The following is a 56,187-nucleotide window of genomic DNA, read 5'->3' as shown; positions in this document are numbered from 1 at the left end:
GCGATGTCCTCCACCGCCTGGTCGTAGTAGGTGCGGTAGTTGTGCCGGGTCACATACCCGAGGTGCGGCGTGGCGAGCAGGTTCGGCAGCGAGCGGAACTCGTGGTCGACCGGGAGCGGCTCCTCTTCGAACACGTCCACACCGGCGCCGGCGATCCACCCGCCGCGCAGTGCCTCGGCGAGGGCCGCCTGGTCCACGACGGCGGCGCGCGAGGTGTTGACGAGGTAGGCCGAGGGCCGCATCCGCTTCAGCTCGTCCGCGCCGACCAGCCCCCGGGTCCGGTCACCGAGCACCAGGTGGACCGAGACGAAGTCGCTGCTTTCGAGCAGTTCCTCCTTGGAGTACGCGAGCCGGACGCCCACGGCCTCGGCACGTTCGGCGGTCAGGTTCTGGCTCCAGGCCGTCACCTCCATACCGAAGGCCTGGCCGATCCGGGCGACCTTGGTGCCGATCTTGCCGAGGCCCAGCAGGCCCAGGCGGCTGCCGTACAGATCGGTGCCGACGGTGCTCTGCCAGGGGCCGCCCTCGCGCAGGGCCGTACTCTCCCGGACCACCTGCCGGGCCAGTCCGAGGATCAGCGCCCAGGTGAGCTCGACCGCCGGCTCGGAGTTGCTCGCCGTTCCGCACACCGTGACACCGTGCCGCGCGGCGGCGTCGATGTCGATGGACGCGTTGCGCATCCCCGAGGTGATCAGAAGCCTGAGGCGGGGCAGGCGGGCGAACAACCGGTCGGTGAACGGTGTGCGCTCCCTCATCGCGATGACGATCTCGCAGTCGCCGATCGCTCCGGCCAACTCGTCCTCGGTGCTGAAGTGCCCCTGGAACGACGTCACTTCCACCGCGTCGGCCAGGCGCGAGAAGTCGGCGGTGGACAGCGCGACGTCCTGGTAGTCGTCGAGCACGGCACAGCGGAGCTTCATCGTCATCCCCCGGTTGGCGTCGGTTTCCCTCTCCGGCCACGCAGTTTAGGAGATCCGCGAGTGCCTAGTGGTGGGGTGGGTGCCGGGGCGACGCCGATGTCCTGCCGCTGGGCGGCGACTTTCCGGAGGACTGCGACCGGTGGGTCGAGCGCTGCCGAGCCGCGGGCTTCCAGTAGGCAGGTCCTGCACTGCCCGGCCGACCTCGGGCGCGACGGGCCGGTGGTGATCGGCCGTTGATCCCCCGTAGAACCGGTGCGTGGACTATCGCTCCTGAAGAGGGGGGAACGGGAGACCGCGAGCCGCAGGGGTTGAGCCTGTCAGTCCCGGCCGAGCCGGTGCTTTCGGGTTGTCGGCGGAAGTGGTGGGGGAGAGGCATGGAAGGCGGTCAGTCGGTGTCGAGCTTCGGTGAGGTGCTCAAGGTCAGGCGGGAGCAGGTCGGGCTGACCCAGCAGGGCCTGGCCGACCACGCGACGTTGAGCGTGCGGGCGATCCGCGATATGGAGACCGGGCGTGTACAGCGTCCGAGGCAGGCTCTCGGGCGGTGCGTTCATGCTGTCGGCGCCGCCGGTGACGTACTTCGAGCGCGGGGACGTCCGTGATGCGCTCAGCGGCGCGCTCGTGATGCTGACCCCGCGTCAACGGGCGCTGCTGGGGCTGCTGGCGGACGGGGAGCGGCCCTGGTCGGTGGAGGAGGCGGTCACGCTCAGCGGCCGGTCGCCGCAGGAGTGCCTGCGAGTGGTGCACGAGCTGCTCTCGCGCGGCCTGATCCGCGCCGTGCCCGGCAGGGACGGCGTCCGGTTCTCCGTGCTGAACCTGTTCCGGGTGCTGTGCCGCGAGGACCGCGACCGCTGGCTGCTGGTGCCCGGGACCCGCTCGGAGCCGCTCCCTGCCCTGGAGGCGCTGGCGGGCTGACCGGCGCCGGCGCGAAGACTGCCGACTTACTGCCGGACGAGCTGCCGGTCCACCGAGCGCTCGGAAAACATCCTTTCGATAGGGCTGGTGGACAAATCTCGCATTCTATCGACGAGGAATTGCCGTGGAGCGAAGAAAGGCCGATCAGGCCGGTCTGAATGTCATCCTGACGACTGTGGCATCGGATTCGTACACCTGGAATCTGATATTTCTGGAGCTGCTGCTCGAAGAGCTCGGCCACCGGGTGACGAACCTCGGGGCCTGTGTCCCGGACGATTTCCTGGTCGCTGAGTGCAGGCGCCAGGAGCCGGACCTGATCGTGCTCAGCAGTGTCAACGGCCATGGCTTCAACGACGGTCTCAGGGTCGTCGCCGGCCTCCGGTCCTGTCCGGAGCTGCTGGGGACGCCGATCGTGATCGGGGGGAAGCTCGGCATCGCGGGGCCGGGGGACAGCGCCAGGACCGAGGCGCTGCTCGCGGCCGGCTACGACCGGGTCTTCGAGGACGGCACCTCGGTGGACGCCTTCCGCTCGTACGTTGACGCGCTGTCGGTGGGAGCGCTGGGATGACGGCGTTCGGACGCTTCGTCGGGTGCGCCCAGGCGGCGGGTGCGCTGGTGGTGCAGCCCAGGATGGGGATGAGCCGGCCCGCCCGGATGCGCGAGGGTCTGCTCGCCACCAGGAACGCCGCCGCCACCACGGTCGGCACGATCACCCTGGACAGCTACACCAGGACCGGCGAGCTGGCCGCCGCCCGGCGGGCGATCGCCGAGGGCGTCGACCTCAACGGCTATCCGATCGCCTGCTACGAACCGGAGGTCACCCGCTCGGTGCTGCACCCGGTCGCCGACGGCGACTTCCCCGTCCAGGTCAGGCACGGCGCGGCCCGCCCGGAGAGGATCTTCCAGGCCCTGCTCGCCGCCGGTCTCGACGCGACCGAGGGCGGACCGGTCTCGTACTGCCTCCCCTACAGCCGAACCCCCTGCGCGAGGCGGTGACCAGCTGACAGCGGTGCTGCGAGCGGTCATGTGCAGCGGCGAGGCGCTGCCGGCCGAGCTGCGCGACCGCTTCCTCGCCCTGCTCGACGTACCGTTGCACAACCTCTACGGCCCCACCGAGGCATCGGTGGACGTCACCGCCTGGGCATGCCGCCAGGCCGGTGAGGGGGCGGGCGTCCCGATCGGCCGCCCGGTGTGGAACACCAGGGTCTATGTGCTCGACAGCGCGCTGGAGCCCGTCCCCGCGGGGGTGCCGGGCGACCTCTACCTCGCCGGTGTCCAACTGGCGCGCGGCTATCTGAACCGCCCGGGGCTGACCGCCGAGCGCTTCGTCGCCGACCCGTACGGCCGGCGGGATCCAGGATGTACCGCACCGGTGACGTGGCCCGCTGGAACGGTGACGGCGCGCTGCTCTTCCTCGGCCGCGCCGACGACCAGGTCAAGATCCGCGGCCTGCGGATCGAGCCGAGCGGGCCCTACCACCTGCTCGGCTGGTCCTTCGGTGCCACGGTCGCGCACGCGATGGCGGTCCGTCTCCAGGACGAGGGCGAGGAGGTCGCCCTGCTCGCCCTGCTGGACGGCTACCCCCGACCCACGAAGTCGGACGACGACAGCGAGGAGGCGCCGGACGGCTTCGCCGCACTGCTCCGCTCGCTCGGGTACGACCCCGACGACCCCCGGGGCGTCGGCGAGCTGAAGGCCATGCTGGGCGAGGCGACCGATGCCATGGCCGAAGTCTTCGCCCACAACCGCACCTTGATGAACGCACACCTGCCGGGGAGCTACCGGGGCGACGCGGTCTTCTTCGGCGCCACCCTGGACAAGCCCGAGAACTGGCCGTACGAGGACGCCTGGCGGCCCTTCGTCACGGGCGAGGTCGAACACCACCGGCTCGCCTTCGCCCACGGCGCGCTGACGCAGCCGGAGCCGATCGCCCTGATCGCCGCCGTCCTCGCCGAGAAGCTGGGAGGGCAGTGAGATGGTCCAGGTTTCCGTGGAGCCGGCCGTAACGGAGAAGAGGCGCGGCCGATGGGGACTGTGGGCGGAGGCCGACTTCCGCAGACTCTGGATCGGAGAGACGACCAGTGGCCTGGGGACGGCGGTCGGCGGCGTCTCGCTCTCCCTGGTGGCCGTGGTCGTACTGAAGGCGAGCCCGGTGATGATGGGTGTGCTGACAGCCGTGACCTGGCTGCCGTGGCTGTTCATCGGCCCGCCCGCCGGAGCCTGGGTGGACCGCTGGCCGCGCCGGACGGTGATGCTCGTCAGTGATCTCGCGTTGATGCTGCTCTGCGAACTGGTCGTCGCGCCGTTCATCCTCCTGCTGCCGCTCGCCGGCCAGCGCCTGCCGCTCGCCGTGAGCGTGGTGGGCTGGGCCGTCGCGGTCTGCGGCGTGGTGGCGGGCAACGTCATCTCCGGCAGCTTCTACCAGAGTTACTGTCCGCCGGAGCTGATCGGCCGGATCCGGGCGAGCGCCTCCACCGTCAACTACAGCGCGATACCGATCGGCGCCCTGCTGGGCGGCTACCTGGGGCAGACACTGGGCAGCCGGGACACGATCTGGATCATGTCCGGCGTCCTGCTCTGCGCCGGTCTGCTGCTGTTGGCCAGCCCGATCCGTGCGCTGCGCAACTTCCCGCAGCGCGCCTGAACCACCTTTCCGACAGGCAACCACACGACGTGCCGGGGTCGTCCCCGGCCGTCCTCGACCCCGGGAGTTCCGATGAGCCGGCCCACGCAGGTCCGCATCCCCCGTACCCGCCGCTATCTGATGTGCCGTCCGACCTACTTCGAGGTGACGTACTCGATCAACCCCTGGATGGATCCCGCGAAACCGGTGGACGTCGAGCTGGCCATCGCCCAGTGGGAGCAACTTCGCGCCCTGCATCAGGAGTTGGGTCACCAGGTCGAGCTCATCGACCCGCTGCCCGGCCTGCCCGACATGGTGTACGCCGCCAACGGCGCCACCGTGGTGGACGGCAAGGTGCTCGGCGCCAGATTCCGCAACGCGGAGCGGGCCGCCGAAGGCCCCGCCTACCTGGAGTGGTTCCGCGCCCGGGGCTTCACGGACCACGAGCCGGTGCATGTGAACGAGGGCGAGGGGGACTTCCTGCTCACCGAGACCTGCGTCCTGGCCGGCCGGGGCTTCCGCAGCGTCGGTGAAGGGCACGCCGAGGCCCAGGAGTTCTTCGGCCGCCCGGTGGTCGGTCTGGAACTGGTGGACCCGCGCTTCTACCACCTCGACACCGCGCTGACCGTGCTGGACGGCGACGAGATCATGTACTACCCGGACGCCTTCTCGCCCGGCAGCCGGGCGGTCCTGCGGCGGCTCTTCCCCGACGCTGTCCTGGTGAGCGAGGCGGACGCCGAGGTGTTCGGGCTGAACGCGGTCAGCGACGGACTCCACGTAGTCCTGCCCGAAGCCGCCACCGGTGTGATGGCCAGGTTGCGCGAGCGAGGCTTCCAACCGATCGGTCTGGACCTGTCCGAGCTGCTCAAGGGCGGCGGCAGTGTGAAGTGCTGCACCCTGGAGATCCGGGATCGTGCCTGATCACGGCGGTGGTGGGGGCGGATCGACGGTTGGTTCAACAGGATGTTCCGGTCGTGGTGCTTCCGAGTTGATTTAGTGTTGACAGCTTCTCGCCAGACTGGTGCCACCGAAGAGCGAAGGAACGCTCTCGTAACTGCACCAGGGAGTACCTCTCATGACGAACCGTGCGAACTACCAGGCCACCCGTCTCCGGACCGCCGCCGCGGGCATCGCTCTGACGGTGGCGCTGGGCGGGGTGGCCGGCGCGGTGGCGGCAGGTTCGGTGGTGGCCGGGGACCACGGCAAGTCGGTCGTCTCGGCCCGGGGTCCCCTCGGCGCGGGCGACCAGATCAACCTGGACTGGAACAGCACCGGTTCGTGACGCCCCGCCCTGGCGGGCACCCGCCCGGTCAGGGCTGGACGAGGCCGACGGCCGCCCCGTCCACCAGTGCGGCCACCTCCTGGGCCTCCGGAAGTCCCAGGCGGGTGAGGAGCGCGTGGGCCTGGAGGAGCCGGGCGTGGGCCTCGGCGGCCCGGCCGGCATCGGCGAGGGAGCGGCCCAGTACCACCAGGGCCTGGCCCTGGTCGCGTTCGGCACCGATCTCCTCGCACAGCAGCAGCGCCTGCTCGGCATGCTCCAGAGCACTGTCGGTCTGGCCGAGGGCGCGCAGACTGTCGGCCAGACGGTAGCGCGTCTGCGCGGCGCGCCCGCGCAGCCCGGCAGCGGTCGACACCGTCAGGCACTCGCCGAACCAGGTCACCGCCTCCTCGTGCCGGTCGAGGAAATGCAGGGCAAGACCGAGCACGTACAGCGTGTAGGCGCGTCCGGGGTCGTCCTGACGGGCTCTCAGCTCCACCAGAACGCCGTGGCAGATCGAGACCGCCTCGGCGGCTCGGCCGCTGCGGACCCGGGCCAGGGCGGAGTTGACCGTCGTCACCAGCGCGCCCGAGCGGTGACCCAGCTCGCGGGCGAGCGAGAGGGCCTCGTCGTAGTGGTCCACCGCTTCGTCGTAGCGGCTGAGGAACTGGCAGATCAGCCCCAGGTCGTTGAGCGCCTGACGGAGGATGACGGTGTCCCTGGTCTCGCGGCAGGCGGCGACGGCGAGCCTGGCCTCGGCCTCGGCCTCGTCCAGTACGGTGGCGGCCAGCGCGATGTTGCCGCGCAGGAAGTGGGCCCGGCCCTCGGCTCTGCGATCGCGGTGCCGGATCGAAGCCTCCACCAGTGAACGTGCCGCCGAGGCGAACTGGCGGTTCAGCGGGGCAAGTCCGAACGGTGTGAGCGCGATGAGCAGGTCGATCGCGTAGCGCAGGGCCTGCCGGTCGGGGCACAGCGCGGCGGCGTCGTCCCGCGGCTCTGCGGCCTCGCCCGGCCGCGCCGGCTGAGGGCAGGCCTTCGCCCACTCGGCGACCTGGGCGGCCAGCGCGACCGCGCCGGAGGTCTCGGCCGTGGCCCATGCGTTGGCGGCGTCGGGGCTTACCAGGTTCAGGCCCGGGGAGCGGGCCGGGCCGAGCGCACCGGCTGCCGGGTCGCCGGGCACCAGGTGCTGGAAGGCCGTACACGCCGTGGCGAGCAGGTGGTCCAGCAGCCGGTCCCGGGCGGCGACGGCCTCGCCGGCCGGGCGGTCGGCCCCGGGCCCCCGTGGCGGGGAACCTGCCTGACAGCGCCGGGCGAAGGCGCGGAGCAGATCGTGGTAGCGGTAGCGCCCGGGGAACGGCGATTCCACCATGGCGACATCGACCAGGGACTCCAGCAGGTCCTCGGCGTCGTACTCGTCCATGGCCAGTAACGCGGCCGCCGCGGGCAACCCGATGTCGGGGCCGTCCACCGTGGCGACCAGCCGAAAAGCGCGGGCCTGTTCCTGGGTCAGCTGGCGGTAGCTCAGTTCGAAGGCGGGCTCCACCGCGAGGTCGCCGATCCGCAGCTCGTCGATCCGCCGCCGCTCGACCGCGAGCCGCTTGCTCAGCGTCCGGACCGTCCAGGCCGGGCGGGCGGCCAGCCGGGCGGCGACGATCCGGACGGCCAGCGGCAGATAGCCGCAGGCCACCATTAGTTCGAGGGCGGCTTCCCGCTCCTCCGCCAGTCGCTGCGGGCCGATGGTGCGGCCCAGCAGCCCCAGTGCCTCGGCGGGCTGGAAGACACCCAGGTCGGCCTGGACGGTGGCGGGCAGACCGGAGAGCCTGGTGCGGCTGGTGGTCAGGACGGCGCAGCCCACCGCACCGGGGAGCAGCGGCCTGATCTGCGCGGTGTCCTTGGCGTTGTCGAGGACGAGCAGCAGCCGCCGGCCGTCGACCATGGACCGGAACAGGGCCGACCTGGTGTCGAGGCCGTCGGGGACGCCCTCCGCCGGGACGCCGAGAGCGGCGAGGAATCCCGCCAGGACCACCTCGGGGTCGGCCGGGGCCGCGTCGCTGCCGCGCAGGTCCGCATAGAGCTGGCCGTCGGGGAAGGACTCCCGTACCCGGTGCGCGACGTGCAGCGCGAGCGCGGTCTTGCCGACACCGCCCATTCCGACCACCGTCGCGATCACCAGGGCTTGGTGCGAGGTCGCACCCAGGGCGGTGCGAAGGGTGTCCACCAGCGGTTCGCGGCCGGTGAAGTCGGAGGCGTCGGGCGGGAGTTGGGCGGGGCGTGGCGGGGTGGGGGCCGCCGGGCGCGGCTTGGCCGCCGTCGGTGGCGGGGCGAGCTCGGGCGATTCGGAACGGTCCTGCTCCGCCCTTTCGGACTCGGGTGCCCCGCCGTCCTCCTGCTCGCTCCGCTCGTTCCGCTCGGTCTCTGTGGCGTCGTGGGTCCGCCCGGGCGGCTGGACGCTCTGCGCGGGCCGGACGGGTTCCACCCGGCGGGCGGTCTCGGCGGGGCGGGCGGCCTCGACGGACCTGAGCGGCACGGCCGTGGGCGCGAGGGCCGGGTCGCCCTCCAGGATGCGGCGGTGCAGGGTCTCCAGCTCCAGGCTCGGCCCGACGCCCAGCTCGTCCAGGAACAGCTGCCGCGCACCACGGAACACCGCGAGCGCATCCGCCTGCCGGCCCGCCTGGTACAGCGCCCGCATCAGCAGGCCGTACGACTTCTCGTGTAGCGGGTACTCGGTGGTGAGCGCGGTCAACTCCGGTATGCAGCGGGCGAACCGGCCCAGCGTCAGGTCCAGCGAGATCCGTTCCTCCAGCAGCGCCAGGCGGAGCTCGTCGAGCCGCTGGCGCTGACGTTCGGCGAACGGCCCCGGGATGCCTGCCAGCGGTTCGCCCTGCCAGAGGTCCAGGGCCTCGTTTAGCAGGTCGCGGGCCTGCTCGGGCCGGCCGGAGGCCGCCGTCCGCTCGGCCTGCGCGGCCAACTCCTCGGCCTGGGCGGTGTCCACCGCGTCCTTGGGCAGGATCAGCCGGTAGCCGTCGCCGACCGAGACCAGTACATGAGGTCCCTTGCGGTCGTCCTCCAGGATCTTCCGCCAGCGCCAGGCGTACGTCCGCACGGTGGTCATCGCCGCGCTGGGCGGCTCCTCGCCCCACAGGGCGTCGATCAGATCGGTCGCGCGGGCGGACCGGCCGGGGCGCAGCAGGAGCACCGCCAGCATCGCCTGCTGTTGTGGACTGCCTACTCTGAGCGAGGTGGACCCCCGATGGGCCCGCATCAGACCCAGTATCGAAAACCGGAGGTCATCCGCCATCCCACCCCACCCGCCCCAGTGCGCCCGCTGTGTCTGTGCGCTCACACATTAACCACGCCGGACCGGAACCTGTCGAGATGGCGTTGAGCGAGTTGTGATCGGATGTTGAAGGGGCATGGCTATCTTCGATCGGGTCGGCACGGTGCTCACCCGCACCCGGCCGCAATCCGGCAGGACCAGAATCGGAGTCAATGGTGACGGGCAGTAAACATCCGCCGACCCCGCGCGGACGCACCGTTGGCATGCGCAGGCCCGACCCGGGGCTCCGGCGCTGATCCACCGGCCGCCGTCGGCAGCGGCAGCGAGGCACGCCCGGCGGCAGGGATCCTCTGGGAGCATGTGGAGAGCGGTAACAGCCGTCGGCACGCACCGGATCCGGGCGCGGCCGCACGGTCGGGGGCAGCGTGGCCCCCGCACGGCCGAGAGCCTCGGCCGGGTGCGACAGCCCGACGATGTCCCGGACCCGGGGCGGGGTACACGACCCTGCGGATCCGGTCTGCCGTCGGCTGGGCCCGAGCACACCTTCAGGACCGGCCGCACCGCGCGAACCGGCCGCACCCCATGGCCCGGCCGCCCGACGGCCCGGTCACCTTCCGCACGACTGGAGCTGGACGCCGTGAACACGGACCTGCTGTACGACCTGCTCGACGTGGATCCCCGGGCGGGCGCGGCCGAACTGCTCGTCAGAGCCCGCCGCAGCCCGCAACTGCCCTATCTGGTGCTCTCCTCGCTGGCCAGGGAGGACGCCAGGATGGGCGAGCCCGCGCGCGCCGAGCTGCGCCGGGCCCAGGCCCGCGCCGACCGGTACGCCGAAGTCGCCCGGAGGCTCGGTGAGTCGACGGGTGTCCGGCCCATCAGAGGTCTCCCGCTTGCCCGTTACTACCCACCGGACCTGCTGCGCCCGCAGGGCGACCTGGACCTGATCGCGCCGAGCCAGTCCGCACTCTGGCGGGCCGCGGCCCGGCTGGTCACCGACTATCCGATCGAGACCATCGACGTCACGGTCCTCGGAGACCGGCCCCGGCACCTCAAGGTCGCCCTGTTCTGGCCGGCCGCCGACCCGTTGGTGGATCCGTGGTACCGGGTGGAACTCTGTACGGCGGCACTCGCGGGTGATCTGGCGACCGTGCCGGTGCGACCGGTGCTCGCCGCCGACGATCACGTCGAGTGTCTGATCGCGCTGGCCGAGAAGGGGCTCCAACGTCCCTTCCAGGTCCGGGACGTCGTCGATGTGCTGGTCCTCTCGGGCCTGGCCTTCGACCCGTCCGAGACGGCGGCCGTGGTGTCCGCCTACCGGCTCGCGCCGGAGGCCGCCCGACTGCTGGACGTCGCCGCGGCGCACGTCTGCCTCGGCTCCCTGGCCGCCGTACGTGCCGAACTGGCGCCAGAGATCGGCCCCGAACTCCGCCGCCGCGAGAGGACCGGACCCGAGCAGGCCATCGTCCCCCGCCGTGGCGTGCTGCTGCGCCGGACGGTCACCCGCGACGACTGGGACGAGGTGCGCTACGTCCCCTTCGGTCAGGGCGAGTTGCTGCTGACGCCGGTCGCCGACTACCTGCTCGCCGGCCAGGACCCGGTGCCGCGGGAGCGGCGCGAGGCCGCACTGGCCGCGCTGCACGCGTGGGACGCGGCCGTGGTGTGACGGCACGCGTGGCGGCGCCCCAACCGCCCTCGCCGAACCGCCTGTTCACGGACCGGCGTCGCCGGGCGGCCGGGCCCCGGGTGGGTCTACGGTTCTGTTGTCGGATCTGTACGCGGGCGGATGGCCAGGGAGGTCGGGTGTCGGGCGGAGTTGCGGGTCATCGCACCGGGCGGGCGCGGGGGCTGCGCAAGGTTCCGTTGAGCGACCCGGCGCGACGCCGGGAGGTGTTCGACGTCGTGCTGGCCCTGCTCGCCGAGGTGGGCTACGAGCGCTTCACCATGGACCTGGTCGCGCAGCGGGCCAGGGCCAGCAAGGCCACGCTCTACCAGCGGTGGCCGTCGAAGGCGGAGCTGGTGGTGGACGCGCTCCAGGAGCACCAGCAGGTCGCCGCCGGACCGGAGGCGGGCTCCTACCCCGACGATCTGCGCCGCCTGCTGGCGGCGTGGCTGGCGGGCTGGACGGAGCGGGACCGGGGGCTGATGCTCGCCCTGCTGGAGGGCAGCAGACGAGACCCGGAAGTCGCCCGCCTGCGCCGGGAGCGGCTCAGCCGGCCCCTGCGCCAGGCCGCGGAGGCCGCGCTGGCCAGGGCGCGCGGGCGCGGCGAGATTCCCGGCCAGGTCGACGAGGAGCTGCTCGTCGAGCTGCCGTTCGCGCTGGTACTGACCCATGTGCTGGTCCTGGACGAACAGCCGAGCCCCGAGCTGGTCGACCGGATCGTGGACGGCGTGCTCGTCCCGCTCCTGCGCGGTGGCCCCGGGGCCGGACGGTCCCCGGCGGTTCCGGCCGAGGGCTCCGCCAGGCCCTCCGCATAGAACGACTTCGTACTACCCTGGCTTGGAAGGCCCTCGGTTCCGCCGCACGGTCGGATCGCCGGACAGGGCGGCCCGGGGGAGACGGCGGCGGGATCGAGTCGATGTACGCCGGATGGAGGGAGCCGCTCCCATGTGCGCAACCCAGTCCGCTACGGCGCCCCTGCCGACACGCCGCAGCTGCCCCTTCGATCCACCGCCGGAGTACGAGCGTCTGCGCGAGCAGGAGCCGGTCAGCCCACTGGCCTTCCCCGACGGGAAGGTCGGCTGGCTGCTCACCCGTCACGAGGACGTCCGCGCGCTGCTGGCGGACGAGCGGTTCAGCTCCGACCGGCTGCGGGCCTCCCTTCCGGTGCGCGCGTTCCGCGGCCGTCCCGAGGACTTCGGGCCGCGCTCGGGCATGCTCCTCACCATGGATCCCCCCGAGCACACCCGGTACCGGCGGATGCTGACCCGCTACTTCACGGTGCGGCGGATGCGCGCTCTGGCGCCGAGGATCGAGCAGGTCGTCGCCGACCACCTCGATGCGATGGAACGCGGCGGACCACCGGTGGACCTGGTGTCGGCCTTCGCCCGGCCGATTCCGTCGCTGGTCATCTGCGAGCTGCTGGGCGTGCCGTACACCGACCGCGACAGGTTCCAGGGCTGGACCTCGACCCTGCTCAGGATCGAACTGGAGGAGGACGAAGCGCTGGCCGCCCGCGACGCCCTGCACGGGTACATGCGCGACCTGGTGGCCGCCAAGCGGGCCCACCCCGACGACGCCCTGCTCAGCAACCTGATCGCCAGGGACGACGGGGAGGATCCCGAGGTCGACCTGACGGACGAGGAGCTGTCGGGGATCGGGCGCCTGCTGCTGGTCGCGGGCCACGAGACGACGGCGAACATGCTGGCGCTCGGCACCTACACCCTGCTGTCCCACCCCGGGCAGCTGCGAGCGCTGCGCGAGCACCCCGAGGGCATCGAGCGCGCCGTCGAGGAACTGCTGCGCTACCTGACCATCGTGCAGTTCGGCATCGTCAGGGTCGCCCGGGAGGACGTCGAGATCGGCGGCCGGAGCATCCGGGCGGGGGAGACCGTGCTCGCCTCGCTGGCCGCGGCCAACCGGGATCCCGAGCACTTCGCCGACCCCGAGGAACTCGATCTCGACCGCGAACCCTCCCAGCACGTCGCCTTCGGGCACGGCTTCCACCAGTGCCTCGGCCAGCAGCTGGCCCGGGTGGAGATGGAGATCGCCTTCCCCGCCCTGCTGCGGCGCTTCCCGACCCTGCGCCTGGCCGTGCCACCGGAGCAGGTCCCGATGCGCGACGACATGTTCATCTACGGGGTCCACGCACTTCCGCTCACCTGGGACAGGCCCTCGGACCAAGGGAGTTGAGCGCACCATGAACACCGGGAAGACCATGAGAATCCGGATCGACCACGACCGCTGCCGGGGCGCCGGGCAGTGCGCGCTCAACGCCCCCGAACTGTTCGACCAGTCCGAGGACGACGGCACGGTCGTCCTCCTCGACGACGAGCCCCCGCCCGAGCTGCACGACTCCGCCCGGCTCGCGGCGGCCCTGTGCCCCAATGCGGTCATCAGCATCGTCGAGGACTCCTGATCTGCCTGCTGCCTGCTTCCTGATCGGCCGAGGCGTCCGAGGTGGCAGACTGGCTGACGTGCAGCGTCTCTATCCCCAACCCGTGGTGGCGGTACCGGAGCCGGAACAGGCCCGGTGGCTCGCCGAGGCGTACCGCTACCCGGGTGAGGCCGTCGCCGGGCGGCCGTGGGTGCGGGCGTGCATGGTGTCGGGGCTGGACGGCGCGGCGGCCTGGCAGGGGCGCTCCGGCGGACTCTCGGGTGCGGCCGATGCGCAAGTCCTCGCCGTTCAGCGGGCGTTGGCCGATGTCGTGCTGGTCGGCGCGGGGACGGCGCGCAGCGAGGGGTACGGACCTGCCGATGTGCACCCGGAGTTGGGGGCGGCCAGGATCGCGGCAGGGCAGGAGCCGGCGCCGGCGATCGCCGTGGTGAGCGCGCGGCTGGAGCTCGACCCCGGCTCGGACCTCTTCGCCCGACCGGCTGCCTCGCCCGGAGCGCGGACGCTGGTGATCACCGCGCGGCAGGCTCCGACTGCGGCCCGGCGTGCCCTGGAGCGCGTGGCCGAGGTGGTCGTCGCAGGTGAGGAGCAGGTCGATCCGCCGGCGGCGGTACGGGCGCTGGCCGCACGCGGCTGGTACCGCATCCTCAGCGAGGGCGGCCCGCAACTCCTCGGCCGCATCTGGGCAGCCGGTCTGCTGGACGAACTCTGCCTGACCGTCTCACCGCTCATCACCGCAGGTGATGCCTCCCGGATCCTGCGCGGCCCCGGCCCGGGGGCGGCGGACCGCACCCCGATGGCCCTGGCCTCCGTCCTCACCGCGGACGGCTTCCTCTTCACCCGCTACACCCGCGCCACGTGCGCCTGAACGGCGGCGGCCCGGAAGACCGGTGGAGACCTTGGCGCGGTGCGGGTTCCGGCCCCACCGCTTCCACGGCGGGGCCGGAACCCGGGATCCCCGTCAGCCCTTCCGGGCGTACACGGTGTGCAGGAAGTCCCCGAGGGCCTGGTTGAAGGCGTCCGGCTGTTCCAAGTTGGGGTAGTGGGCGGCGCCCTCGATGGTCGTGACGCGGCCGTCGGCGACAGCACGGGCGACGTGTTCGGCCAGGCCTGCGAGCTCGGGCGCGTCGATGGCACCGTTGAGGGCCAGGACGGGAACGGCGATCTCCTTCACGCGGGCCGGGGTGCCGGGAACGGGGACGCGGTGGTCCGGTTCGGCGGCGGTGTGCTTGGCGAGAGTCCGCCAGGCCATCTGCCGCAGCCGCTGCACGATGTCGGGGCGGACGTCTTCCAGCGTGCGCTGCGGGCCCGCCGCCCAGAGCAGGAACGCCTCCATCCAGCCCTCGATGTCGCCGGCTGCCAGCGCGCGGCTCTGGGCGTCGTGGACATCCTTGGCCCAGGAGTCGCGGAACTCGAATTCGGGGGTGCCGCCACCGCTGACCACCAGCGCATGCACGAGGTCGGGGTGCTCCAGCGCGGTGTCGACCGCGATGATCGCCCCCATCGACAGCCCGACGAGGACCGCGGGGCCGACGTCGAGGTGGCGCAGCAGAGCGGCGAGGTCGTCCGCCTGGCGGAACGGCATGGTCGCGTTCGAGGATCCGCCGTGCCCGCGGGCGTCCGGTGCGATCACCCGGTAGTGCCGCGCGAGGGCCGGCAGCTGGTCGTCCCACACGGTGTGGTCCACGAAGCCGCTGTGCAGAAGTACCAGCGGCCGGCCGGTGCCGGTGTCGCGGTAGGCGAGGAAGCCGTCCTCGGTCTCGAAGGTGAACGTGTCGGAGGCGTCAGTCATGACAACCAAGGTGCCATATTTCGGAGAGATTGACAATCAAGGTGTCATCTTCTTTCTGGAGGATTGGCACCTGAGGTGTCATCATGGTCGGGTGACCGACAACGACCCGCCCTCCGCGCCCGACGACCTCACTCCCCGACTCATGGAGGTGTTCGCCCTGGTGGGGCCGCTGTACCGACGCGTGCAGCGCAAGGTCGAGCAGGACGCGCCGATCCAGGGGCTGTCCGTCGGCGTGCGCGCCGTTCTGGACCTCCTCCGCGAGTACGGGCCCATGACCGTCCCGCAGATGGGCCGCGCCCAGGCGCTGAGCCGCCAGTTTGTGCAGCGCATGGTCAACGACGCCGCAGCGCAGCACCTCGTCGAGACCTTCCCGAACCCCGCCCACCAGCGGTCCTCGCTCATCCGGCTGACCGACGACGGCCGGGCGGCGATCACCGCCGTGACTACCCGCGAACGCGCCCTGCTGCGCCACGTCGGCGGCGACCTCACCGACGCCGACATCACCGCCTGCCTACGGGTCCTCGGCCGGATGCTCGAACTCTTCGACGACGTCGACGTGAACTGACGGCGGCAGCCCGCGCCACACCACGATCTCCAACGGCCTACGAGGCCGAAGCCTCCTTCCGGTAGGCGTGGGTGTCACGCTCCACCTTCTCGAGCACCTCTCGCGCGGCCAGGATTCGTGCCTCCAGCCGGTCCAGGATCCAGACGCGGGCCGCCGTCACCAGTCCGATGTTGCTGCCGCCCTCCGAGATCTCGCCCGGCGGTGTCCAACGCCCGTTCCTGGTACGCCGCTTCACCAGGTCGTCCGCCTCGCGGAGCACGGAGTTCACGGCGCTGTGGATCTCCACCCGGCGGTCGTAGGCCCACTGCGGGTCCGGGGACTGCCCGAGCCGCTGCTCGAACTGGCTGAGCGTGGGCGGGCTCTGCCAGCGCCAGCCCGTCCGCAGCAGGGCTTCGACCCGCCCGAGGACGGCGGCCGACTGTCCCTCCTCGAGTGAAGGACGGCCTGGCGCGCGGCGAATCACGCCCGGCTCCTCGATCATCCAGCCCTGGGCGACGGCCTCGCAGGCCAGCAGCAGCCCCAGGTCGGCACCTGCGGTCGGCTCCGGCCGGCTGCCGAGCGCGCGCACCAGTTCCGTACGCGCCGTCAGGTTCGCACCCGGGGCGGGCAGCTCCATCCGGGCGTGCTGGTGCCCCTCCCTGAGCACGGCCGCCAGCACGCCCGGGTGGAGCGGCCCGGCCGGGAGATCGGCGGGGCCGGCGGACAGGGTCTCGTCGGCGCGCAGTTCCAGGCCGGGCGAGAGGCACCAGCCGAGCTCGGGGTGCTGGGTCATGATCTCGATGTCCCGGCCCAGTGCGCCCTGCGGGAGCAGCCCGTCGGCGTCCAGGGCCCGGACCAGGCTCCCCGTCGCCCGGACCAGGGCGTCATCGCCGGCCGCACCCGCACCCGCGCTCACCGAGACCCGGGCATCCTCGGGCAGCGCGTCGGACGGCGCCCCCTGGACGACCCACTGCCACTCCCACCCGGCGGGTAACCGCTGATCGCACAGCGAGCGGTACGCCTCCGGGAGATGCCGGTGTCCGCCGTCGGGGACGACGGTGATCACACTGATGGTAGGCATTGCTGTCGCCTCTCAGAAGATTCGGGCGGGCCCCGGGCTGCTGGTTCCGCATGCCGATGGTAGGGCTGCGGTGCGGATTTGGCGAAGAGTCAATTACGGTGCGTAATGACATCCTGGTGGTCCAGTCGCCTCAGCCGCAGCACGCCCGGCGTCTGCTCGCCCTCCAACCGGAAGCCCGCGTCCGCCAGTTCGCGGTCCAGCTCTTCGTCGGTCAGCGGCCACTGGTGGAAGGTCTCCTCGGCCCGGCGGATCACCCGGCCCTGACGGCGCACCAGATAGGTGTAGTCCAGCTGGACATGGTCACCCTTGGGGTGTTCGGTGAGCCGGGCGGTGTAGGTGTCGATCCCGATGCGCACCTCGCCGACCACGCGCTGGCGGGGTTCGGCCGGGAGGTGTCGGGGCGGACGGTCCACAAGCAGCAGACCACCGGGGAGCAGCCAGGTAGCGGCCGAGTGCCAGACCGAGCGGCGCTCGACGGGCGGGAGACCGGCGATCACCCTGAGGCAGACGGCGAGGTCCGCCTGCGCCGCAAGCCCGAGCTGCTGCGCCGGGCAGGGGTGGACCGTCACCCGCCCGAGGGTGTCCGGCCCGGCGGCGGCCAGCCGGGAGAGCAGGACCGCCCGCATCGCGGCCGCCGGCTCCACCACATGCACGGGCACGGACGAGGCGCTCACCAGGACCTCGGTGACCAGCCCGGTACCGGCGCCCAGTTCGACGATCCCGAGCCTGGCGGCCGCGGCCGGTGCGGCCAGTTCGAGCGCGCTCCGCCGGTACTCCGCGCCATGCAGGACGTCGTAGAACTCCGCCGAGACCGAGTACTCCGGGATCTGCTGCCGCACCGCCCCGCAGGCCGGGCAGCGGCGGGCGAGGCCGTCGTGCTCCGCCGTCGGCAATCCCTCGTCCGCGCCAGGCGATCGCTCGTTCACCGGCCCATCATCGTCGCAACGGGGCGCGGCTCCAAGACGGCGTGCTGACGTGGGCCGTGTCCTCGTCGCCTCGGGGTCGCGCCTCGTCGCGACGGCAGCGGACGTGTGCCGTGAATGCCGCGCCACCCTGCCGGCCCCGGTCTGCGGCCGAGCCGGATCGGCAAGAGGCTCCGCCAGTAGGCATTCACCGGAGCCAGTTGCATGTCCAGTGCCTCGCGCCCCTGGGATGCCCCGTCCTGATGGGTTGCGTACTGGCGGACGCTCTGAGTCGACCGGCTGAAGCACTGCTCGCAGCCCCACGGGCGGACCGGTCAGCGGCGGGTGGCCGCCAGGTCCGCCGAGCCGCCGCGCAGGGCGAGTGCGGCGGGCACCACGGTGGCGGCCAGGGCGACCGCGGTGCACAGGAGCCCGAGCTCGGCGATGGTGCCCCAAGGGACGGCCAGCGGCATCGGGCCGACGACCCGCCTCAGGGCCGCCCAGGCCCCGGTGGCGCTGACCAGCGAGGCGATCGTGCCCAGGGCCGCGCCGCCGGCCACGCACATCAGGGTCTCGGCCGAGAGCATCCGCAGCACCTGACCCCGGGTGGCACCCGCAAGCCGCAGCAGGGCCAGCTCGCGCCTGCGGCCCGCGACGGTCATCGCCAGGGTGTTGGCGAGCGAGACGGCCGCATAGAGCAGGGAGCAGCCGAGGATCATCTCCAGCCCGGTCCGGGAGCCCTGCTCGTTGGCGTCACGGGAGGCGTCGGCCACCTGGGCGGGGGTGCTGACCTGGGCGCCCAGTCCGTCCACCGCCGTCCGCAGGGCGCCGGCCGCCGCCTCGCGGTCCGCCCCGGCGGAGAGCCGGACGTACGCCACCGAGGCGAGCGCGGGGTGCTGCCCGTCGGCGGACAGGTAGCCCTGAACCTCGTCCTGCGCGGAGGCGAAGACGGCCGCGACCCGCAGCCGCGTCGCCGTCCCGTCGGCCCGCCAGACCGGGACGCTCTGCCCGGCCTTCGGCGAGCCGGGGAGGGCGGCATCCCGGTTGGGGTCGCCCTGGCGGCGGTCGGCGTCGGTGAGCACCTTTGCCTCGCCCTGCCCGGCCACGGCCTGCCGGACCTGCTCGGCCGGGCCGTAGGCGACCAGCGCGTCGACAGCAGGGGAGAGTCGTTCGGCCTGTGCGTCGGTGAAGAACACCGCGTGTTCGAACGGCACTTGCTCGGTGACACCGGCGACGGTGGCCTCCAGCGGACCGGTCGCGGTCATCAGCCGGACCCGGTGGCCGACCGATGCCCGGTCGCCGCCGCCGACCACGATCTGGCCGTCGGCGAGCGGCGGTCGGCCTGCGGAAAGCCGGTAGCCGCCGAACTCGGCGGCCGACCAGCCGTGTCCCACCTGGTCCCTGGGGCCGTCGGCGAGCTGTGCGTAGAAGCTGCGGTCCAAGGTGGTCCGCCCGGTCCGGGCGACCGCCCGCACCAGTGAGGACGGCAGGCCCGACTGCCCGGCGAGCGGCTGGACCTGCTGCTCGCCGCCGCCGTCGGTGAACCGCACCGAGACGTCCGGCAGGACGAGCACGGGCGCGGCGTCGAAGCGGTACTGCGACCGCTCGGGCAGACCGCCGGTGGCGGCGATGGTCAGCAGCGCGGTGGCCATCAGGCCGACCCCCAGGGCCAGCGCGACAAAGCTGCCGACGAAGGAGGCCCAGCGGTACCGGAGCGTGGAGAGAGCGATCTTGAGCACTTGATGATCTTCGCGAACCGGAAGGCCACCCGGTATCCGGGCCGCCCCTGATCGAGCCCTGACACCCCCCCGGACCCACCCCGGATCCATCCCTCCGACCGGACCCCGGCGGCAGCCCAGGGACTGACGGTGTGTGAACTCCGGGTTCCACCGGCCGATACGGCACAATGAGCGCACGGTTGATCAACTCAGTGGGGGATGCCGTGCGCAAGCACACCAAGGGCCTGCTGGCCCTGCTCTTCAGTTCCGCGCTCGCCGTGACGACGGGCACCTCGAACGCCACCGCCGCCACCGGCACCGCTGCCACCAGGGGTCTGGAGATCGGCGTCCCGGCGTACGCCTGGCCCGGCGACCCGATGCTCTCCGCTCTCCAGTCGGCCACCCCGGCCGCCTCGATCGTGATCCTCAACCCCGGGAACGGCGACACCGCGTTCACCCCGGCCTGGCAGGCCCAGGCCGACACCCTGCGGACCGGCACCACCGCAGCCGGAGGGCACACCCGGGTGATCGGCTACGTCCACACCGACAACGGCACCCGGCCGCTCGCCGACGTCAAGGCGTCCATCGACAACTACCTGAAGACCGCCGACGGCAAGCTCCACGTCGACGGCATCTTCTTCGACGTAGTCAGCCGGGACTGCGGCACCGCCAACAGCACCCGCGACTACTACTACACGCTGCGCCAGTACGTGCAGACCGCCATGGACGCGACCGACCCGACCGCGCAGGACCTGGTGGTGGACAACCCCGGCACCGCGATCGCCGACTGCTACCTGGAGCCCGGCCACCGCACCGCCGACACCTTCGTCACCTACGAGGGAAGCTACGCCGACTACGCCGGCGGCGGCTGGCTCGGCGGCAACGTCTTCAACCTGACGGCGGGTTACTACTCGGGCGCCTCCTTCGACCCGAGCGGCACCTCGTTCTGGCACCTGGTCTACGGCGTGCCGGACGCGCTGCGGATGCAGACCGCCCTGGACACCGCCTTCGCCCGGGGCGCCGGCTACGCCTACGCCACCAGCGACACCATGCCCAACCCCTGGGACAGCACCCCGAGTTGGGGCTTCACGGCGGAGACCTCGCACGCCGCGACCATCGGCTGACAGTCCGGTTCACGTCGCACCTGGCCCCGCCGCCGAGGTCACGCCAGGTGCGGCTCGGGCCGGCGAGCCAGACGAGTACGAGGGCGCGGTCCGGGCACCGTGGGCGCGGAGGGCCGGTGTCCGGGTCCGCCATGGCTACGGTCGTCGAGCTGGACGATGACGGACTTCTCGTTGCGTGAGGTGGAGAAGGTGCCTCTTCGCCCGTCGAAGCCGCAGGAGCTGGAGGGGCCGGCGGAGCGCCTGCATGACCGGAGCCTCGCCGACGGACAACGGCTCGTGACGCGTGGCCTGCCGTTCCGGATGTCGTGAGCCTCGGCCGGCTCCACCGCGTCCAGGATGCCGATCGTCGCGGTCTTCCACTGCGATCCGGGCCGAGCTCACCGAACCCCGCAGTTGTCACCGGGGTGAGCCGCCAGTTGGCGCTCCTGTCGCAACGGGAAGAACGGTCCGACGGTCGCTCAACCGAGCTCGACCAGCGTCCGCCTGACGATCGTCTGACGGCCGTCAGCCCGAACGATCGCCCCGTCGGCTGCGAACAGCGAACACGGCGGCCGCCACCAGCAGCGACACCACCGCGACCGTCACGGCCGGCCAGACGCTCCCGCCGTTCAGGACCGCACTCACGACCGCCCGAAAGCCCACACTCAAGATCCGCATGCGCGCACCGTATCCCCCGGCCGACTGACACCCGTCACCGGCCGCCACCCCGCGGCCCTGTCCCGAGGAAGCACCCGATGGACCGCGACCAGCTGACCGAGCTCATCCAGAACGCCATCGACGACTACCGCGAGAACTACGCCGATCTGAACGATCTCGATACGGCCGACCTTGCCGACAACATCGCAATCTCGATCGAGGAGGCCCCCAGAAGAGCCGACCGTCTGCCTCTCCGGGCGCCGTTTGCCTGCGACGGCCGGGCAATGGATGAAGTGGGAGGCCGCCCACGGGCTCGGTGGCCTCTTCCCCTCCATCCACGGAACCCGCCCCGGCCAACCCCGGGCGGTCAGCGGGACCGGCGGCCGGCCAGTAGCGGCGCGAGCGCGCCCACGGCGACCCAGAGGACCGCGACCGCGCACACTCCCGGCCAGCCCCAGTGGCCGAACGCCACTCCGGCCAGCGCGGAGGCGGTGGCCCCGGCTGCAAAGGCGGAGACGACATAGGCGGTGTTGGCCGTGGACGGGGTGTCGGTCGCCGCGAGCGCCCGGGTCTGGTTGGCGACCTGGCCGGCCACGAGTCCCGCGTGCACCAGGACCGCTCCCGCGCACAGCGCCGCGATCCGCTGCCCGCCCCACCAGAACAGCAGCAGGGAGACGGCCACGACCCCGTACGACAGCGCGACCACCCGGGTCGTCCCGAGCCGTCCGGTCCAGCGGCCGGCCGGCGGTGCCACCACCGAGGAGGCCAGCCCGAACAGGCCGAACATCCCTGCCGAGGCAGTGGAGAGCCCGTAGTGCGGTCCGGTCAGCAGCAGGGCCAGTGCTGTCCACACCGCGCTCCAGCCGCCGTAGAGCCCGGCCTGCCTCAGGCAGGCGGTGCGCAGCTCGGCCGAACCGGCGAGCAGCCGTGGCAGGGAGGCGATCGCCCGCAGCGGCGAGCTGCGGCGGCGGGTCCTGCTGTCCGGGGGCAGCAGTGCGGCGGTGGTCAGCCCGACAGCCAGGGTCAGCGCCGCCGCGCCGAAGTAGACCGCCCGCCAGCCGTACGCCTGTCCGGCGAGTCCGCCGAGCACCCGGGCGGCGACGATCCCGGCGAACAGGCCCGCGACCACGATCCCCACCTGTCGGGCCCGGTCCGCCGCCGGGGCCCGCTCGGCGATCAGCGGTACGAGGAGCTGCGGCACCACGGTCGCCGCGCACACCGCGAAGACCGCGGCGGCGAGGACCGGCAGGCTGGTCGCCGCTCCGGCGCCGACCAGGGCGACTGCGGCGGCGATCGACAGTCCGCCGACCAGCCTGCGCCTGGAGACCGTGTCACCGAGCGGAGCGAACAGCAACAGGCCGGTGGCGTAGCCGAGTTGGGCCACGGATGCGACCCATCCGGCGGCCGAGACGGGCACCCCGAGGCTTCGGGCGATCAGGCTCAGCAGCGGCTGGGCGAGGTAGACGTTGGCGACGGTGACCGTGGTGCAGAGCGAGACGACCGCCAGCAGGACGGCGGGCGGTGTCTCGCGGTGCACTCGCCTTCCGTCGGCGCCTTCGGGGCCGGCGGCAGCCTGCGGGACAGTGGCCTGCCCGATGGCGGTCATTCGGCCACCTCCGGCGCGAGCTGCGCGAGGACCGACGCGAGGTCGAAGTAGGCGCGGCAGTGCGCGATGAGGCCGTCAGCGCCGAGCGTGAAGACGTTGACGCCCTCCCAGGCGACCGGCCGGCCGTCGGGCGTCTCGCCCGATCCCCGCCAGGTGACGGCGACCTCGTCCCCGGTCCCGTGGACGCGGTCGGGCCGGATGCCGTCGAACCTGCTGAACAGCGGTAGTACGGCCGCGAACTGCTCCCGGATCGCGGCCCGGCCGGCGAGCACGGGGGACCCGACAGGGTCGTGGTACTCGGCATCCGGGGCGAAGGGCGCCGCCCAGACGTCCGGGTCACCGGAGCGGGAGCCGTCGAAGAACGCGGCGACGGAGGCGGGGACGGCGAGAGCGGGGGTGGGGGCGGGAGTGGGCGCGGACATGGGGACTCCAGATGCGGCGAAGGTTCTAACCAACCGGTTGGTTAGAACCTTCGCAGGGGCGGCGGGCAACTGTCAACCAACCAGTTGGTTGGCGGCTATCCTGTCCTCATGGCAGGAACCAGGGATCCCGAGGCCACCAAGGCGCGCATCTTCGCGGCGGCCACCGCCGAGTTCGCCGCCCACGGCATCGCGGGCGCCCGGATCGACCGCATCGCGCGCGAGGCCAAGGCCAACAAGCAGCTCATCTACGCCTACTTCGGCGACAAGGCGCAGCTCTTCGGCCAGGTCCTGGAGCAGGCGCTGCTCGACCTCGCCGCCGCCGTCCCCGTCGATGCCGAGGACCCGGATGCCTACGTCGACCGCCTGATCGAGTACCACGCCGCCCACCCCGAACTGCTCAGGCTGCTGCTCTGGGAGGGGCTGGAGTACGGCCAGGGCGAGATCCCCCATGAGCGGCAGCGCAAGGAGCACTACCAGGCGAAGGCGGCACGCTTCGAGACCGCGCAGCGCAGCGGCACCCTCAAGCCGATCCTGCCGCCGCAGGACCTGGTTTTCATCATCAGCGCACTCGCCGGCTGGTCCTCGGCGGTGCCCCAGCTGCGCCGCATGCTCGTCGGCGAGACCGAGGCCGACGGGACCCGCCTGCGCGAGTCCATCCGCACGGCGGCCCGCCGCCTCACCGGCCGTGACGAAGGCGCGGACCCGGGGCCCGAGGGGGCAGCCCCCGAGGGGCGCGAGGAACTGCGCGACCAGCACACGCCAACGGCTTCCTGAGAGCAGCGCAGGGCTGACGCAGGGCAGAGTCGCACCGAGACGTCTGGTGAGGCCATGACGGGCAGTCCCGAGAGTCCGAATCTGCGCCCGTGGCCACTCGACCGCCCCTTCGGCGTGGCCTGGCTGGGCGAGCTGACAGGCATTCACCGGCTTTTGCGTCTCGGCAGGGATCGCAGCCGCCTGCGCGAGGAGCGGGCCACCGAGTGTTTGAAAGTGCCTCTGCCAACGAAAGGCGGCGGGAGTGCTCAGAGTCCGACGGCAGCCCGGCCGATACGGATCGGCGCCGGCCAGGCTGGGGCCGAGCTTCTTGTGTGAGAAGTTGCTGCACGTCAGGTATGCCTGAATCGCCCACTTTTACCCAGCTCAAGGAACTGTCACTCCGGGAAGATCGGCGATGAAAAGGCGGAAGCACTTGAACTTGCACTGACCGTGGGCGAACACTGGTCCACGAGATCATCTGGATCTCGCCCACCTTCCCCGAGCAGTGAAAGGGGTGCCCCATGCCTGCACGCGCGCGGATCGCCCGACGGATTGTCATAGCCGTTACGGGCGCTGCCCTGCTGGTCGCAACGGCCCTGACCGTTGGCCACTCGTCACCCGGCCCCCAGCGACGCGTCGCGGACACCAGCTGGGGTGATTCCGCACCCGTGGACCGGAGCGCAGCCCCTGCGCCTGTCTTCACCCTGGCGGACACGTCCTGGGGAGGCTGACCCCGTCGCGGTCCTCGCAGCCGGCGCCGCCCTGCTTGGCCGACGCCACCACGTCCACGCCCCACCCTCCCGGGACTCGGCACCGCGCTGGCGGTGGCCGCGATCGTGACTCGCGCCATGGCGTCGGTGGTCATTGACCAGTCTACGGGCGGACGCTCAGTCCATGTCGGATCCGGTCTTCCACGCGAGGCGGAGCTGCTCTGCGGCATCGGTGGCTTGGCGAAGGCCCGCCTGGTAGGCCGGTTCCCAAGCCGTCCGGTCATTCAGGTCCGAGCCGAATGCGCGTATTGATGCCGGATCGGGCTCGATGGTCACCACTGTGTGCGCCGCGGCGACCGCCAGCTCCTGCTGGAGCAACTCCCGGGGAAACAGGTGCGCCTGCGGGTCGATCACGACGAGCGTGCGGGCTCCGGCCGCGAGTGCGGCGTTGGTTGCCGACCGCAGGGAGCCGTCCATGTATCGGCGGCCGTTGATGGTGATCGGTGGGTAGATGCCCGGGAAGGCCGTGCTTGCCGCCACGGCGGAGGGCAGCGGTGCGCCACTCGCGCGGTCGAAGACCTCCTGCTCGCCGGTCTCAGCGTCCATCGCGGTGATGAGCAGCTTCCGGTCCGGCCAATGGTCTGTGCCGGCCATGGCGCGCATCCGGGTGACATGTGCCTGCTCGGGGCCGGTTTCGGCAGCGAGCGCGATCTGGCCCACTCGGCGCCAGGCCTCGGCTGGGTTTGAGGCGGCATTGCCGAGCACGGCGAACGCCTCGCCCAGCCGGCGCCCGTCCACCTGGGGCGGGGTGCTGTTGGTGTCGGCGGGGCGTACTGGGGTGGCGAGTCGGTCGGGGTCCTGACCGGTGGCCAGTACTGCGCCGATGATCGCGCCAGTCGACGTGCCGACGATCAGATCGGCATTGCTGAGATCCACTCCGCCGCGGCGCAGTCCGCAGGCCAGTCCGGCCATCCAGGCCGCACCAACGGGGCCTCCGGCGCCCAGTGCGAGTGCCCGGTCGAGTGTGTGCATGACTGTCTCCTTCCCATTGTTGAAACAGTCGTACCATATACTGATGCAGGCTCAAGTCCGCAGTACCGAGAGGATGATCCACCGTGGGGCGACCCCCAGATCCCGCCCGACGGGAGGCCACGCTGGCGCGGGCGACCGACTACGTACTGGCACACGGCCTGGCCGGGTTGAGCCTGAGGCCGCTGGCCGCAGCTCTCGATACCAGCCCGCGGATGCTGCTCTACGACTTCGGCAGCAAGCAGGAGTTGGTATCTGCCGTCCTTGCCGAGGCCCGCCGCCGCGGTGCGACACGGCTGGCCGAGAACCTCCCGGCGCAGGCAGCCTCTGCGGAGGAACACCTGCGCGGCATCTGGGCCTGGATCAGCGCACCTGAGCGCGCCCCGTACGTCCGGCTGATCTTCGAGGTGCACGCCGACGGCCTGGCTCACCCCGAGAACTACCCGGACCAGGCCGAGGCGATCACGGGCTGGTTCGACACCCTCGGCGCCACGATCCGCGACATCGCCACCGACCCTGACGACACCGTCACTCCCACGCTGGTCATGGCCGTCATGCGGGGCCTGCTGTTCGATCTCACGACCACCGGGGACCGCCGCCGCACTGACCTTGCCCTGGACCGCTTCTGCGAACTCCTCCGGCATTGAATGAAGGCAAACGATCACGCGGTGACCTCAGGTAGCAGCGCAGACCCTGCCCGCTGGCAGGAGGCATTCGAGACCCTGATGGACCGGATCGCTGGCCGGTTCACGCGGGTGAACCCCGCCGACGGACAAGGCGGTTGGTGCTCGGCCTGCTCTCGGATCTGCCCCGCAAGAACTGCTGGACCATCGCCGAGTGGGCCGGGGAGGCCACCCCGGACGGCATGCAACACCTGCTGAACCGGGCCAAGTGGGACGCCGACGCCGTCCGCGACGACCTGCGCGACTACGTGGCCGAGCACCTGCACGACGACCAGGCGGTACTCGTGGTCGACGAGACCGGCGACGTGAAGAAGTGCAGCCATACGGTCGGCGTCCAGCGCCAGTACACCGGCGCAGCAGGGAGAATCGAAAACTCCCAAGTCGCCGTCTACCTGGTCTACGCAGGCCGGCGCGGTCATGCCGCAGTGGACCGGGAGCTGTACATCCCGCGCTCGTGGACCGACCAGCCCGACCGCTGCCAGGCGGCCGGGCTCTCCCCGGACACCGCGTTCGCGACCAAACCCGAACTGGCAGCCCGCATGATCACCCGGTTCCTGGAAGCCGGCCACCACGCCTCCTGGGTCGCCGGCGACGAGGTCTACGGCGGCAACCCGAAACTGCGCGCCGCCCTGGAGGCACGCGGTACCGGTTACGTGCTCGCGGTGGCCCGAACCCACGAAGTCACCACCCAGGCCGGGAAGTCCCGCTCGGATGCCCTGGCCAAGGAGCTCCCCAAGCGGGCGTGGCAGAAGCTGTCTGCCGGCGCCGGAGCCAAGGGGCAACGCTTCTACGACTGGGCCTACATCGACCTACCCAGCACTGCCCCCGGCCACCGCCACCTGCTGATTCGCTGAAACCGCACCACCGGCGAACTCGCCTACTACCACTGCTACGCGCCCCAACCGGTGCCACTGGCGACCCTGGTCCGGGTCGCTGGATCAAGGTGGCGAGTGGAGGAGACGTTCCAGTCCGGAAAGGGCCTGGCCGGACTGGACGAGCACCAGGTCCGCCGCTACGCGAGGCGGGTGACATTCGCGTTCCGGGCAGCGGCTGCGCGCATTCGGAGGATCTCGTCGTGGTCCGCGCCTCGTCCTCGACGGACACCCGGTAGTACGCCCTACTTCGGTGCCTGGAAGCCGCCGATCTTCTGCTCGAGCAGTTCGGCCAGCCGCAGCGGGGTGCGGTCCTCGAACATCGGACCGATGAGCTGCACTCCCACCGGCAGGCCCTCGGGGGACCGGCCCGCTGGTACGGCGGTGGCGGGTAGGCCGGGCATGGTGGCCAGACCGGCCCAGACGAGTTGGTCGAAGTACGGGTACTCGACACCGTCGACGTCGATCCGGCGTTCCAGCGGACTGGGACGGTGGTCGTGCGGGAACGCCGGAGTGGGTGTGACGGGGCACACCACGACGTCGAACTCGGCGAAGAGCTGCCGCCAGCCGTGGCGGTGGAGCTCGCGACGGCCGTTCACCTCGACCCAGTCGCTATGGCTGAGCACCATGCCGCGCAGCCGCGCCGCGTCGAGGCTTTGGTCGTCCATGCTCAGCCCGGCCACACGGGTCTGCACCTGCTCGCGCGCTTCGACGGGAAAGCGTGCGACGGAGCTCGACACGAGCAACTGCATGTAGAGCGTCGCGGCTTCGCTCAGGTCGGGGAGCAGCGCGCTGTGCCGTTCGACGCGCGCCCCGCCGTCGGCCAGCGCGTCGGCCACGCGGTTGACGCCCGCCCGCACGGCGGATCCGGTCGCCATGAGCGGATGGTCCTCGATGACCAGGACCCTGAAGTCGCGGAGCTCCTCGTGACGCGCCGGCGGCAGCCGCAGGTCGTAGGCCACGCCGTGCGTCAGCGGGTCCGGCCCGGCCATCACGTCGAGCAGGAGCGTGAGGTCACGGGCAGAGCGCGCCATCGGACCGACCACGGCGAGGTCGAGGTCGACCGGCAGTGCCGGAGCGGGCGGCGGGACCATCCCCCGGACCGCCGCCAGCCCGAGTGTCGGCTTGTGTGCGTAGACACCGCAGAAATGTGCGGGCGTGCGCAGCGAACCGCCGATGTCGGAGCCGATGGACAGCGCGCCGAATCCGGACGCCAGGGCCGCCGCCGATCCACCGGAGGACCCACCCGGCGTGCGACCGTGGTCCCACGGGTTATTGGTGGTGCCGTAGATCTCGTTGAAGCTCTGCACGTCCTGCAGCCCCAACGGCACATTGGTCTTACCGAGCACCACCGCGCCCGCGGCCTTGAGCCGCGACACCTGCACCGCGTCCTCGGCCGGCACGTAGTCCCGGTGCAGCGGCATGCCCCAGGTCGTGGGCAGCCCGGCGACGTTGTAGGACTCCTTCACTGTCACCGGAATGCCGAGCAGCGGCCGGTCCTCACCGCCGGCGCGCGCGTGGTCAGCAGCGCGCGCGGCGGCCCGTGCACGGTCGAAGTCCGGCACGCAGATCGCGTTGATCGCCTTGTCGTCCCGCTCGATTCGGGCGATCGCCTCGTCGGTCAGTTCCACCGAGGTCACGTCACCGGCACGCAAGGCAGCCGCGAGTTCCTCGGCCGTCTGAAAGTTCGAATCCATGCGTTCGACCGTACCCACCTCTGGGACAGGCCATGAAATGCCGCTTCGCACAACGGGATGGACGTCTCAATACTCATCATCTTCCTCTCCGGCCACAGACAAATCGCCCGACCGCCGGCGATGGCGACATGCGGCGGGATCGGTGTCGGCCTGGGAGTTCAGGAGACCTTCATCGGACACCCGCGCGTACTTCGCGAGGCTGCGAACCGATGTACGCCCGGACAGCTTCATCAGCACCGGCGTGGAAGCGCCCTTCTCCGCAGCGTGGGTCAACCGCGAGTGGCAGAGGCTGCGGCCCATCGTGATCCACTTCTCCCGATCGGCCCGCCTGCCATGCGCCGGAGGTGCCCTCGGACGCGGAACCGGCCCCCGCGCGAAGCTGCGCGAGGCCCACCAAGACCACCACCAGCTGACGACCATCACCATCGACTCGAAGGAGACCGCAATGGGTTGGGGAACCGGTAAGGGCGGAAGCAGCGGAGGCAGCTCCGGCGGTAACGACGGAGGCGACGGCAAACACTCCTCCGGCAACAAGGACTTCGGCAAGGACGCGCCGAACAAGGACCACCAGTCCGGCAGCAGCGGCGGCAAGCACGACAAGGGCAAGGACAAGTAGTGACGGTTGAGCACAAGCCGGAGCAGGCCGCCGTGCGCGGCCTGCTCCAGGCCGTCCGCGACACCCTCGGCCACGACGTGGCCCCCGAGTGGCGGAAGGCGGCCCAGGCCGTCCCCCGCCACCTCTTCCTCCCCACGAGCAGGGCGACGTGTCGGTCACCGTCGTCCAGGTCGGATCCGACAGATTCACTCGGGTTCGTTCGAGGTGGAAGAGCAGGTCGGGGGGCCTGACCTCGATCTATGTCACGCCTTCGGCTGCTGCTGCGTGATGCAGTGGATGCCGCCGCCGTTGGCGAAGATCTCGCGGGCGTCGACGAGTTCGACCTTGCGGTCGGGGTAGGCGTCGCCGAGGACGGTGGCGGCGACCTGGTCGCGCGGGTCGTTGAAGGCGCAGAGGATGACGGCGCCGTTGGCGACGTAGTGGTTGATGTAGGAGTAGTCGACGGGCTCGCCCTCCTCGTCCTCCAGGACGGTGGGGGCGGGGAGTTCGACGACCTCCAGCTGGCGGCCGGCCGCGTCGGTGGAGGTGCGGAGGATGGTGACGAGCTCCTTGCACACCTCGTGGTCGGGGTGGGACGGGTCGGGCTGGACGTGGGCCACGACGACGCCGGGGCGGATGAAGGAGGCGACGATGTCGATGTGGCCGCGGGTGCCGAACTCGTCGTAGTCGCGGGTGAGTCCACGCGGGAGCCAGATGGCCTTGGTGGTGCCGAGCTGGGCGTGCAGCTCGGCCTCGACGGCCTCCTTGGTCCAGTCGAAGTTGCGGCCCTCGCCGAGCTGGACGGTCTCGGTGACCAGGACGGTGCCCTCGCCGTCGACGTGGATGCCGCCGCCCTCGTTGATCAGCTCGGAGGCGAAGCGCTGGACGCCCGTCAGCTCGGTGATCTTCTCGGCGATGTGCTGGTCGTTGTCCCAGCGGGCCCAGGACTGTGCGCCCCAGCCGTTGAACACCCAGTCGGTGGCCGCGAGTTCACCCTTGCCGTTGACCAGGAAGGTGGGGCCGATGTCGCGCATCCAGGCGTCGTCCAGCGGGCGTTCGACCAGCTCGACCTCGGCGGAGACGTACCGGCGGGCGGCCTCGCTCTCGCCGACGTTGACGATCATCGTGACCGGCTCGTACCGGACGATGGTGTTGGCGACCTTGGCCCACGCCTCGCGGGCGGCGTGCAGGTCCTCCGGGGTGTCGAAGGTCTGGTTGTCGGTCGGGAACGCCATCCAGGTGCGCTCGTGCGGGTGCCACTCGGCGGGCATCCTGAAACCGAGGGAAGCGGGAGTCGTCATGAGGGTCGAGTCCTAAGCGGTGGGGGCCTGGAGGAAGCCGGAGGGAGTCGGAGGAAGCCGGAGGGGTCAGAGGAAGTACAGGCGGCTGAGGGAGACGCTGTCGGCCGGTGCGGAGCGCAGCGGGGAGCCGTCCAGGGAGACCAGGCCGGTGTCGGCCTCGACCTCGACATGGCCGATCCGGGCGTTGCGGACCATGTCGCGCGGGCCGATCCCACGGGTGTTCCGCACGCCCACGCGCCGCCTGCGGGTGGGGAGTTGGTCGGCGGCACGGTCGAGGTAGGAGCCCTCGGCGGCGGCCTGGGCGACGAACGCGACCGAGATGTCCGCCGCGGTGGCGCCGTGCGCGCCGAACTGCGGCCCCAGTACGAGGGGTTCGCAGCGGTCGGTGGAGGCGTTCGGGTCGCCGACCACGCCGTACGCGGGGAACCCGGCCTTGAGCACCAACTGCGGCTTGGCGCCGAAGTGGTCGGGCCGCCAGAGCACGATGTCGGCCAGCTTGCCGACCTCGATCGAGCCGACCTCGTGGGCGAGGCCGTGGGCGATGGCGGGGTTGATGGTCAGCTTGGCGATGTAGCGCAGTACGCGCTCGTTGTCGTCGCCGCTCTCCGTCGTCCCGTACGAGCCGGAACCGTCCAGCGGGCCGAGTTCGGCCTTCATCTTGCCGGCCATCGCGAAGGTGCGGCGGACGGTCTCGCCGGCCCGGCCCATGCCCTGGGCGTCGGAGGAGGTGATGCCGATGACCCCGAGGTCGTGCAGGACGTCCTCGGCGCCCATCGTCCCGGCCCGGATGCGGTCGCGGGCCATCTTGGCGTCGCCGGGCAGGTCGACCTTGAGGTCGTGGGCGGAGACGATCATGTCGAAGTGCTCGCCCAGCGCGTCCCGGCCGAACGGGAGGGTGGGATTGGTGGAGGAGCCGATGACGTTCTCGACGCCCGCCATCTTCAGGACGTTGGGGACGTGCCCGCCGCCGCAGCCCTCGATGTGGAAGGCGTGGATGGTGCGCCCCTCCAGGACGGAGAGGGTGTCCTCGACCGAGAGGCACTCGTTCAGGCCGTCGGTGTGCAGGGCGACCTGGACGTCGTGCTCCTCGGCGACCCGCAGCGCGGTGTCCAGGGCGCGGGTGTGCGCGCCCATGTCCTCGTGCACCTTGAAGCCCGAGGCACCGCCCTCGACGAGCGCCTCGACCAGCGGGGCGGCGTCGGAGGACGAACCGCGGCCCAGGAAGCCGATGTTGACCGGCCAGGCGTCGAAGGCGTTGAAGGCATGCCGCAGCGCCCAGGGCGAGTTGACGCCGACGCCCCAGACCGGGCCGAACTCCTGGCCGATGATCGTGGTCACACCGGAGGCCAGCGAGGCCTCCATGATGCGCGGTGACAGCAGGTGGACGTGGGTGTCGATGGCACCCGCGGTGGCGATCATGCCCTCGCCGGAGACGATCGTGGTGCCGGTGCCGACGACCACGTCGATGCCGTCCAGGGTGTCCGGGTTGCCCGCCCGGCCGATCGAGACGATCCGGCCGTCCCGGATGCCGATCGAGGTCTTGCGGATGCCCTGGATCGCGTCGATCACCAGCACGTTGCTGATCACCACGTCGCAGGTGTCGCGGACGGCGGCGGCCTTCAGGTGCAGCCCGTCCCGCGCGGTCTTGCCGAAGCCGGCCAGGAACTCCTCACCGGGCGCCTGCGAGTCGGATTCGACCCGGACGATCAGACCGCTGTCGCCGAGCCGGATCCGGTCGCCCGCGCGGGGGCCGTGGACGGAGATGTAGTCGTGAGGGGTGATCGCGGTCATACTCCCGCCTCGCTTTGCTTGTTCATCGCTCCCGCCATCGGGCAGTCGAGGGGGTCGGAAGGTCGGACGGTACGGGGACTCATGACTCGATCTCCGCATCGTCGAAGCTGGTCAGGTACCCGGTCGCGCGGGCCTTCGCCAGTGCGGCGTCGCGGGCACCGGGTGCGTCCAGCGGGCCGTCCACCAGGCCGGCGAAGCCGATGGCCACGCGCTCGCCACCGATCGGGACCAGCCCGACCTCCACGGTGGCGCCCGGGTCGAAGCGCACCGAGGAGCCGGCCGGGACGGCCAGGTGGGTGCCGTAGGCGGCCTCGCGATCGAAGGCCAGGCGCGGGTTGGCCTCGAAGAAGTGGAAGTGCGAGGTGACCGAGATCGGTACCGCCGAGGTGTTGTGGACGGAGAGGACGACCGTCTCCTCGATCGGGTCGTAGCCCGTGCCCTCGCCGATCAGCGCGGCACCGGGGGCCTCGTCGCCCAGCGATCCGGCGCCCTGGAAGGGGTCGTTCACGACGGCGAGCCGGGTGCCGTCGTCGAAGACGGCCTCCACCTGGACGACGGTGACCACGTCCGGCACACCCGGCAGCACATCGGCGGCGGTGAGCACGCTGCGCCCGGCCTCGATGGCCTCCGCGAGGCGACGTCCGTCGCGGGCGGCCTCGCAGACGGTGTCGGCGATCAGGGCGGTGGCCTCGGGAACGTTGAGGCGGACGCCTCGGGCGCGCCTGGCGCGGGCCAGTTCGGCCGCTGTGAAGATCAGCAGCCGGTCCCGTTCGGTGGGGGTCAGTCGCACGGTGCCTCGCTCGCGGGGTGGCCGGTGGAGCCGGTGTCGGGATGGTCGGTCGGAGTGGTTAGAACGACGTTCAAACAACTCTCCGGCCATTGAACCTGGGCCGGGCCGCCATGTCCAGCGTTGCCCGCCGCGAAGCGATCGGCGCGCCGGATGTCGCAATCGAGTATTCGGTGGCGAGCATGTGTAAGGTACCTGATATAAAGAAGGTGCCTTGTGATGCCCGGTTGGCGCGGAGGTTGCGTGGAGCTGGGCAGGTGCAGGGGGTTGAGTCAGTCCGAGTCGTGAGGAGCGCAGCCGTGCGCGCTGTCCGTTACACCCGCACCGGTGGACCCGAGGTCCTGGAGATCGCCGAGGTGCCCGCACCGCAGCCTGGCGCGGGCGAGGTCGCCATCGACGTCAGTCATGCCGGGGTGCACTTCGCCGATGTTATGTTCCGCCGTGGGCAGTTCCCGCTGGCGCTGCCCGCCGTGCCGGGGCTTGAGGTGGCCGGTACGGTCGCCGAACTCGGCGAGGGCGTCACCGGGTTGCGGATCGGCCAGCAGGTGGCCGCCCTGCCCTTCGGCTTCGGCGGCAACGCCGAGCGCGTCGTCGCGGGCGCGGTGACCACCGTCCCGCTGGAGGGTGAACTCGCCGGGCTCAGCCCGCTGCTGGCCGCCGGAGCGGTCTGCAATGCGGCCACCGCCGTCGGCACCCTGCGCGGCGCGGCCCGCATCGCGACCGGCGACCGTGTCCTGGTGCTCGGTGCCTCGGGCGGTCTCGGGCTGCTGCTCGGACGGCTCGCCCGTGCGTACGGCGCTGCCCTGGTGGTCGGTGCCGCGAGCACCGCCGAGCGCGCCGCCCGGGCCGTCGAGGGCGGCTACGACCTGGCCGTCACCTACGGCGAACTCGCCGACCGGACAAGCGAGCTGACTGATGGTCACGGATTCGACGTCGTGGTCGACTCGGTCGGCGGAGAGCCGCGCGAGCAGGTCAGGGGGCTGCTCGCGGTGCTCGGGCGGCATGTGGTGATCGGCAACGCCGCCGACCGGGATCTCGACCTGGGCGCCAACCAGGTCTGGTACGACAGCTTCACGCTCGCCGGCTACAACCTGGGCGGAGTCCTGGCCCGCCGCCCCGACCTGCTCCGCGCGCATCTGGAGGAGGGCCTGCGGCTGGTCGCCGACGGCACCCTGTCCCTGGACGTCGAGGAGATCGGCTGGGACGGTGTCGCCGAGGCGCACCGGCAGCTGGAGGGGCGCACGGCGAGCGGCAAGTACGTCCTGCGGGTGCGCTGAGCCCCGCCGCACCGGCCGTCCGGGCCGGCCGGGCGGGTACGGCCATACTGGTCGGGGCCCGTTCCGGGGCCCGACCGGCCGGCTCGGACGCCGGTGCAAGCGAAGGAGAGACACCGGCTCATGACCACCGACCCCGCCGAACTGCTCGCCGGCTCCAAGGGTGCCCAGCTGCGCCTGGGGCTCGCGATCAAGCAGGCCGAGCAGGCCATGATGGCGGCCAAGGCCGACGCGCTGCGCGATCTCGACCTGACGGTGCCGCAGTACGCGGTGCTGCTGCAGTTGACGGAACGGTCGGAGATGTCGGGTGCCCAGCTGGCGCGCGGGGCGGCTGTCACCCCGCAGACCATGGCGGGCGTCCTGGCCAATCTGGAGTCCAAGGGTCTGATCGAGCGCGAGCCCTCCGAACTGCACGGGAAGGTGCTGGTGACGAGGCTCAGCGAGGCCGGGCGGGCGGCGGTGGCAGAGGCCGACGCGCGAGCGGTCGGGATCGAGGCGGTGCTCTGGACAGCCTTTGACGAGTCCGAACGCGACCGCTTCCGTTCCTTTCTCCAACGGGCAACTTCCGTACTGCAGAAGTGAGTGCAGAAGTGAGCAAAGCGCCTCCCGCATCCCGCTAGAGTGACCTCCCACCGCCCGGGTGGCGCGTACGTGCGGTAGGCGGTAGGCGGTAGGCGGTAGGCGGTAGGCGGGAGAACGGCGATGACGGACCGGCGGAGTCTGCTCAGGGCGGGCACCCTGGCAATGGCGGCCGTGGCGACGAGCGTCGGGGCCTCCCCGGCGTACGCGGCCTCGGAGAGTCCGGCCTCGCAAAGGAGAATGACGACGGGGGCCGGCGGCGCGGCCGGCCCGGCGGACACCCCGGCCCAGGCGCTGGCGCGGCTGAGGGCCGGAAACGACAACTGGGTCGGCGACCGTGTCACCCGGCCCGATGCGAGCCTGGCCCGCCGCTCCGAGGTGGCGAGCCGGCAGGAGCCTTTCGCGGTCGTCTTCTCCTGCATCGACTCCCGCGTCCCACCGGAGCTGGTCTTCGACCAGGGCCTCGGCGATCTGATGGTGGTGCGGACCGCCGCCCACACCCACGACGGTCTGGTCACCGGCAGCCTGGAGTACGGCCCGACCGAGCTGGACGCCAAGCTGCTGGTCGTCCTCGGCCACCAGCGGTGCGGTGCGGTGACCGCTGCCGTGAAGTCCTTCCGCGACGGCGAGCGGCTGCCGGGCCACCTCGCGGACATCGTCCGCGACCTGCGCGCCCCCTACGAGGAGGCCTGCCGTCTCGGCCTCCCGGACGAGCGGCTGGTCGAGGCGACCATCCGGGCCCAGACCCGCCAGACCGTGATCCGACTGCGCGCGGACCGGGTGCTCCGCCCGCTGATCGCGGCGGGGAAGCTGGATGTCGTCGGGGCCTACTACTCGCTCGACACGGGCTCGGTGACGTTCTCGACGCCGGAGCGGTGACGCAGCACCGCGACGATGGTGACGAGGCCCCGTGACGCCGTCCGAATCGAACTGAAAGGTGGTCAGGAACCGTACCCCGCCCGCGCAAACCTCCCACAGGCCGCCAAAAGGATCACTCGGGAGCCTTCGAGCTCCCGTTTCACACCAGGTGACCGCCTACGCACTGTTGCGAACGGCGGCTGCTGGGCATGAGGATGGTCGGCAGAAAGAGGGACGGCCCGACCGATGGGGGACGCGGTGGCTGGCCGTCCGGACAAAGGTGGGGGCGTACGGTGATGGATGGTCAGGCGAGGTTTCCGCGCCAGCGGACGGCTTCGAACAGTGACACGGTCACACCCATCGGGAGAGGTAACGACGGGGGTCTGCCGCCGGTGCACGAGCCGGGCTGCGCCCTGCACCGCAGACTCCATGCCGCACTGGATCCGGCCGACCTGGTCGCGGTCAGCGCGGTGCGGCACCGGCTGCGTGCCGCGCTGAGCCGCTGGGGGGTGCCCGAGCTCGCGGACACCGCCGAGCTGCTCACCTCCGAGCTGGTCACCAACGCGCTGGTGCACACCGGCAGAGGGGCGGTCTTCGATGCCGTCCTGACCGCCGAGCAGCGGCTGCGCATCGAGGTGCAGGACGGCACAGCCCGGTTGCCCGGCCGCCGCGCCCCGGCGGAGTACGCGACCTCGGGCCGCGGGCTGCTGCTGGTGGAGGCGCTCGCCGACGACTGGGGGGTGCAGCTGCGCGGGGACGGCAAGGTCACCTGGTTCGAGCTCGCCACCCCCTGAACGCCCTCTCCGGAACCCGCACCCCGAGCAGTCCACGGCCGAGGTCACATCAGATCCTCACATCCCTGGACGGTGCACCGCAGGCCGCCTGTTCCAGGGAGCACCGCCAACCACCTGCCCAAGTTCGAGCGACCCGCCGGTCCTGGGCATTGCCGCCGTGCCGAACATTCGACAGGATAGTGAGAATGTGTGCCCGGGAAGGCAGCGGGGAGATATGAACCTCGACTGACCGCCACCACCCGCCACACTGCCCCACCACCTCAAGGCCATTGCCGCCCGCCAGGACGGCATGCCACGGCAGCGGCAGGAGAAGCATGGCGACTGAGCCCGAGCCGCAAGGGCCCGCGCGCCGCACCCCACCGGCCCAGAGCCCCCGGAGCTCCGCAGCGTCCAGCACACTGCGCGCCGCCCCCGGGCGGACGGCCGGACGGATCGTGCCCGCAGTCTCCCGAGGGCTGCCCACACGCACCGGCGACTCCACCCCGGACTGGCTCGAACCGGCCATGGCCGCGAACGGCATCGGTTCCTTCGACTGGGACATCCGCCGCGACGTCCTGGAGGGCGACCACCGGGCGTGCGCCATCCTCGGCCTCGACGCCGGCCGTTTCGACCGCAGCTCCGCCACCTTCCTGGCCATGCTCCACCCCGAGGACGCGCCCGTCGTCCGCCGCCGGGTCGAGCGCGCCGTCGCCGAACTCGGCCAGTGCGGCGCCTACTACCGCACGGTCTTCCCGGGTGGCGAGCTGCATGCCGTACGGTTCCGTGGGCGGGTGCTCGCCGACGCCTTCGGCCGCCCGTCCCGGATGGTCGGCTTCGTCTGGGACGCCACCGTCGAGCTGCACAAACGCGAGCGGGCCGGGGCACTCGCCGCACTGCGCGAGGAGCGCTCACGCTTCATCAAGGAGGCAGCCCGGGCCCTCTCCGAGGCCGTCACCGTGCGTGATGTGGCACGGGTCTTCACCGAGCTGCCGCTGCCCGGACTGCCCCCGGACGGCCTGGTGCTGGCCTCCCTGGAGGCCGGGCGGCTGCAGATCCTCGGCGCCAGCGGCTACACGGCCGAGGAGATGCGGCCGTTCGACCGCGCACCGCTGGCCGCCGCCCACCCGGCGGGCGAGGCCGTCCGCAACCGCGCGCCGGTCTTCATCGCCAGCCGGGACGAGTACCGCGAGCGCTACCCCGAGGTGTGGCCCCGGGTGTCCGGCGGCAACCCGCGCAGTGCCTGGGCCTTCCTGCCGATGGTCGCCAGCGGGCGGGTGATCGGCATCTGCCTGGTCAGCTTCGACGACGACCGGGAACTGGACGCGGACGAGCGCACCCTGCTCTCCACCCTCGGCGGCCTGGTCGCCCAGTCCCTCGCCCGCGCCCGGCTGCACGACGCCGAGCACGAACTCGCGGCGGGGCTCCAGCGCGTCATGCTGCCGCGCACCGTGCCGTCGATTCCCGGCGTCACCACCGCCGTGCGCTATCTGGCAGCCGGGTCGGGGCTGCAGATCGGCGGCGACTGGTACGACGTCGTCCCGCTGCCCGGCGGACACGTCGGTCTGGTGATCGGCGATGTCCAGGGCCACGATGTGCACGCCGCCGGGATCATGGGCCAGCTGCGGATCGCGCTGCGCGCGTACGCCGCCGAGGGCCACCCGCCCGCCGCCGTGATGGCCAGGGCCTCCCGCTTCCTGGCCGACCTGGACACCGATCACTTCGCGACCTGCACCTACGCCGAGGTCAACGTCGACTACGGCGTGGTCTACGCCGTCCGGGCCGGCCATCTGGACCCGGTGGTCCGCCGCGCCGACGGCAGCGCCACCCCCGTACCCGTCGCCGGAGGGCTGCCGCTGGGCGTCGACCCGGACGAGGAGTACCGCGTCACCCGGTTCAGCCTGGACCCGGGCGAGACGGTGGTGCTCTGCACCGACGGCCTGGTCGAGGCCAGGGGCATGGACCTGGACACCGGCTTCGCCCGGCTCTGCGCCGCCGTCTGCGGCGATCTCCCCGGCCGGGGCGAGTCCCCCCACGACCCGCTGGAGGTCCTGGCCGACCGGATCGCCTCGCAGGCGGCGGACTCCACCGAACGCGAGGACGACATAGCGCTGTTGCTGCTCCGCTGGGATGGCCCGGCCGGCGGCCTCGCCGCCCAGCAGTTGCGCCGCCGCATCGGCCAGGCCGACCTGGCCAGGATCTCCGAGCTGCGCGGCGAGCTGCGGGATGCGCTGCGCCGCTGGGGCGTCGCCGAACTCGTGGACACCGCCGAGCTGTTGGCCTCCGAACTGGTCACCAACGCGATCCGGCACACCGATCGGGACGCGATGTTCACCGCCCGGCTCTACCGCGAGTCCGCCCCCTCCGGGGAGCCCCTCGGGCGAGCCCGGCTGCGGGTCGAGGTCGAGGACGAGTCGGACCTCTGGCCGACCCGCCGCACACCGGGGGAGCAGGCGTCCTCCGGGCGTGGACTGATGCTGGTCGAGGCGCTGGCCGACGGGTGGGGCGTGGAGCCCAGAGGTACGGGCAAGCGGATGTGGTTCGAGCTCTCCGTCGAGCCGGTGGGCGGCCCGACGGAGAGCTGACCGGGGTCTGCCCGGTGAAGCGGTCGACGCCTGTCCGATCCGGCGTCAGCCGAACTGCTGCTCAAGGTCCTTGAGTTTCTGCTCAAGGGAGTCCAGGCGCGGCAGGGTCATGGTGTCCTCGTCGGGTGTGAGGTCCACGCTGTGCGGGGTGGGCCTGGCCGGCAGGCCGGACTGGCTGACCACAGCCTCGACGGGTGCGGCGGCGGCCGGTGCTATGGAGGGCTCCGATCCGCCGGCCTCCAGCTGCGGTGCCAGCTGCCGGCTGATGCTGCGTGATCGCCAGGCGCCGCTCTGCTGGCGGCCGAGCGCCTTGATCTCCGCCCGCTCCCGGCGGTTGGCGAGGCGTTGGCGCTCCCGGTTGAGCGCGGCCTCGCGCTTGTCGTCCCTGACCTCCTCGACCGCCTCGTCCAGCGCCCGGACGCCCTCAAGGAGCATCAACGACCAGGCGGCGTACGTCTCGCGGGGCGCCCGCAGCCAGCGGACGATCCGGATCTGCGGCAGCGGGCGCGGCACCAGGCCCTGCTCGCGCAGGGCGGACACCCGGGTCTGCTTGAGCGCGCGGTCGAAGAGCACGGCGGCCGAAAGGGACATCCCGGCGAAGAACTGCGCCGCCCCGGCGTGCCCCAGGCCGCGCGGCGCGTGCACCCAGTTGAACCAGGCGGAGGCCCCGGCGAACAGCCAGACCAGCAGTCGCGAGCCGAGCGCCGCGTCGCCGTGGCTGGCCTCCCGGACGGCGAGTACGGAGCAGAACATCGCCGCGCCGTCGAGCCCGAAGGGCACCAGATACTCCCAGCCGCCGGAGAGGCCGAGATTCTGCACCCCGAAGCCGACCAGGCCGTGGAAGGAGAGTGCGGCTGCGACGGCGGCGCAGCAGAACAGCAGCGTGTACGAGGCCGCCCCGTACAGGGATTCCTTTCGCCGGCGGCGCTCCTCGGTGCGCTCCCAGGAATCCGAGCCGCCGACCGTGGCGGTTGCCTTGGTGCGGACGAAGGCCACCAGCACGGCGATCACCACCAGTGCGACCGCACCCGTAATGGCCCAGCCCAGTGGTATGTCGGACAATTTCATGGCAGGAACCAGCCTCGCTTTCTCCGCAGTGATGGTGAGGGCCATCATGGCGGAACCGCGCGCCGGTTATGGCTGATTTGCTGTCAATGCACCAGAGAGAGGGAATTCGGGGCGGAATCCCGGCTTTTCGTACGACGATAATGGATCATCAGTTCCGATTGGCGCAGGTTCGAGGGCAGCTGAAACAGGCTTCCTCGGGGCGAACGGTGTAGAACAGGCAGCAGCTCACCCGGGTGCGGGTCCGCATCGGGGCGGAGTCCGGCTGCTCGACCGTCCGGAAGTCGGTCCCGGCGACGAACGGCGGCTGTGCCGCGCCGGTACTGGGCAGCAGCTCGGCCAGTTCGGCGGTGGCCCGGTCCTCCTCGCCCAGCAGGCTGCCGAGATACCAGAGGCCCTCGATCACGTCGTCGGTGGCCATCCCCCAGAGTGTGCGCGGCCCGCGCCGGACCTCGGGGCGGAACGCGGCCATTACAGGGGTCAGGTGCTCGGCCAGTGAGGCCAACAGCTCGGCCCGCAGCGCCCGTTCGTCCGCCACCATGCGCGCGTCGGGCAGGGCGGCCGCCGGATCCCCGGGCAGGCAGGAGAACCCGCTTGGCCGGACGGTGAGTTCTCCCGCGCTCCGACGGATCGACACCCCCGCCACCGGAATCCGCGGCACCCTGCGTTCCAGGAACCACGGGAGCGTGAACAGCAGGGCGACCGGCCAGGTGTAGCGGTGCAGGCAGAACCCGGCGGCGACGTCCACGCGCAGCGGTTCGCCGTACTCGGTCAGTCCGAGTGCGGCGTCGTAGGCGATCAACTTCCGCAGTGCGGCCGGGTCCTGGACGAGATCGGTGGTCGCGGTCCAGCCCTTGCCGGTGCGGGGCGGTCCGGCGTGGATGCGCAGGCCGGGGAAGACCTCGCCGAGGCGGGCGTAGCTGCCGAGCAGGGGCGGGGCCTGGGCGGCCTTCGGGCCCGGGGCGGGCTGTGCGGCCACGATGCTGCTCACGGTCATGGGCGGGCCCCATCGGGTGGACCGGAGTCCACAGGACTCCATGACGGCAGGACTGACCTGCCCGAGGTACTGCTCCCCTCGGGCAGGTTAGGCTCACCTTATCTGATAGTGCCTTAGGCTTTCCGTCCGGTGGGGCCGTTCGAGGGAGCGGCGGGTGCGGGTGCGGCGCTCAACCGGCGCGCAAGCCAGACCGGAACCCCGCCCAGGGCCTGGACCAGGCGGGCCGCCTCCGCCCGCAGCCGCGCCGCCTCGACCGGCTCCGACACCTGTGCCAGTGCGGCCAGTGCGGGTGCGACCCCGACCGTGAATCCCAGGTCCTCCCGTAGCCGCAGCGAGGCCCGGAACCCCTCCAGGGCCCGCTCGCGATCACCGGCGGCCAGAGCCAGCGCCGCCAGATGTCCCCAGGTGTACGAGCGCAGCAGCTCGTCGCCGCGCTCCGTGGCGCCGTCGTGCGCCCGGCGAAAAGCGATCCAGGCGGCCGCCCGGTCGTGCAGCAGGTTCTCCGCGACCAGGCCGCGCCGGAAGTCCAGCAGTGGACGCCCCGGGGCGTCCGGAGGCAGCAGGGCGGAAGTCCTGCCCAGGGCGGCCTGAGCCTCGTCCAGCCGGTCGCGCGGGCCGAGCACACTGGCGACGTACGCCAGGAAGCCGCGCGCGCAGGCGGCGGCCGCGCGCTGGTCGGGGGTGCCGACCCCGGCCTCGGCGAGGCGTAACGCCTGCTCCGCCTCCTGCCAGTGGCCGGCGGTGAACAGGCTCTGCTCGATGAGGAGTTCGGCCCGCTTCAGGGCAGCGGTCGGGTCTCGCGCGGCGGTGGGCCCGAGCAGCTCGGCGGCCTCCTGCCAGCACCCGCGCGAGCGCAGCCGCCACACCGCATCGGCGCTTCCCCCCAAGTCCGTACCGTGCTCCGACAACGCCACCTCCTTGTGTGCGGTGTCCAGAAAACGGGACTCGGACCGACCGGCAGCAGGGGCCGTGGCGTCGCGTGCCGGCAGCTGGTGCCGCAGCCTCACGGTGCGCGCCCGGACTCGGCTCTCGACCTCCCCCTGTCTTCGGCCGGGGAGGACCCCCTTCTCGATCCACGCTCCCTGCTGCCGGTCGGTCTCGTGTGGCCGTAATTCAACACGGAGGTGAGCTTGTGCACCAGATCACGAGCGTCGGAGATTACGGAAATCCGTGATCGGTCTCACAGGCTGCCGACGGAGACTGACAAAACGTCAGGATGTCCAGCCGGTCTCCGTCAGTGCCTCGGCCGCGCCGTTGGCGGGTTGGGGCAGACCGGCCTCGTCCAACTGGAACAGGGCCACCAGCAGCTGCTCGCCGCGCACCGTCGCCTGGTGGGAGTAGCCGCCGACGGTGAACATCGCGGCCGCGATCTCCTCGGAGTGCAGGGTCTGCAGCCAGAGGCACTCGACGGCCTTGACGTCGGCCGGTTCGGTACCGGCGTCCACCTGGGCGACCATCCGGCTGCCCAGCATGGTGACGGCCGGGCTCTCCTGCTCCTCCGTCAGCTCCAGATCCTCGAAGCCCAGCCACTGGAGGTAGCGGGCGGCGGCGAGGACGGCGTCCTCGGGGGTGTGCACCGGTTGCGGCCGGAACGGCGTCCGGTGGTGGCCGCTCTCGTCCCGGCGCCGGCCCGGGTCGGCGCACTGGCCCAGGGCGTCGGGGCCGTACCCCTGCGGCGGCACCGTCGGCGCCGAACCCCCGTACGGACGTGCCCCGAAGGGGCGGGGCCGCGGCGAGACGGGCGCGCTGTGGCCCTGCGGGGGCGGGGCGGTGCTCTGGAGCCGGGGTGAACGGTCCACCGGGAGCCGGACGGTGGCGCCGCAGTTGCAGGTGAACTCGGGCTGCGGCCACTGGTCGTTGCGGCCGCAGTGCGGGCAGCGCATGCTCAGCCAGGAGTCCTCCCAGGAGCGGAACCGCACCTGCACCGGCACGCCCCCGCGCAGCAGCGGCACCCGCAGGTGCGCTCCGCACGGGCAGGGCAGGCTCGGTGGCTCGTACATGTGCTCGCGGCGGCAGGCCGGGCAGCGGATCGCGCTCGCGGCGGAGCCCGCACCGTAGGCTCCGGACGGCCCGCCGGGGCCGCGGGCACCGGCCGGCCCGGACGCGGCGTCTGGGCCGTACCACGCCGGGTCACTGAAGTCGTCGGGCCGTGGCACTGCGGGCATGGCTCACACCGTCCGTTCGGGTCGGCTGGGCAGATTCGCCTCCATCGTCCCTGATCCAGGCGGGGGTTGGCGGCGATTGCCGCAATACCTCAGGGAGAGTTCAGGGATGCGGTGGCATTCCAGCGCGCCAGGTCCTCCGGGGTGTCGAGGTCGTCGGGCACGGCGATGTCGCCGCACTCGACCAGGACGATCTCGGTGGCGTGTGCGGCGAGCAGCGCGCGGGCTCCGGCATCGCCCCTCGCACCGGCCGCGGCCTCGGCGAAGTGCCGGGCGCCGATCAGCACGGGGTGACCGCGCCGCCCGCCGTAGGCCGCCGCCGCCAGTTCGGCGCCCGCGCGGTGGGCGGCGAGCAGGCGGCGCACGGCGGCCGGGGTCACGCCGGGGGTATCGACCAGCATGACCAGGACGGCGTGCGCGCCCGGCGGCAGGGCCGCGAGCCCGGCGCGCAGCGAGGAGCCCATGCCGCTCTCCCACGCCGGGTTGTCGACCACCCGGCAGTCCCCGAGGTCGGCGGTGGCCCGGACCTGCTCGGCGGCGGCACCCAGAACGGCCACCGTCCCGGTGCAGCCCCCGGCCCGCACCACGGCCAGGGCGTGCTCGATCAGCGGCCTGCCGAGGTGTTCGACCAGCGCCTTGGGCCGCCCGCCGAGGCGTCGGCCGCCTCCGGCCGCGAGGACCAGCGCGGGGATGCTCCCCGTGGTGGCCGTGGTGGCCGTGGTGGCCGTGGTGCTGTCGGGGGCGGCTTTGACGTCGGGGGAGCCGGGATCTGTCATGGAACCAGTCTGGCGGCCCCGGTCGAAGGCATGCAGTTGGAGGAATGCACAAGGCAAAGCCGCAGGTCGCCGTGGTGCACCGGCTCTTCAGCCGCTGGATCTTCGGCCGGACCACCCCTGTACTTGGCAGATGGCACCTCGTAGCACCGAGCCGCCGCACGGCGCGCACACCCCGCTGGTCGACCGCTTCGGTCGCGTTCACACCGACCTGCGGGTATCGCTCACGGACCGCTGCAACCTCCGCTGCACCTACTGCATGCCGGCCGAGGGGCTCAACTGGCTGCCCAAGGCCGAGGTGCTCGGCGACGACGAGGTCGTCCGGCTGGTGCGGATCGCCGTCCGGCGGCTGGGGATCAGGTCCCTGCGCCTCACCGGCGGCGAGCCGCTGCTCAGGCGCGGTCTGCCCGGACTGATCGCCCGGCTCACCGAGCTCGGTCCGGAGATCTCGCTCACCACCAACGGCATCGGCCTGGCCAGGACGGCCCATGACCTCAAGGCCGCCGGGCTGCACCGGGTCAACGTCAGTCTGGACACCCTGCGGCCCGAGCGCTACGCCGCGATCACCCGCCGCGACCGGATCGCCGACGTCCTCGCCGGTCTTGCCGCCGCCCGGGCGGCCGGACTCGCCCCGGTCAAGGTGAACGCCGTCCCGGTGCGCGGGGTCAACGACGACGAGATCCTCGACCTGGTCGAGTTCGCCGCCGAGCACGGCTACCGGATGCGCTTCATCGAATCGATGCCGCTGGACGCCCAGGGTGCCTGGGACCGCAGCAAGATGATCACCGCCGATGAGCTGCTGGAGATCCTGGCGCAGCGCTGGGAGCTGCACCCCGTCGGCCGCCACGGCAACGCCCCGGCCGAGGAGTGGCGGATCGCCGGCACCGACACGGTGGTCGGCGTGATCGCCTCCGTCACCCGGCCGTTCTGCGGCGGCTGCGACCGCGTCCGGCTCACCGCCGACGGGCAGTTGCGCAACTGCCTCTTCGCGACCGAGGAGTCGGACCTGCGGGAGCTGCTGCGCGGCGGCGCCGACGACGCCCGGATCGAGGCGGCCTGGCGCAACACCATCGCCCGCAAGGGCCCGGGCCACGACATCAACTCGGCCGACTTCGTCCAGCCCGACCGCCCGATGTCCGCGATCGGCGGCTGACCGGCCGCCGCACGAACTCCTCCGAGGACCTGACGAACTCGGCCTTCGGCAGTGGCTCCCGCGCCCGGCGGACTTGCACGCTGAGGCGCGCGGACTGGCCTGCGCGAAGGGCGCACAGGTCCTGTCCCCTACCGCCCGGTCCCCGCGCAACAGCCGTACGGGTACGGAGAGTTGCGAGCACCGCTCCGCTCTCCGCCGACGGAGGTCATCACGAGCACCACGATCGCCACGATCATCACGGGAGTGAGCAGTGCACAGAGCGTTGAGGCGTACGATCACCGGCCTGGCCGCAGCGGTGGCGCTGGCCGCCGGTACGGTCGCGGTACCGGCTCAGGCCGGCGCGGCCACCGACTCCGCACCGTCGGGGAACTACTGGACGGTCTGGGACGATTTCCGCAACGGATTCACCCACGGCACCGGAGGCAAGTGGGCGCTCTCGGCCGCCGGTTCGCTGCCGGACGGCGACGGGATCGCGACCACCTCGGCGAACGGCCTGACCGTCGTTCCCACCGGCCGCAACGCCACCACCGGCAACCCGGCCTTCGCCTTCACCACCGGCCAGGAGCACGACGGCGGGGCGGGCCAGGCCGACCACCTCAAGTGGTACGCCGTCGCCAACCACACCGCCACCACCGGCGTCACCGGCTTCGACGCCGTCCCCGGCAAGGTGCTGACCTGCGGAGCACGCCTGGGAGCCCGGACGTACGGGACGGAGCAGCACCCCTTCGGGGCCGATGTCTCCGACCCGCAGAGCGACCTGCGGCTGGCCTCCGCCGGGCTGAGCGCCATCGACTACGAGACCATGATGGTCTTCGACTTCTTCGTCACCAACACCAAGCTGTACGCCTTCTACGAGCGGCTGCCGAAGCCCGGCGAGACGTACGCGCCGTTCTCGTACGCGCTGCCGGTCGCCGACCGCACCCCCGGCACCCAGCACGACCTGGCCATCTCCTACGACCGGGCGGCGGGCACCGTGGTGTGGAAGGCCGACGGCCGTGAGGTGCTCACGGTGAACCGGCTCGGCTTCCGCCCCGCCGACCGCTCGCACCTGCTCCTGGACCTCGGCGGCACCGAGCAGGCCGCTGCTCCGCGGCAACTCTCCTGCGGTCTCGGGATGTTCGCGATCCTCGACGGCGAGGGCAGCAACGGACGCGGCCTGGTCCGGCTGACCGACCAGCAGGACCGCTACTACGACCCGCACCTCGGCGCCCCGACGCCGGAGACCTTCGCCGACGACCTCAGCCTGCCCGGCAACCGCCTCTGGGGCCAGGGCGCGCAGCTCGACGTCGACCGCGTGACGATCTCCTCCCAGCCCCGCTGAGGCTCCGCCTCCGGCGCGCTGACGTGAACCCATAGGGGCGCGGGGCTCTGCTTGATCAACTGCGTGCGCGAAACCGGAAGGAGACTTCCATCAGCCGGACCCGGTGGGTCAGTTGCACCTCGCGACCTCTCAGTGAGGCGGTGCAGCTTCCCGCCGGAGGCCCGTGCGGCGGCGGTGCCTCCCGGTTTCGCGCACGCAGTTGATCAAGCAGAGCCCCGCGCCCCCGGGTACTGGTAGCGCGTCTAGCGCTGGTGTGGTGCGGGGCGCCGGGTCAGGGCGGCTACGGCGCCCGCGAGGAGGGAGCCTACGACCGGGGCCAGCAGGTAGACCCAGAGCAGTTCGGTACGGCCCGAGAACAGGCCGGGGCCGAACTGGCGGGCCGGGTTGCCACCGCCGCCCGACTTGGTGCTGAGCCAGATGATCTGGGCGGCGACACCGGCGCCGGTCAGCGGCGGCAGCCACGGGCCGAACCGGGGCTTCACCAGCGAGACCACCACGAGCAGCATCAGGACCAGCATGAAAGCGGCTTCGAGAGCGAAGACCGGTGCCCAGGTCCAGCCCGGTGCCCGCACCAGTCCGGCGTACCCGACCTCCGCCAGCTTCGGGCCCCATACCAGCCGTCCCAGCGCCACACCGGCCACCGAACCGGCCAACTGCGCGACCACGAACGGCAGGACGAGACGGCCGGGCAGCAGCCGCATCGCCCACAGTCCGACGGTGACCGACGGATTGAGCTGGCCTGCGGTGTTGTAGCGCACGGAGATGGCGAAGGCCGCCGTGACGTAGAGGCCGACGCCGATGCCCATGGCCGCCAACTTGGCGTCCAGGGAGGTGAGGTGGGCGCCGAGCGGAGAGGAGGGATGGAAGATCCACCGGGCCAGCGTCATCACCAGGAAGAGATTCCCGATGACCGCCAGGAACTCCAGGAGACCGAGGCGCAGCACGGCCCGCAGCGGCGGAGGCCCGGCCGGCGGCGGAGCTGCGCCCGTGTTCCTGTCCACGTGGGGGTTCTGGTTGGTGACGGCAGACATCGCGGTCCCCTAGGGTGCGTCGGAGAGTTCGGAAGGCGCGAGGAGCGGAGGAGGTAATACGCCCCCGGAGAGCCTGCTGGCCAGGGCCGGGGGACGGCAACCGCAGGCGCTCCAGTCCGTCAGGTCAACTGCCTGTGCCCGCCCGCTCGCTGAGCGGTGGCGACGCCGTGACCTGACGAAGTTCCCTGCCCGCATGGCGGGATACCGCTGCCTTGACCATCATGGGCAGGGTGGCACGGCGGCGTCCGACCCCGGCGGACGCCGGTCGGACCGAGGACCGGTCGAGGCGAACGGACTGAGGGGTACACAGCATGAGCACTGTCGGCGAATCCGCCCACGTCACGGTCTGGTCGGACATCGGCTGCCCCTGGGCCAGCCTTGCCCTGCACACCCTGCGGGCGGCCGCCGCCGAGCGCGGCCAGGATCTGCTGATCGACCACCGGGCCTTCCCGCTGGAGCTGTTCAACCGCCAGCCGACCCCCAAGTACATCGTCGAGCCCGAGGTCATCGTGATCGGCGCGCGCCGCCCCGAGCTGGGCTGGCGGGTCTGGTCCGGCGTCGAGTCGGACTACCCGTCCACCATGCTGCCCGCGATGGAGGCCGTCCAGGCCGCCAAGGACCCGGCCGTCGGCGGCCTGCGCGGCAGCGACGAACTGGACGCCGCACTGCGCCACGCCTTCTACGGCGAGAGCAAGTGCATCAGCGTCCACTCGGTGATCCTCGACCTCGCCGAGAAGTGCGAGCACGTCGACGCCGAGGAGCTGGCCAAGGCACTTGAGCACGGCGCCGGGCGTACCGAGGTGTACGCCCAGTGGCATGTCGCCCAGGGCCCCGACATCCAGGGCAGCCCGCATCTGTTCACCTCCGACGGGTACGAGTCCCACAACCCCGGTGCCACCTTCACCTGGACCGGCGACCCCAACGAGGGCGGGCTGCCCCGGCTGGACGACTACGACCCGTCCTGGGCCCAGGAGTTGCTCGACCGCCTCGCCCGGTAGGCCCTGCGCGGTCGATCCGGCGCATGTGGTCGGCCCGGGGCCCGGCGGGGAGCACGGTGTGACCCGTGCCATGTCTTCGTGCTCCCCGCTGTGGCGACTTGACCGGGTATGACGGCCCTGCTGTGCTGGTGCGCCGTCAGACGTCACTCCATCGGGGGAGAATTCCGTGCGTGCGCGCCGTACCGCCCTGTCCGCCATAGCCCTGCTGCTCGCCGCCGCACCGGCCCTGACGGCCTGCAGTGGCGGCAGCAAGCCGTCCAACGACACGGCGCAGCCCGCCGCGCTCGGCGTCAACCCCCTGCAGAACCCCGACGGCACCAAGCCGGGTCTGGCGCCGATCACCTCGGACGCGGACCGCAAGTCCGCCCGTGATCTGATCGCCCAGGTCAAGACGGCCGCCGCCGGTGCCAAGACCGGCTACGACCGCGACCAGTTCGGACCGGCCTGGACGGACAACGTGGACGGCGTCCCGTTCGGCCACAACAACTGCAGCACCCGCGACGACCTGCTCGCCCGGGACGGCAAGTCCGTCGAGCACAAGGACGGTTCGGCCTGCGTGGTCACCTCGATGACCATCTACGACCCGTACACCGGCAAGAAGGTGCAGTGGAGCAAGCAGCAGGCGACGAAGATCCAGATAGACCATGTCATGCCGCTCTCCTACGACTGGCAGATGGGCGCCGCCAAGTGGGACAAGGCCAAGCGTGCCCAGATAGCCAATGACCCGCTCAACCTGATCCCGGCCGACGGTTCGCAGAACGCCTCCAAGGGCGACTCGGGGCCCGCGAGTTGGCTTCCCGCCAACGAGACCGTGCGCTGCTCGTACGCCGTGCGCTTCGCCCAGGTCTCGCTCAAGTACCAGCTGCCGGTGACCCCGGACGACAAGAAGGCCATGCTGCGCCAGTGCGGTGCTTGAAGAGCATCGGCCCCCGGCGGTCGTCTGCGGCATCCGCATGAGCACCGCCACCCGCGCCGCCACGAAGGCGGCCTGCGGCTCGAACCCTGGCGCTGGGAGGTGCGGCAGTAACGGCCGGGTGAGGTCCGGTGCGGCTGCGGCTCAGCCGGTGGCGGTCGGTACCCAGTGGTGCGAAGCCGGTCGACGAACTCCGCGAAGACCTCGGGCTCCTGCCAGGTGCTGCCGTACTCGTGCAGGCTCAGGCCCGCGGTGGAGTTGTCCTGCGGCCCGCCGTGGCCGGCGGCGCGGAACTCCTCCATGGCGGCGAGGAAGGAGGGCTGGAGCCTGACATCGGGCGCTGTCAGCTGTGGCACTGGATCAGTGTGCGGCAGCGCCCGGCCACCGGCACGCGGTTTTCGGATCGCCAGACAGTGGCCGACGTCCTGCCAGGGACCGGCCGGACAGGTCCTGGAGGCTCAGCCAGTAGGCACTCACCGGAGTCGGTTGCACTGTCCAGGGGCGCGTGCCCCTGGGATGCCCCGTCCTGATGGGCTGCCTACCGGCGGACACCCTCAGCGGGAACCGCCCACCCGGGCGACGTACTTTCCCGTGCCGCGGCCCTCGGCGAGCAGGTCGTGGGCGGTGGGGATGTCCTCCAGGGCGGGCAGTTCGGTGAGGGGCAGCGACAGTTGCCCGTCGGCGATGAAGCCGAGGACGCGGCTGGTGGCGGCTGCCACCCGGGCGGGTGCGGCGGCGACCAGGCCGCGGTGGCTGAAGCCGCTGATGGTGAGGTTGCCGCGGATCAGGCGCGAGGTCGGCGGCAGGGCCTCGATCGCCGCGCCGCCGGCGTTGCCGAAGAGGACCACGCGTCCACCGGGCGCCAGCAGGTCCAGATCGAGGGCCAGTGCGGTGGTGCCGAGCGGGTCGAGGATCAGATCGACGCCCCGGCCGTCGGTGGCGGTGCGGACGGCCTCGGCCAGCCCGGCGTCCCGGGGGAGGGCGACGGGGTAGCCCGCGCGCTCTGCCTCGGCGACCTTCTCGGGCCGCCCGACCGTGCCGATCAGCCGACCGCCGCCCAGCAGCGGCACCAACTGCGCGACCGCGCTGCCGATTCCGCCGCTCGCCGAGTGCACCAGGACGGTGTTGCCGGGGTTGAACCGCCCGGCCTCGGTCAGCAGCAGCAGTGAGGTGGCCAGCCCCAGCGGTGTCGCGGCGGCCTCCAGCAGCGGCACACCCTCGGGCACGGGGACCGTCGACGCCGCATTGGCGATGGCGACTTCGGACATCCCGGCGCCCTTGGGGACCGCCACCACGCGGTCTCCGACCGTCAGAGCGCCGACACCCGGGCCGAGCGCGCGGACCGTGCCCGAGATCTCAAGGCCGGGGCGGTGCGGCCAGCCGGAGCCGTAGCCGGCATCGCCCCGGCGGGTCATCACGTCCACGAAGTTCAGACCGGCGTAGGCGACGTCGATCGCCACCTCGCCCGGCCCCGGAGTCGGCTCGGGGACCTCGGCAACCACCGAGTTCTCAGATCCTCCGGGCGCAGTCATCACCAAGGCACGCATCTGTGGAGCCCCTTCCGAGGGTACGATGTACTTCGAAGTTCTACGAACGACGAAATTAGTATCACTCACATTCGATGAATGTCGAACATCCCTGTTCAGGAGGTTGCTCATGCCGCGTTCGAGTCAGCGCCGTGCTCCGCTGCACCACCCGGCGGTCGAGGAGATCGACCTGCTCGACGTGCTGCACGCCCTCTCCGACCCGACCCGGATGACCATCGTCCAGATCCTGTGGGCCGAGTCCGAGCGCGCCTGCGGCACCTTCCCGGTCGACGTCGCCCCCTCCACCCTCAGCCACCACTTCCGAGTGCTCCGCGAGGCCGGGGTCGTCCAGCAGCGCGAGGAGGCCAACCGGCGGCTGACGGCACTGCGCCGGGAGGAGCTTCAGGCGCGCTTCCCCGGCCTCCTCGACGCTGTCCTGGCCGCAGCGGGCCCGATCGCAACCGGGGCCTGACGGGCGGTCGCCTCACGGGGGCGAGCTGGAGCGGGTATGGCCGGTCGCATACGGTCGGAGCCATGTCTCAGCCTCCCGTGCCCTACCGAATCGACCTCGACGCCTATCTCGCCAGGATCGGCTGGTCCGGGGACCGCAGCCCGAGTGCAAGGACCCTGCGCTCGGTGCACCGGGCACACGCGCAGACCATCCCGTTCGAGAACACGGAGCCCCTGCTCGGCTCCACGCCCTCCATCGAACTGGCCGATGTGGTGGCGAAGTTGGTGCACAGCCCGCGCGGCGGCTACTGCTACGAGCAGAACACCCTGCTGGCCGGCGCACTGGAGGCGCTCGGCTTCGGTGTCACCCTCCTCGCCGCCAGGGTCCGGGTCGGCAGGGCCGCGCTGCGCCCGCGCACGCACATGCTGCTGCTCGTGGACGTCCCGGGCGAGCCGGGGCCGTACCTGGCCGACGTCGGCTTCGGCGCGATCTCGCTGCTGGAAGCCGTGCCGCTGCTCGCGGACCGGGAGTTCGAGCGCGGAGGCTGGCGGATCCGTCTCGTCCGCGAGCCGTTCCCGGGCACCGACGGCCTGTGGGTGCTCCAGTCGGGCGCGCGCGGCGAGTGGTCGGACCTCTACGCCTTCACCCTGGAACCCTTCGCGCCGGACGACTTCGTGGTGGCCAACTGGTACGTGTCGACCCACCCCCGATCCCACTTCCGGAACTCCCTCTTCGTCCAACTCCAGGGCGCCGAACGGCAGCTGTCCCTGCGCGACCGGACACTCACCGTGGCGTACGGCGACGGCAGCTGCGAGGAGCGGCAGTTGGCGGACGACAGGGAGCTGCTGCGAGCGCTGGAGCAGGAGTTCGGCATCGTCCTGCCCGCCGACACCGACCTGCTGGGGTCGCGCCCCTGAAGAGCGCCTGGCTGATGTCCGCAGAAAGGCAGTGGCGTGAGGGCCCACCGGAACGGATCCGGTGGGCCCAGGGTCGATCAACCGGCGTGCATCAGCCGGTGGTCGGTGCCGTCAGGTCGTAGACCGTGGCGCCGCCGACCGTCTTGGCGGTGTAGTGGGCGGCCACCCAGCTTGCGATCTGCGCGGACTCCGAGTTCGAACCGCCGCGCATGAAGCCGCCGTTGCGCTCGGAGTTCGCCGCAGAGTCGGTCCCGGAGCCGAACCGCGAGCCTGTGCCCATCCCCATCCCCCCGCCCCCGCCCTCGCCGGAGCCGATGAAGTAGTGGATCTTCCCTTCCTTCACGTACTGCTGGAAGCCCGCCAGGCTCAGCGAGGGGTCGGTGCCGTTGAAACCGCCGAGCGCCATCACCGGTTCCCCGGTGGCCAGTTGGTAACTGGCCTGGTTCTGCGAGCCGACGGCGGCCGCGACCCAGGTGTACGAGCCGGCGTTCTGCTTGAGCATGGCGGCGAGCTCGCTGCTCACCTTGGCGCCGTTGAGCAGACCGCCCATGCCGCCGCCGCCCATGCCGCCGGGGAAGCCGCCCCGCCCGGCGTCGCGCCAGGAGCCCGCGCCGCCCTGGCCGTTCTGGCCGTTCTGGCCGCCGAAGCCGCCGGGCGGCAGGCCCTGCATCCCGCCGGGGAACCCGCCACCGGGGAGAGCGCCCCGACTGCCGCCCTGGAAGCCGCCGTTCTGACCGCCCGAGCGGCCGCCCCGCTGCCCACCGGGGAAGGCGCCGCCGGGGAAGCCGCCCCGGCCGAACCCGTTGCCGCCGGCCACCCGGGGGCCGGCCGTGACGATCGAACCGGTGTGCGCCGTCGAGACGGTGTCCAGCGCGTACGCCGTCGGTCCGCCGAACGCGGCGGCCAGCCCGGCCAGTCCGACGACCGCCGCCACCCGCCCGGTCAGTCGGCCCGCCAGCAGCAGCGCGGCGGCGACCGCCAGACCGCCGGCCAGCACGGCCCAGCGCAGCCACGGCACGAACGAGGAACTACGGCCCAGCAGGACGTACGACCAGACCGCCGTGACCGCCACGACCCCGGCCAGCAGTGCCGCGTACGGCAGCCGCCCACGGGCCCGCCACAGCCCGTCCGCACCCATGCCGACCAGGGCGGCGACGGCGGGGGAGAGGGCAACCGTGTAGTACTGGTGGAAGATGCCGGACATGTAGCTGAAGACCACTCCGGTGCAGACCAGCCAGCTGCCCCAGACCAGGAAGGCCGTCCGCGCGCTGTCGGTGCGCGGGTAGCGCCGGGTCGCCCAGAGGCCGACCAGCAGCAGGATCAGTGCCGCCGGGATCAGCCAGGCGATCTGGCCGCCGATGTCGCTGCCGAACAGCCGGGTGATACCGGTGCTGCCCCAGTGGCCGGTGGCGCCCCCGCCGCCGGACCGGCCGCCGCCGCCAGCGCCGCCGACGCTGCCGGTCTCGTCACCGGTCAGCCGGCCGAGGCCGTTGTAGCCGAGGGCGACGGAGAGGAAGCTGTTGTCCTGGGAGCCGCCGATGTACGGCCGGGACGAGGCCGGGGTCAGTTCCACGATTGCCACCCACCAGCCGGCGGAGACCACCAACGCCAGTCCACCGAGCAGTACTTGGCGCACCCGCCGCCACAGCCCGGTCGGCGCCACCACCAGGTGGATCACCGCGAAGGCGGGCAGGATCAGGAAGGCCGCCAGCGTCTTGGACAGGAAGGCGAAGCCGAACATCACGCCGACGAACACCATCCACCGCGAGCTCGCGGTCTCGGTGGCCCGCACCAGCCCGTACGCGGCGAGCGTGAGCAGCAGCACCAGCAGCGCGTCCGGGTTGTTGAAGCGGAACATCAGCGCGGCGACCGGGGTGAGCGCCATCGCCGCGCCCGCGACCAGCCCGCCCAGCACGGAGAAGCGGCGGCGCACCGTCGCGTACACCGTGGCGACCGTGGCCACCGCCATCAGGGCCTGCGGGGCGAGCAGGCTCCAGGAGCCGAGTCCGAAGATGCGGGCCGAGAGCTCCATCGGCCACAGGAACATCGGGGGCTTGTCCACGGTGATGAAGTTCGCCGCGTCCGAGGAGCCGTAGAAGAACGCCTTCCAGCTCTGCGTACCCGCCTGCACGGCGGCCGAGTAGAAGGAGTTGGCCCAGCCGGAGACCGAGATGTTCCACAGGTAGAGCACGGCGGTCGCCGCCAGCAGGGCGAGCAGCGCGGGCCTGGCCCAGCTCGGGTCGTCGGGGCGGCCCCGCCAGGCCCGGGCCGGGAGGGACCGCAGCCGCCCGGCCCAGGAGGCCGGGCCCTTGGGGCCGACCGGCGGCAGCTCGACCGGCGGGAAGAGCGGTTCGACCCTGACGCTCGCCGACGGCTCCGGCGGCGGGTGGTTCGCAGCCTCGGGCCACGGTTCGTCGGTCGGAGGGATGGGACTGGTCGAGGTCATGGGAACACGTTCGGGCGCCTCGCTGAAATTCTCATGAGTCCTGCCTATGAGCGTGCTGTGATCTCCCAGCCGGTCGGTCCAGGTCCTGTCCGGCGCGATCGGCCGGACAGGACCTGGGTCCGTCAGGCGGACCGTACAGGCTGAGGCGGCGTAAGGTGCTTGCCGAGCCACTCCAGGGCGGGCGGGATCTCCCGGGTCCAGGTGTGGAAGTTGTGGCCGCCGCTGTCCAGGGTGATGGTGGACATCGCGGTCGGGGCCTTGAACGCGGCGACCATCTTCTGGGTGTCCGCGTAGTTCTCCTCGTTGGGGCTGGTCGCCAGCAGCAGCGAGACGGGGGCGGCGGGCTTGTTCTTCAGCCGCCACAACAGGTCGTTCTCGCGCTTGAGTTGGGCGCTCTTGCCGAACAGGTCGCCGGTGGTGGGGTCGGTCGACACGGAGTAGTAGCCGGAGAACGAGGCGGCAGCCCCGTACGCGTCCGGCTTGCGCAGTGCGAACTTCAGCGCGCAGTACCCGCCGGTGGAGTCGCCCATCGCCGCGTGTGAGCCCGGCTGGTCCGAGACCCGGTAGTCGTCGGACATCGCCTTCGGCAGATCCTCGGTGAAGAAGGTCTCGACCTTCGGGCCGCCGGGGATGTCCATGCACTCGGTGTCGCGGTTGCCCGACAGCGTCGGCTGCATCATCACCAGGACGGTCGGCGGCAGTTGGTTGTTCTGGATCGCCTTGAGCGCGGACGCCGGGTACTGGAGCAGGCTGATCAGCTTCTCCGCATTCCCGGGGTAGCCGGAGAGCACCAGCGCCATCGGGAACCGCTGGGAGGCGTAGTCCGGCTGGAAGTACTGCGGCGGCAGGTAGACGTACCCCTTGCCCGCCAGGCCGGAGGCGCCGCCGCTGATCCGCACCTGCTGGATCAGCCCGGAGTGCTCCTTGGCCGAACCCTGGGGGGAGTACATCTTCTGCTCGCCGGTCACCGAGATCGCCTTGCCGCCCGGCTTGTGGTCCACCACCGTGCCGGGGCCGCCGTCCAGGCCGAGCAGGTCGCTCCAGGTGCTGAAGAACCCGAAGTACGAGTTGGCCACCAGGGCCAGCGCCACCAGCACGGTGACCTGTGTCGCGAAGAACACCCCGATCCGCCCGGTCCAGGCCCGCCAGCTCCGCCCGCCCAGTCGGGGCCACAGCCACATCGTGGCGGCGAAGACGGCGATCGCCAGCAAGGCGGCGATGATCTGCAACGGGATTCCGGTCAGGCTTGGCACCCGCCGATCGTAGTTGACCACCCACCCGAG

General features: G+C 71.8%; 53 protein-coding genes and 2 pseudogenes (1 of these 55 cut by a window edge). 32 read left to right on the top strand and 23 right to left on the bottom strand.

Annotated elements, in window-relative coordinates:
- Positions 1-920, bottom strand: the 5' portion of a protein-coding gene (locus tag P3T39_RS04650) for a D-2-hydroxyacid dehydrogenase family protein (protein ID WP_280696093.1). It extends 40 nt beyond the left edge of the window; the window shows 920 of its 960 coding nt (coding positions 1-920); its start codon is at positions 918-920; its stop codon lies off the left edge, out of view.
- A 374-nt stretch (positions 921-1,294) separates the two neighbouring features.
- Between P3T39_RS04650 and P3T39_RS04645 the strand changes: the two genes are divergently transcribed.
- From P3T39_RS04645 to P3T39_RS04605, 9 genes and pseudogenes are all read left to right on the top strand, one after another.
- The gene (locus tag P3T39_RS04645; protein ID WP_280696030.1) at positions 1,295-1,519 is read left to right on the top strand and encodes a helix-turn-helix transcriptional regulator; all 225 of its coding nucleotides are present in this window, start codon (positions 1,295-1,297) and stop codon (positions 1,517-1,519) included.
- Positions 1,431-1,832 carry a hypothetical protein gene (locus P3T39_RS04640; protein ID WP_280696029.1) on the top strand — a complete coding sequence of 134 codons (402 nt, stop codon included), beginning with the start codon at positions 1,431-1,433 and terminating at the stop codon, positions 1,830-1,832. The genes P3T39_RS04645 and P3T39_RS04640 overlap by 89 nt, the downstream gene beginning before the upstream one ends.
- Before the next feature lie 124 nt (positions 1,833-1,956).
- The gene (locus tag P3T39_RS04635) at positions 1,957-2,400 is read left to right on the top strand and encodes a cobalamin-dependent protein (RefSeq protein WP_280696028.1); all 444 of its coding nucleotides are present in this window, start codon (positions 1,957-1,959) and stop codon (positions 2,398-2,400) included.
- Positions 2,397-2,828 carry a hypothetical protein gene (locus P3T39_RS04630; protein ID WP_280696027.1) on the top strand — a complete coding sequence of 144 codons (432 nt, stop codon included), beginning with the start codon at positions 2,397-2,399 and terminating at the stop codon, positions 2,826-2,828. The genes P3T39_RS04635 and P3T39_RS04630 overlap by 4 nt, the downstream gene beginning before the upstream one ends.
- A gap of 28 nt (positions 2,829-2,856) precedes the next feature.
- Positions 2,857-3,069: pseudogene (locus tag P3T39_RS04625) on the top strand (AMP-binding protein); the annotation flags it as partial.
- A 122-nt stretch (positions 3,070-3,191) separates the two neighbouring features.
- Complete coding sequence (locus P3T39_RS04620; protein ID WP_280696026.1) at positions 3,192-3,806, top strand: thioesterase domain-containing protein; 615 nt, start codon at positions 3,192-3,194, stop codon at positions 3,804-3,806.
- A 1-nt stretch (position 3,807) separates the two neighbouring features.
- Positions 3,808-4,476 (top strand): MFS transporter, encoded by a 669-nt coding sequence (locus P3T39_RS04615; RefSeq protein WP_280696025.1) that lies wholly within the window; start codon positions 3,808-3,810, stop codon positions 4,474-4,476.
- A gap of 72 nt (positions 4,477-4,548) precedes the next feature.
- Positions 4,549-5,376: a dimethylargininase gene (gene ddaH / locus P3T39_RS04610; RefSeq protein WP_280696024.1), complete on the top strand. Its 828-nt coding sequence runs from the start codon at positions 4,549-4,551 to the stop codon at positions 5,374-5,376.
- A 154-nt stretch (positions 5,377-5,530) separates the two neighbouring features.
- Positions 5,531-5,737 (top strand): hypothetical protein, encoded by a 207-nt coding sequence (locus P3T39_RS04605; protein ID WP_280696023.1) that lies wholly within the window; start codon positions 5,531-5,533, stop codon positions 5,735-5,737.
- Between the two features lie 28 nt (positions 5,738-5,765).
- Here the strand turns inward: P3T39_RS04605 and P3T39_RS04600 are convergent, their stop codons facing one another.
- Complete coding sequence (locus tag P3T39_RS04600; RefSeq protein ID WP_280696022.1) at positions 5,766-8,975, bottom strand: BTAD domain-containing putative transcriptional regulator; 3,210 nt, start codon at positions 8,973-8,975, stop codon at positions 5,766-5,768.
- Between the two features lie 652 nt (positions 8,976-9,627).
- Here P3T39_RS04600 and P3T39_RS04595 point away from each other — a divergent pair.
- From P3T39_RS04595 to P3T39_RS04575, 5 genes are all read left to right on the top strand, one after another.
- Entirely contained in the window at positions 9,628-10,653 is a 1,026-nt protein-coding gene (locus tag P3T39_RS04595; protein WP_280696021.1) for a hypothetical protein, read from the top strand.
- A 197-nt stretch (positions 10,654-10,850) separates the two neighbouring features.
- Positions 10,851-11,465, top strand: a complete 615-nt coding sequence (locus P3T39_RS04590) for a TetR/AcrR family transcriptional regulator (protein WP_280696020.1) — start codon at positions 10,851-10,853, stop codon at positions 11,463-11,465.
- Positions 11,466-11,595: 130 nt separating this feature from the next.
- Positions 11,596-12,840 carry a cytochrome P450 gene (locus P3T39_RS04585; RefSeq protein ID WP_280696019.1) on the top strand — a complete coding sequence of 415 codons (1,245 nt, stop codon included), beginning with the start codon at positions 11,596-11,598 and terminating at the stop codon, positions 12,838-12,840.
- Between the two features lie 25 nt (positions 12,841-12,865).
- Positions 12,866-13,066, top strand: coding sequence for a ferredoxin (locus tag P3T39_RS04580; RefSeq protein WP_280696092.1), 201 nt, complete (start codon positions 12,866-12,868; stop codon positions 13,064-13,066).
- Between the two features lie 58 nt (positions 13,067-13,124).
- Positions 13,125-13,910 (top strand): pyrimidine reductase family protein, encoded by a 786-nt coding sequence (locus P3T39_RS04575; RefSeq protein ID WP_280696018.1) that lies wholly within the window; start codon positions 13,125-13,127, stop codon positions 13,908-13,910.
- Between the two features lie 93 nt (positions 13,911-14,003).
- Here P3T39_RS04575 and P3T39_RS04570 read toward each other — a convergent pair whose 3' ends face one another.
- The gene (locus P3T39_RS04570; protein ID WP_280696017.1) at positions 14,004-14,834 is read right to left on the bottom strand and encodes an alpha/beta fold hydrolase; all 831 of its coding nucleotides are present in this window, start codon (positions 14,832-14,834) and stop codon (positions 14,004-14,006) included.
- Positions 14,835-14,976: 142 nt separating this feature from the next.
- Here P3T39_RS04570 and P3T39_RS04565 point away from each other — a divergent pair, with 142 nt between their 5' ends.
- Entirely contained in the window at positions 14,977-15,399 is a 423-nt protein-coding gene (locus tag P3T39_RS04565) for a MarR family winged helix-turn-helix transcriptional regulator (RefSeq protein WP_280696091.1), read from the top strand.
- A 37-nt stretch (positions 15,400-15,436) separates the two neighbouring features.
- On the opposite strand, the gene P3T39_RS04560 is transcribed toward P3T39_RS04565, so the two are convergent.
- The 3 genes from P3T39_RS04560 to P3T39_RS04550 form a co-directional block, all read right to left on the bottom strand.
- Positions 15,437-16,459: a hypothetical protein gene (locus P3T39_RS04560; protein WP_280696016.1), complete on the bottom strand. Its 1,023-nt coding sequence runs from the start codon at positions 16,457-16,459 to the stop codon at positions 15,437-15,439.
- Positions 16,460-16,548: 89 nt separating this feature from the next.
- The gene (locus P3T39_RS04555; protein WP_280696015.1) at positions 16,549-17,385 is read right to left on the bottom strand and encodes a class I SAM-dependent methyltransferase; all 837 of its coding nucleotides are present in this window, start codon (positions 17,383-17,385) and stop codon (positions 16,549-16,551) included.
- Between the two features lie 311 nt (positions 17,386-17,696).
- On the bottom strand, positions 17,697-19,100 hold the full coding sequence (locus P3T39_RS04550; RefSeq protein WP_280696014.1) for an ABC transporter permease: 1,404 nt from the start codon (positions 19,098-19,100) through the stop codon (positions 17,697-17,699).
- A gap of 179 nt (positions 19,101-19,279) precedes the next feature.
- On the opposite strand from P3T39_RS04550, the gene P3T39_RS04545 reads away from it, so the two are divergent.
- Both P3T39_RS04545 and P3T39_RS04540 read left to right on the top strand, forming a co-directional pair.
- Positions 19,280-20,203 carry a spherulation-specific family 4 protein gene (locus P3T39_RS04545; protein ID WP_280696013.1) on the top strand — a complete coding sequence of 308 codons (924 nt, stop codon included), beginning with the start codon at positions 19,280-19,282 and terminating at the stop codon, positions 20,201-20,203.
- A 156-nt stretch (positions 20,204-20,359) separates the two neighbouring features.
- Positions 20,360-20,512 carry a hypothetical protein gene (locus P3T39_RS04540; RefSeq protein ID WP_280696012.1) on the top strand — a complete coding sequence of 51 codons (153 nt, stop codon included), beginning with the start codon at positions 20,360-20,362 and terminating at the stop codon, positions 20,510-20,512.
- Positions 20,513-20,707: 195 nt separating this feature from the next.
- On the opposite strand, the gene P3T39_RS04535 is transcribed toward P3T39_RS04540, so the two are convergent.
- The 3 genes from P3T39_RS04535 to P3T39_RS04525 all read right to left on the bottom strand — a co-directional run bounded on the left by P3T39_RS04535 (position 20,708) and on the right by P3T39_RS04525 (position 22,867).
- Positions 20,708-20,860, bottom strand: coding sequence for a hypothetical protein (locus P3T39_RS04535; protein ID WP_280696011.1), 153 nt, complete (start codon positions 20,858-20,860; stop codon positions 20,708-20,710).
- 346 nt (positions 20,861-21,206) lie between these two features.
- Positions 21,207-22,445 (bottom strand): MFS transporter, encoded by a 1,239-nt coding sequence (locus P3T39_RS04530; protein ID WP_280696010.1) that lies wholly within the window; start codon positions 22,443-22,445, stop codon positions 21,207-21,209.
- Positions 22,442-22,867 carry a nuclear transport factor 2 family protein gene (locus P3T39_RS04525; RefSeq protein ID WP_280696008.1) on the bottom strand — a complete coding sequence of 142 codons (426 nt, stop codon included), beginning with the start codon at positions 22,865-22,867 and terminating at the stop codon, positions 22,442-22,444. Before P3T39_RS04525 ends, P3T39_RS04530 begins: the two co-directional genes overlap by 4 nt.
- A gap of 108 nt (positions 22,868-22,975) precedes the next feature.
- Between P3T39_RS04525 and P3T39_RS04520 the strand changes: the two genes are divergently transcribed.
- Positions 22,976-23,641: a TetR family transcriptional regulator gene (locus tag P3T39_RS04520; RefSeq protein WP_280696006.1), complete on the top strand. Its 666-nt coding sequence runs from the start codon at positions 22,976-22,978 to the stop codon at positions 23,639-23,641.
- An 866-nt stretch (positions 23,642-24,507) separates the two neighbouring features.
- Here the strand turns inward: P3T39_RS04520 and P3T39_RS04515 are convergent.
- On the bottom strand, positions 24,508-25,362 hold the full coding sequence (locus P3T39_RS04515) for a patatin-like phospholipase family protein (protein WP_280696004.1): 855 nt from the start codon (positions 25,360-25,362) through the stop codon (positions 24,508-24,510).
- An 83-nt stretch (positions 25,363-25,445) separates the two neighbouring features.
- Between P3T39_RS04515 and P3T39_RS04510 the strand changes: the two genes are divergently transcribed.
- Both P3T39_RS04510 and P3T39_RS04505 read left to right on the top strand, forming a co-directional pair.
- Positions 25,446-26,006, top strand: coding sequence for a TetR family transcriptional regulator (locus P3T39_RS04510; RefSeq protein WP_280696002.1), 561 nt, complete (start codon positions 25,446-25,448; stop codon positions 26,004-26,006).
- A gap of 78 nt (positions 26,007-26,084) precedes the next feature.
- Positions 26,085-27,079 (top strand): annotated as a pseudogene (locus tag P3T39_RS04505) (IS701 family transposase); the annotation flags it as partial.
- Positions 27,080-27,159: 80 nt separating this feature from the next.
- Here the strand turns inward: P3T39_RS04505 and P3T39_RS04500 are convergent.
- Positions 27,160-28,611 carry an amidase gene (locus P3T39_RS04500; RefSeq protein ID WP_280696001.1) on the bottom strand — a complete coding sequence of 484 codons (1,452 nt, stop codon included), beginning with the start codon at positions 28,609-28,611 and terminating at the stop codon, positions 27,160-27,162.
- A gap of 241 nt (positions 28,612-28,852) precedes the next feature.
- Here P3T39_RS04500 and P3T39_RS04495 point away from each other — a divergent pair, with 241 nt between their 5' ends.
- Entirely contained in the window at positions 28,853-29,227 is a 375-nt protein-coding gene (locus tag P3T39_RS04495) for a hypothetical protein (protein ID WP_280696000.1), read from the top strand.
- Between the two features lie 242 nt (positions 29,228-29,469).
- Here the strand turns inward: P3T39_RS04495 and P3T39_RS04490 are convergent, their stop codons facing one another.
- The 3 genes from P3T39_RS04490 to P3T39_RS04480 all read right to left on the bottom strand — a co-directional run bounded on the left by P3T39_RS04490 (position 29,470) and on the right by P3T39_RS04480 (position 33,088).
- A complete protein-coding gene (locus tag P3T39_RS04490) occupies positions 29,470-30,507 on the bottom strand; it encodes an agmatine deiminase family protein (RefSeq protein WP_280695999.1) in 1,038 nt (345 codons plus the stop codon).
- Positions 30,508-30,573: 66 nt separating this feature from the next.
- Positions 30,574-32,298, bottom strand: a complete 1,725-nt coding sequence (locus tag P3T39_RS04485) for an urease subunit alpha (protein WP_280695997.1) — start codon at positions 32,296-32,298, stop codon at positions 30,574-30,576.
- A gap of 79 nt (positions 32,299-32,377) precedes the next feature.
- On the bottom strand, positions 32,378-33,088 hold the full coding sequence (locus tag P3T39_RS04480) for an urease subunit gamma (RefSeq protein ID WP_280695996.1): 711 nt from the start codon (positions 33,086-33,088) through the stop codon (positions 32,378-32,380).
- A gap of 296 nt (positions 33,089-33,384) precedes the next feature.
- On the opposite strand from P3T39_RS04480, the gene P3T39_RS04475 reads away from it, so the two are divergent.
- The 5 genes from P3T39_RS04475 (at position 33,385) to P3T39_RS04455 (ending at position 39,151) form a co-directional block, all read left to right on the top strand.
- Complete coding sequence (locus P3T39_RS04475) at positions 33,385-34,362, top strand: zinc-binding dehydrogenase (RefSeq protein WP_280695995.1); 978 nt, start codon at positions 33,385-33,387, stop codon at positions 34,360-34,362.
- A gap of 120 nt (positions 34,363-34,482) precedes the next feature.
- The gene (locus P3T39_RS04470) at positions 34,483-34,941 is read left to right on the top strand and encodes a MarR family transcriptional regulator (RefSeq protein WP_280695994.1); all 459 of its coding nucleotides are present in this window, start codon (positions 34,483-34,485) and stop codon (positions 34,939-34,941) included.
- A gap of 237 nt (positions 34,942-35,178) precedes the next feature.
- Entirely contained in the window at positions 35,179-35,817 is a 639-nt protein-coding gene (locus P3T39_RS04465; protein WP_280695993.1) for a carbonic anhydrase, read from the top strand.
- Positions 35,818-36,188: 371 nt separating this feature from the next.
- Entirely contained in the window at positions 36,189-36,590 is a 402-nt protein-coding gene (locus P3T39_RS04460) for an ATP-binding protein (RefSeq protein ID WP_280695992.1), read from the top strand.
- 314 nt (positions 36,591-36,904) lie between these two features.
- Positions 36,905-39,151: a SpoIIE family protein phosphatase gene (locus P3T39_RS04455; protein WP_280695991.1), complete on the top strand. Its 2,247-nt coding sequence runs from the start codon at positions 36,905-36,907 to the stop codon at positions 39,149-39,151.
- A 45-nt stretch (positions 39,152-39,196) separates the two neighbouring features.
- Here the strand turns inward: P3T39_RS04455 and P3T39_RS04450 are convergent, their stop codons facing one another.
- The 5 genes from P3T39_RS04450 to P3T39_RS04430 form a co-directional block, all read right to left on the bottom strand.
- Positions 39,197-40,219, bottom strand: coding sequence for a DUF2637 domain-containing protein (locus P3T39_RS04450; RefSeq protein ID WP_280695989.1), 1,023 nt, complete (start codon positions 40,217-40,219; stop codon positions 39,197-39,199).
- A gap of 148 nt (positions 40,220-40,367) precedes the next feature.
- Positions 40,368-41,213: a (2Fe-2S)-binding protein gene (locus P3T39_RS04445; protein WP_280695987.1), complete on the bottom strand. Its 846-nt coding sequence runs from the start codon at positions 41,211-41,213 to the stop codon at positions 40,368-40,370.
- A 113-nt stretch (positions 41,214-41,326) separates the two neighbouring features.
- Complete coding sequence (locus P3T39_RS04440) at positions 41,327-42,121, bottom strand: hypothetical protein (protein WP_280695986.1); 795 nt, start codon at positions 42,119-42,121, stop codon at positions 41,327-41,329.
- Positions 42,122-42,424: 303 nt separating this feature from the next.
- Positions 42,425-43,378 (bottom strand): hypothetical protein, encoded by a 954-nt coding sequence (locus P3T39_RS04435; RefSeq protein WP_280695985.1) that lies wholly within the window; start codon positions 43,376-43,378, stop codon positions 42,425-42,427.
- An 89-nt stretch (positions 43,379-43,467) separates the two neighbouring features.
- Positions 43,468-44,058 carry a nucleotidyltransferase family protein gene (locus P3T39_RS04430; protein ID WP_280696090.1) on the bottom strand — a complete coding sequence of 197 codons (591 nt, stop codon included), beginning with the start codon at positions 44,056-44,058 and terminating at the stop codon, positions 43,468-43,470.
- Positions 44,059-44,281: 223 nt separating this feature from the next.
- On the opposite strand from P3T39_RS04430, the gene moaA reads away from it, so the two are divergent.
- Entirely contained in the window at positions 44,282-45,301 is a 1,020-nt protein-coding gene (gene moaA, locus P3T39_RS04425) for a GTP 3',8-cyclase MoaA (protein ID WP_280695983.1), read from the top strand.
- A 262-nt stretch (positions 45,302-45,563) separates the two neighbouring features.
- Entirely contained in the window at positions 45,564-46,622 is a 1,059-nt protein-coding gene (locus tag P3T39_RS04420; protein WP_280695981.1) for a DUF6081 family protein, read from the top strand.
- A 242-nt stretch (positions 46,623-46,864) separates the two neighbouring features.
- Here the strand turns inward: P3T39_RS04420 and P3T39_RS04415 are convergent, their stop codons facing one another.
- A complete protein-coding gene (locus P3T39_RS04415) occupies positions 46,865-47,653 on the bottom strand; it encodes an aquaporin (RefSeq protein WP_280695980.1) in 789 nt (262 codons plus the stop codon).
- Between the two features lie 311 nt (positions 47,654-47,964).
- Here P3T39_RS04415 and P3T39_RS04410 point away from each other — a divergent pair, with 311 nt between their 5' ends.
- Both P3T39_RS04410 and P3T39_RS04405 read left to right on the top strand, forming a co-directional pair.
- On the top strand, positions 47,965-48,651 hold the full coding sequence (locus P3T39_RS04410; RefSeq protein WP_280695979.1) for a DsbA family protein: 687 nt from the start codon (positions 47,965-47,967) through the stop codon (positions 48,649-48,651).
- 226 nt (positions 48,652-48,877) lie between these two features.
- Complete coding sequence (locus tag P3T39_RS04405) at positions 48,878-49,567, top strand: HNH endonuclease family protein (protein ID WP_280696089.1); 690 nt, start codon at positions 48,878-48,880, stop codon at positions 49,565-49,567.
- Positions 49,568-50,118: 551 nt separating this feature from the next.
- On the opposite strand, the gene P3T39_RS04400 is transcribed toward P3T39_RS04405, so the two are convergent.
- The gene (locus P3T39_RS04400; RefSeq protein ID WP_280695977.1) at positions 50,119-51,066 is read right to left on the bottom strand and encodes a zinc-binding alcohol dehydrogenase family protein; all 948 of its coding nucleotides are present in this window, start codon (positions 51,064-51,066) and stop codon (positions 50,119-50,121) included.
- 154 nt (positions 51,067-51,220) lie between these two features.
- Here P3T39_RS04400 and P3T39_RS04395 point away from each other — a divergent pair, with 154 nt between their 5' ends.
- Both P3T39_RS04395 and P3T39_RS04390 read left to right on the top strand, forming a co-directional pair.
- The gene (locus tag P3T39_RS04395) at positions 51,221-51,562 is read left to right on the top strand and encodes a helix-turn-helix domain-containing protein (RefSeq protein WP_280695975.1); all 342 of its coding nucleotides are present in this window, start codon (positions 51,221-51,223) and stop codon (positions 51,560-51,562) included.
- A 62-nt stretch (positions 51,563-51,624) separates the two neighbouring features.
- Complete coding sequence (locus P3T39_RS04390; RefSeq protein ID WP_280695973.1) at positions 51,625-52,458, top strand: arylamine N-acetyltransferase; 834 nt, start codon at positions 51,625-51,627, stop codon at positions 52,456-52,458.
- 91 nt (positions 52,459-52,549) lie between these two features.
- Here P3T39_RS04390 and P3T39_RS04385 read toward each other — a convergent pair whose 3' ends face one another.
- Together P3T39_RS04385 and P3T39_RS04380 are read right to left on the bottom strand one after the other, a co-directional pair.
- On the bottom strand, positions 52,550-54,904 hold the full coding sequence (locus P3T39_RS04385) for a glycosyltransferase family 39 protein (protein ID WP_280695971.1): 2,355 nt from the start codon (positions 54,902-54,904) through the stop codon (positions 52,550-52,552).
- Between the two features lie 122 nt (positions 54,905-55,026).
- Positions 55,027-56,157, bottom strand: coding sequence for an alpha/beta hydrolase-fold protein (locus P3T39_RS04380; protein WP_280695970.1), 1,131 nt, complete (start codon positions 56,155-56,157; stop codon positions 55,027-55,029).
- Between the last annotated feature and the right edge of the window lie 30 nt (positions 56,158-56,187).

Origin of the sequence: Kitasatospora sp. GP82 (assembly GCF_029892105.1) — a bacterium.
Taxonomy (GTDB): Bacteria; Actinomycetota; Actinomycetes; order Streptomycetales; family Streptomycetaceae; genus Kitasatospora.
Note: the sequence above shows the minus strand (reverse complement) of the source record. Positions and strands in the feature narration are given on the sequence as shown.

Bases quoted from the DNA above. Each gene is read 5' to 3' on its own strand.
- P3T39_RS04645 (WP_280696030.1), top strand. From the start codon at position 1,295: ATGGAAGGCGGTCAGTCGGTGTCGAGCTTCGGTGAGGTGCTCAAGGTC.
- P3T39_RS04630 (WP_280696027.1), top strand. From the start codon at position 2,397: ATGACGGCGTTCGGACGCTTCGTCGGGTGCGCCCAGGCGGCGGGTGCG.
- P3T39_RS04620 (WP_280696026.1), top strand. From the start codon at position 3,192: ATGTACCGCACCGGTGACGTGGCCCGCTGGAACGGTGACGGCGCGCTG.
- P3T39_RS04615 (WP_280696025.1), top strand. From the start codon at position 3,808: ATGGTCCAGGTTTCCGTGGAGCCGGCCGTAACGGAGAAGAGGCGCGGC.
- ddaH (WP_280696024.1), top strand. From the start codon at position 4,549: ATGAGCCGGCCCACGCAGGTCCGCATCCCCCGTACCCGCCGCTATCTG.
- P3T39_RS04605 (WP_280696023.1), top strand. From the start codon at position 5,531: ATGACGAACCGTGCGAACTACCAGGCCACCCGTCTCCGGACCGCCGCC.
- P3T39_RS04600 (WP_280696022.1), bottom strand. From the start codon at position 8,975: ATGCGGGCCCATCGGGGGTCCACCTCGCTCAGAGTAGGCAGTCCACAA.
- P3T39_RS04585 (WP_280696019.1), top strand. From the start codon at position 11,596: ATGTGCGCAACCCAGTCCGCTACGGCGCCCCTGCCGACACGCCGCAGC.
- P3T39_RS04580 (WP_280696092.1), top strand. From the start codon at position 12,866: ATGAGAATCCGGATCGACCACGACCGCTGCCGGGGCGCCGGGCAGTGC.
- P3T39_RS04570 (WP_280696017.1), bottom strand. From the start codon at position 14,834: ATGACTGACGCCTCCGACACGTTCACCTTCGAGACCGAGGACGGCTTC.
- P3T39_RS04565 (WP_280696091.1), top strand. From the start codon at position 14,977: ATGGAGGTGTTCGCCCTGGTGGGGCCGCTGTACCGACGCGTGCAGCGC.
- P3T39_RS04560 (WP_280696016.1), bottom strand. From the start codon at position 16,459: ATGCCTACCATCAGTGTGATCACCGTCGTCCCCGACGGCGGACACCGG.
- P3T39_RS04540 (WP_280696012.1), top strand. From the start codon at position 20,360: ATGACGGACTTCTCGTTGCGTGAGGTGGAGAAGGTGCCTCTTCGCCCG.
- P3T39_RS04535 (WP_280696011.1), bottom strand. From the start codon at position 20,860: ATGCGGATCTTGAGTGTGGGCTTTCGGGCGGTCGTGAGTGCGGTCCTG.
- P3T39_RS04530 (WP_280696010.1), bottom strand. From the start codon at position 22,445: ATGACCGCCATCGGGCAGGCCACTGTCCCGCAGGCTGCCGCCGGCCCC.
- P3T39_RS04525 (WP_280696008.1), bottom strand. From the start codon at position 22,867: ATGTCCGCGCCCACTCCCGCCCCCACCCCCGCTCTCGCCGTCCCCGCC.
- P3T39_RS04520 (WP_280696006.1), top strand. From the start codon at position 22,976: ATGGCAGGAACCAGGGATCCCGAGGCCACCAAGGCGCGCATCTTCGCG.
- P3T39_RS04515 (WP_280696004.1), bottom strand. From the start codon at position 25,362: ATGCACACACTCGACCGGGCACTCGCACTGGGCGCCGGAGGCCCCGTT.
- P3T39_RS04500 (WP_280696001.1), bottom strand. From the start codon at position 28,611: ATGGATTCGAACTTTCAGACGGCCGAGGAACTCGCGGCTGCCTTGCGT.
- P3T39_RS04490 (WP_280695999.1), bottom strand. From the start codon at position 30,507: ATGACGACTCCCGCTTCCCTCGGTTTCAGGATGCCCGCCGAGTGGCAC.
- P3T39_RS04485 (WP_280695997.1), bottom strand. From the start codon at position 32,298: ATGACCGCGATCACCCCTCACGACTACATCTCCGTCCACGGCCCCCGC.
- P3T39_RS04470 (WP_280695994.1), top strand. From the start codon at position 34,483: ATGACCACCGACCCCGCCGAACTGCTCGCCGGCTCCAAGGGTGCCCAG.
- P3T39_RS04465 (WP_280695993.1), top strand. From the start codon at position 35,179: ATGACGACGGGGGCCGGCGGCGCGGCCGGCCCGGCGGACACCCCGGCC.
- P3T39_RS04455 (WP_280695991.1), top strand. From the start codon at position 36,905: ATGGCGACTGAGCCCGAGCCGCAAGGGCCCGCGCGCCGCACCCCACCG.
- P3T39_RS04450 (WP_280695989.1), bottom strand. From the start codon at position 40,219: ATGAAATTGTCCGACATACCACTGGGCTGGGCCATTACGGGTGCGGTC.
- P3T39_RS04445 (WP_280695987.1), bottom strand. From the start codon at position 41,213: ATGACCGTGAGCAGCATCGTGGCCGCACAGCCCGCCCCGGGCCCGAAG.
- P3T39_RS04435 (WP_280695985.1), bottom strand. From the start codon at position 43,378: ATGCCCGCAGTGCCACGGCCCGACGACTTCAGTGACCCGGCGTGGTAC.
- moaA (WP_280695983.1), top strand. From the start codon at position 44,282: ATGGCACCTCGTAGCACCGAGCCGCCGCACGGCGCGCACACCCCGCTG.
- P3T39_RS04415 (WP_280695980.1), bottom strand. From the start codon at position 47,653: ATGTCTGCCGTCACCAACCAGAACCCCCACGTGGACAGGAACACGGGC.
- P3T39_RS04410 (WP_280695979.1), top strand. From the start codon at position 47,965: ATGAGCACTGTCGGCGAATCCGCCCACGTCACGGTCTGGTCGGACATC.
- P3T39_RS04395 (WP_280695975.1), top strand. From the start codon at position 51,221: ATGCCGCGTTCGAGTCAGCGCCGTGCTCCGCTGCACCACCCGGCGGTC.
- P3T39_RS04390 (WP_280695973.1), top strand. From the start codon at position 51,625: ATGTCTCAGCCTCCCGTGCCCTACCGAATCGACCTCGACGCCTATCTC.
- P3T39_RS04385 (WP_280695971.1), bottom strand. From the start codon at position 54,904: ATGACCTCGACCAGTCCCATCCCTCCGACCGACGAACCGTGGCCCGAG.